The 57671-nt window shown below is 59.0% G+C and carries 58 protein-coding genes (1 of these 58 running past the window's edge); 36 read left to right on the top strand and 22 right to left on the bottom strand.

From position 1 onward, the window contains the following. From gyrB to dnaA, 4 genes are all read right to left on the bottom strand, one after another. Positions 1-9: the beginning of a DNA topoisomerase (ATP-hydrolyzing) subunit B gene (gyrB, locus tag IE093_RS04425; protein WP_189466595.1), read on the bottom strand. Its footprint begins 2412 nt before the window's first position; the window shows 9 of its 2421 coding nt (coding positions 1-9); the start codon lies at positions 7-9; its stop codon lies off the left edge, out of view. Between the two features lie 3 nt (positions 10-12). After that, positions 13-1116 carry a DNA replication/repair protein RecF gene (recF, locus tag IE093_RS04420; protein ID WP_189466593.1) on the bottom strand — a complete coding sequence of 368 codons (1104 nt, stop codon included), beginning with the start codon at positions 1114-1116 and terminating at the stop codon, positions 13-15. 53 nt (positions 1117-1169) lie between these two features. Continuing rightward, complete coding sequence (gene dnaN, locus IE093_RS04415; protein WP_189466591.1) at positions 1170-2273, bottom strand: DNA polymerase III subunit beta; 1104 nt, start codon at positions 2271-2273, stop codon at positions 1170-1172. 90 nt (positions 2274-2363) lie between these two features. Beyond that, positions 2364-3842, bottom strand: coding sequence for a chromosomal replication initiator protein DnaA (gene dnaA, locus IE093_RS04410; protein ID WP_189466589.1), 1479 nt, complete (start codon positions 3840-3842; stop codon positions 2364-2366). Between the two features lie 565 nt (positions 3843-4407). On the opposite strand from dnaA, the gene rpmH reads away from it, so the two are divergent. From rpmH to mnmE, 4 genes are all read left to right on the top strand, one after another. Beyond that, positions 4408-4542, top strand: coding sequence for a 50S ribosomal protein L34 (gene rpmH, locus IE093_RS04405; RefSeq protein WP_010626003.1), 135 nt, complete (start codon positions 4408-4410; stop codon positions 4540-4542). 13 nt (positions 4543-4555) lie between these two features. Next, entirely contained in the window at positions 4556-4933 is a 378-nt protein-coding gene (rnpA, locus tag IE093_RS04400) for a ribonuclease P protein component (RefSeq protein WP_189466587.1), read from the top strand. Positions 4934-5029: 96 nt separating this feature from the next. Continuing rightward, the gene (yidC, locus tag IE093_RS04395) at positions 5030-6724 is read left to right on the top strand and encodes a membrane protein insertase YidC (protein WP_189466585.1); all 1695 of its coding nucleotides are present in this window, start codon (positions 5030-5032) and stop codon (positions 6722-6724) included. A gap of 105 nt (positions 6725-6829) precedes the next feature. Continuing rightward, on the top strand, positions 6830-8203 hold the full coding sequence (gene mnmE, locus IE093_RS04390; protein WP_189466583.1) for a tRNA uridine-5-carboxymethylaminomethyl(34) synthesis GTPase MnmE: 1374 nt from the start codon (positions 6830-6832) through the stop codon (positions 8201-8203). A 4-nt stretch (positions 8204-8207) separates the two neighbouring features. Here mnmE and IE093_RS04385 read toward each other — a convergent pair whose 3' ends face one another. The 4 genes from IE093_RS04385 to rdgB all read right to left on the bottom strand — a co-directional run bounded on the left by IE093_RS04385 (position 8208) and on the right by rdgB (position 11623). Then, the gene (locus tag IE093_RS04385) at positions 8208-9059 is read right to left on the bottom strand and encodes a 23S rRNA (adenine(2030)-N(6))-methyltransferase RlmJ (protein ID WP_189466582.1); all 852 of its coding nucleotides are present in this window, start codon (positions 9057-9059) and stop codon (positions 8208-8210) included. An 81-nt stretch (positions 9060-9140) separates the two neighbouring features. Further along, on the bottom strand, positions 9141-9815 hold the full coding sequence (locus IE093_RS04380; protein ID WP_189466580.1) for a YiaD family glycine zipper/OmpA-like lipoprotein: 675 nt from the start codon (positions 9813-9815) through the stop codon (positions 9141-9143). 45 nt (positions 9816-9860) lie between these two features. After that, complete coding sequence (hemW, locus tag IE093_RS04375) at positions 9861-11027, bottom strand: radical SAM family heme chaperone HemW (protein WP_189466578.1); 1167 nt, start codon at positions 11025-11027, stop codon at positions 9861-9863. Continuing rightward, entirely contained in the window at positions 11024-11623 is a 600-nt protein-coding gene (rdgB, locus tag IE093_RS04370; RefSeq protein WP_189466576.1) for an RdgB/HAM1 family non-canonical purine NTP pyrophosphatase, read from the bottom strand. Before rdgB ends, hemW begins: the two co-directional genes overlap by 4 nt. Before the next feature lie 399 nt (positions 11624-12022). Between rdgB and IE093_RS04365 the strand changes: the two genes are divergently transcribed. Continuing rightward, positions 12023-12706 carry a LuxR C-terminal-related transcriptional regulator gene (locus IE093_RS04365; protein WP_189466574.1) on the top strand — a complete coding sequence of 228 codons (684 nt, stop codon included), beginning with the start codon at positions 12023-12025 and terminating at the stop codon, positions 12704-12706. Positions 12707-12827: 121 nt separating this feature from the next. Beyond that, positions 12828-14183 carry a sigma-54 dependent transcriptional regulator gene (locus tag IE093_RS04360; RefSeq protein WP_189466572.1) on the top strand — a complete coding sequence of 452 codons (1356 nt, stop codon included), beginning with the start codon at positions 12828-12830 and terminating at the stop codon, positions 14181-14183. A gap of 66 nt (positions 14184-14249) precedes the next feature. On the opposite strand, the gene IE093_RS04355 is transcribed toward IE093_RS04360, so the two are convergent. Both IE093_RS04355 and IE093_RS04350 read right to left on the bottom strand, forming a co-directional pair. After that, complete coding sequence (locus tag IE093_RS04355) at positions 14250-14534, bottom strand: hypothetical protein (RefSeq protein WP_189466570.1); 285 nt, start codon at positions 14532-14534, stop codon at positions 14250-14252. 5 nt (positions 14535-14539) lie between these two features. After that, positions 14540-14857, bottom strand: a complete 318-nt coding sequence (locus IE093_RS04350) for a hypothetical protein (protein WP_189466568.1) — start codon at positions 14855-14857, stop codon at positions 14540-14542. A 780-nt stretch (positions 14858-15637) separates the two neighbouring features. Between IE093_RS04350 and IE093_RS04345 the strand changes: the two genes are divergently transcribed. Together IE093_RS04345 and IE093_RS04340 are read left to right on the top strand one after the other, a co-directional pair. Further along, on the top strand, positions 15638-17032 hold the full coding sequence (locus IE093_RS04345) for a sigma-54 dependent transcriptional regulator (RefSeq protein ID WP_189466566.1): 1395 nt from the start codon (positions 15638-15640) through the stop codon (positions 17030-17032). Positions 17033-17112: 80 nt separating this feature from the next. After that, complete coding sequence (locus IE093_RS04340) at positions 17113-18228, top strand: transporter (protein WP_189466564.1); 1116 nt, start codon at positions 17113-17115, stop codon at positions 18226-18228. 63 nt (positions 18229-18291) lie between these two features. Here the strand turns inward: IE093_RS04340 and IE093_RS04335 are convergent, their stop codons facing one another. The 10 genes from IE093_RS04335 to IE093_RS04290 all read right to left on the bottom strand — a co-directional run bounded on the left by IE093_RS04335 (position 18292) and on the right by IE093_RS04290 (position 27927). Then, positions 18292-18927 (bottom strand): hypothetical protein, encoded by a 636-nt coding sequence (locus tag IE093_RS04335; RefSeq protein ID WP_189466563.1) that lies wholly within the window; start codon positions 18925-18927, stop codon positions 18292-18294. 24 nt (positions 18928-18951) lie between these two features. Beyond that, positions 18952-19653 (bottom strand): C39 family peptidase, encoded by a 702-nt coding sequence (locus IE093_RS04330; RefSeq protein WP_189466561.1) that lies wholly within the window; start codon positions 19651-19653, stop codon positions 18952-18954. A gap of 40 nt (positions 19654-19693) precedes the next feature. Beyond that, positions 19694-20077, bottom strand: a complete 384-nt coding sequence (locus IE093_RS04325) for a hypothetical protein (protein ID WP_189466559.1) — start codon at positions 20075-20077, stop codon at positions 19694-19696. Positions 20078-20187: 110 nt separating this feature from the next. After that, a complete protein-coding gene (locus IE093_RS04320; RefSeq protein ID WP_189466557.1) occupies positions 20188-21183 on the bottom strand; it encodes a hypothetical protein in 996 nt (331 codons plus the stop codon). A 440-nt stretch (positions 21184-21623) separates the two neighbouring features. Continuing rightward, positions 21624-22781, bottom strand: coding sequence for a P-loop nucleotide/nucleoside kinase family protein (locus IE093_RS04315; protein WP_189466555.1), 1158 nt, complete (start codon positions 22779-22781; stop codon positions 21624-21626). A gap of 15 nt (positions 22782-22796) precedes the next feature. Then, positions 22797-24086 (bottom strand): glutamate-1-semialdehyde 2,1-aminomutase, encoded by a 1290-nt coding sequence (gene hemL / locus IE093_RS04310; protein WP_189466553.1) that lies wholly within the window; start codon positions 24084-24086, stop codon positions 22797-22799. A 106-nt stretch (positions 24087-24192) separates the two neighbouring features. After that, a complete protein-coding gene (gene thiE / locus IE093_RS04305; RefSeq protein ID WP_189466551.1) occupies positions 24193-24849 on the bottom strand; it encodes a thiamine phosphate synthase in 657 nt (218 codons plus the stop codon). A gap of 6 nt (positions 24850-24855) precedes the next feature. Beyond that, entirely contained in the window at positions 24856-25686 is an 831-nt protein-coding gene (gene thiD, locus IE093_RS04300; protein ID WP_189466548.1) for a bifunctional hydroxymethylpyrimidine kinase/phosphomethylpyrimidine kinase, read from the bottom strand. After that, positions 25686-26117 (bottom strand): protoporphyrinogen oxidase HemJ, encoded by a 432-nt coding sequence (gene hemJ / locus IE093_RS04295; protein ID WP_189466546.1) that lies wholly within the window; start codon positions 26115-26117, stop codon positions 25686-25688. The genes thiD and hemJ overlap by 1 nt, the downstream gene beginning before the upstream one ends. A gap of 58 nt (positions 26118-26175) precedes the next feature. Continuing rightward, positions 26176-27927 carry a chloride channel protein gene (locus IE093_RS04290; protein ID WP_189466544.1) on the bottom strand — a complete coding sequence of 584 codons (1752 nt, stop codon included), beginning with the start codon at positions 27925-27927 and terminating at the stop codon, positions 26176-26178. A gap of 157 nt (positions 27928-28084) precedes the next feature. On the opposite strand from IE093_RS04290, the gene argC reads away from it, so the two are divergent. The 25 genes from argC to IE093_RS04165 all read left to right on the top strand — a co-directional run bounded on the left by argC (position 28085) and on the right by IE093_RS04165 (position 52441). Then, on the top strand, positions 28085-29119 hold the full coding sequence (gene argC / locus IE093_RS04285; RefSeq protein WP_189466542.1) for an N-acetyl-gamma-glutamyl-phosphate reductase: 1035 nt from the start codon (positions 28085-28087) through the stop codon (positions 29117-29119). Positions 29120-29210: 91 nt separating this feature from the next. Next, on the top strand, positions 29211-29579 hold the full coding sequence (gene erpA / locus IE093_RS04280) for an iron-sulfur cluster insertion protein ErpA (RefSeq protein WP_189466540.1): 369 nt from the start codon (positions 29211-29213) through the stop codon (positions 29577-29579). Positions 29580-29709: 130 nt separating this feature from the next. Continuing rightward, complete coding sequence (locus IE093_RS04275) at positions 29710-30498, top strand: transporter substrate-binding domain-containing protein (protein ID WP_189466538.1); 789 nt, start codon at positions 29710-29712, stop codon at positions 30496-30498. A 111-nt stretch (positions 30499-30609) separates the two neighbouring features. Then, positions 30610-31281 carry an amino acid ABC transporter permease gene (locus tag IE093_RS04270; protein ID WP_189466535.1) on the top strand — a complete coding sequence of 224 codons (672 nt, stop codon included), beginning with the start codon at positions 30610-30612 and terminating at the stop codon, positions 31279-31281. A 9-nt stretch (positions 31282-31290) separates the two neighbouring features. Beyond that, positions 31291-32061 (top strand): amino acid ABC transporter ATP-binding protein, encoded by a 771-nt coding sequence (locus tag IE093_RS04265; protein ID WP_189466533.1) that lies wholly within the window; start codon positions 31291-31293, stop codon positions 32059-32061. A 549-nt stretch (positions 32062-32610) separates the two neighbouring features. After that, positions 32611-34506 (top strand): tRNA uridine-5-carboxymethylaminomethyl(34) synthesis enzyme MnmG, encoded by a 1896-nt coding sequence (mnmG, locus tag IE093_RS04260; protein ID WP_189466531.1) that lies wholly within the window; start codon positions 32611-32613, stop codon positions 34504-34506. After that, entirely contained in the window at positions 34503-35165 is a 663-nt protein-coding gene (rsmG, locus tag IE093_RS04255; RefSeq protein ID WP_229803235.1) for a 16S rRNA (guanine(527)-N(7))-methyltransferase RsmG, read from the top strand. Before mnmG ends, rsmG begins: the two co-directional genes overlap by 4 nt. 56 nt (positions 35166-35221) lie before the next feature. Further along, on the top strand, positions 35222-35992 hold the full coding sequence (locus tag IE093_RS04250) for a ParA family protein (protein ID WP_189466529.1): 771 nt from the start codon (positions 35222-35224) through the stop codon (positions 35990-35992). A 29-nt stretch (positions 35993-36021) separates the two neighbouring features. After that, positions 36022-36957, top strand: a complete 936-nt coding sequence (locus IE093_RS04245) for a ParB/RepB/Spo0J family partition protein (protein ID WP_189466527.1) — start codon at positions 36022-36024, stop codon at positions 36955-36957. 200 nt (positions 36958-37157) lie between these two features. After that, a complete protein-coding gene (locus IE093_RS04240) occupies positions 37158-37556 on the top strand; it encodes a F0F1 ATP synthase subunit I (RefSeq protein ID WP_189466525.1) in 399 nt (132 codons plus the stop codon). Positions 37557-37570: 14 nt separating this feature from the next. Continuing rightward, the gene (atpB, locus tag IE093_RS04235; protein WP_189466523.1) at positions 37571-38434 is read left to right on the top strand and encodes a F0F1 ATP synthase subunit A; all 864 of its coding nucleotides are present in this window, start codon (positions 37571-37573) and stop codon (positions 38432-38434) included. Positions 38435-38487: 53 nt separating this feature from the next. After that, the gene (gene atpE, locus IE093_RS04230; RefSeq protein WP_016418323.1) at positions 38488-38736 is read left to right on the top strand and encodes a F0F1 ATP synthase subunit C; all 249 of its coding nucleotides are present in this window, start codon (positions 38488-38490) and stop codon (positions 38734-38736) included. Between the two features lie 65 nt (positions 38737-38801). Continuing rightward, positions 38802-39272: a F0F1 ATP synthase subunit B gene (locus IE093_RS04225; protein ID WP_189466521.1), complete on the top strand. Its 471-nt coding sequence runs from the start codon at positions 38802-38804 to the stop codon at positions 39270-39272. Positions 39273-39283: 11 nt separating this feature from the next. After that, entirely contained in the window at positions 39284-39820 is a 537-nt protein-coding gene (locus tag IE093_RS04220; protein WP_189466519.1) for a F0F1 ATP synthase subunit delta, read from the top strand. 16 nt (positions 39821-39836) lie between these two features. Further along, positions 39837-41381, top strand: coding sequence for a F0F1 ATP synthase subunit alpha (gene atpA, locus IE093_RS04215; protein ID WP_189466517.1), 1545 nt, complete (start codon positions 39837-39839; stop codon positions 41379-41381). A 77-nt stretch (positions 41382-41458) separates the two neighbouring features. Then, positions 41459-42340 (top strand): F0F1 ATP synthase subunit gamma, encoded by an 882-nt coding sequence (gene atpG / locus IE093_RS04210; protein WP_189466515.1) that lies wholly within the window; start codon positions 41459-41461, stop codon positions 42338-42340. A gap of 102 nt (positions 42341-42442) precedes the next feature. Then, complete coding sequence (gene atpD / locus IE093_RS04205) at positions 42443-43819, top strand: F0F1 ATP synthase subunit beta (RefSeq protein ID WP_189466513.1); 1377 nt, start codon at positions 42443-42445, stop codon at positions 43817-43819. A 27-nt stretch (positions 43820-43846) separates the two neighbouring features. Then, positions 43847-44275, top strand: coding sequence for a F0F1 ATP synthase subunit epsilon (locus tag IE093_RS04200; RefSeq protein ID WP_189466512.1), 429 nt, complete (start codon positions 43847-43849; stop codon positions 44273-44275). Between the two features lie 124 nt (positions 44276-44399). Beyond that, positions 44400-45773, top strand: a complete 1374-nt coding sequence (gene mgtE / locus IE093_RS04195) for a magnesium transporter (RefSeq protein WP_189466511.1) — start codon at positions 44400-44402, stop codon at positions 45771-45773. A 4-nt stretch (positions 45774-45777) separates the two neighbouring features. Beyond that, positions 45778-45933: a hypothetical protein gene (locus tag IE093_RS04190; protein WP_189466510.1), complete on the top strand. Its 156-nt coding sequence runs from the start codon at positions 45778-45780 to the stop codon at positions 45931-45933. Between the two features lie 62 nt (positions 45934-45995). Continuing rightward, complete coding sequence (locus IE093_RS04185; protein WP_189466509.1) at positions 45996-46793, top strand: undecaprenyl-diphosphate phosphatase; 798 nt, start codon at positions 45996-45998, stop codon at positions 46791-46793. 16 nt (positions 46794-46809) lie between these two features. After that, entirely contained in the window at positions 46810-47913 is a 1104-nt protein-coding gene (locus IE093_RS04180; RefSeq protein ID WP_189466508.1) for an FAD:protein FMN transferase, read from the top strand. Beyond that, positions 47913-49286, top strand: coding sequence for a bifunctional UDP-N-acetylglucosamine diphosphorylase/glucosamine-1-phosphate N-acetyltransferase GlmU (gene glmU / locus IE093_RS04175; protein ID WP_189466991.1), 1374 nt, complete (start codon positions 47913-47915; stop codon positions 49284-49286). The genes IE093_RS04180 and glmU overlap by 1 nt, the downstream gene beginning before the upstream one ends. Positions 49287-49298: 12 nt before the next feature. After that, a complete protein-coding gene (glmS, locus tag IE093_RS04170; RefSeq protein ID WP_189466507.1) occupies positions 49299-51134 on the top strand; it encodes a glutamine--fructose-6-phosphate transaminase (isomerizing) in 1836 nt (611 codons plus the stop codon). A 269-nt stretch (positions 51135-51403) separates the two neighbouring features. Next, positions 51404-52441 carry a fatty acid desaturase gene (locus IE093_RS04165; RefSeq protein WP_189466505.1) on the top strand — a complete coding sequence of 346 codons (1038 nt, stop codon included), beginning with the start codon at positions 51404-51406 and terminating at the stop codon, positions 52439-52441. Between the two features lie 56 nt (positions 52442-52497). Here the strand turns inward: IE093_RS04165 and IE093_RS04160 are convergent, their stop codons facing one another. Further along, the gene (locus IE093_RS04160) at positions 52498-53169 is read right to left on the bottom strand and encodes a Crp/Fnr family transcriptional regulator (protein ID WP_189466503.1); all 672 of its coding nucleotides are present in this window, start codon (positions 53167-53169) and stop codon (positions 52498-52500) included. A gap of 128 nt (positions 53170-53297) precedes the next feature. Here IE093_RS04160 and IE093_RS04155 point away from each other — a divergent pair, with 128 nt between their 5' ends. After that, entirely contained in the window at positions 53298-54155 is an 858-nt protein-coding gene (locus IE093_RS04155; RefSeq protein ID WP_189466501.1) for a DUF72 domain-containing protein, read from the top strand. A 308-nt stretch (positions 54156-54463) separates the two neighbouring features. Continuing rightward, complete coding sequence (locus tag IE093_RS04150) at positions 54464-55804, top strand: sodium-dependent transporter (RefSeq protein WP_189466499.1); 1341 nt, start codon at positions 54464-54466, stop codon at positions 55802-55804. 91 nt (positions 55805-55895) lie between these two features. Here IE093_RS04150 and IE093_RS04145 read toward each other — a convergent pair whose 3' ends face one another. Next, positions 55896-56096, bottom strand: a complete 201-nt coding sequence (locus IE093_RS04145) for a PA3496 family putative envelope integrity protein (RefSeq protein ID WP_189466498.1) — start codon at positions 56094-56096, stop codon at positions 55896-55898. A 258-nt stretch (positions 56097-56354) separates the two neighbouring features. On the opposite strand from IE093_RS04145, the gene hexR reads away from it, so the two are divergent. Beyond that, on the top strand, positions 56355-57218 hold the full coding sequence (gene hexR, locus IE093_RS04140) for a transcriptional regulator HexR (protein ID WP_189466495.1): 864 nt from the start codon (positions 56355-56357) through the stop codon (positions 57216-57218). Positions 57219-57671 lie beyond the last annotated feature (453 nt).

The following is a 57671-nucleotide window of genomic DNA, read 5'->3' as shown; positions in this document are numbered from 1 at the left end:
TTCGCTCATTGACTACTCCGTCGTGAAGTCTTTCAGTGTGTCGAGACGCCCATGTTTCACGTGAAACATCGCGACCGATGTTTCCGGTTGCCACATTCCATTGAGGGCTTCCGGGTCGACACTAGTGATAAACACCTGGCACCCCATTCGCTCTAACCAACGGCAGAAGACGTGACGATGCCGAACATCGAGCTCGGCGGGAAGGTCGTCGATCAGGTAGACGCAGGTCCTTGCCGTGACTTTCTCCAACAGCCGACCCTGTGCCAGTTTCAGCGCACTGACCACCAACTTCTGTTGGCCTCGGGACAATACTTCGGCTGCTGGCCGTCGATCGAGACGCAGGCGTAGGTCGGCACGCTGCGGCCCCTGCTGGGTAAACCCCATCTGTCGATCGGTGTTGCGACCGTGATACAGCACATCCGCGAGCGGCCGCTGTCGATCCCAGCCCCGAGAATAACGCAGTGTCAGTGTTGGCAGCGGCAGGAGCTCCCGCAGCGTTTCCTCGAATACCGGCAAAAATGCTTGTATGTAATCGCTGCGTAGTGCATCGAGACGCTCGCTCCAATGCACCAGCTCCCCCTCCCATACCGCAAGGGAGCGCTCATCGATTCTATCATGCCTCAGCAGGGCATTCCGATGTTTCAGAGCACGCCGTACATGCTTCCAGACCGGCAGGAAGTCATGTTTCACGTGAAACACTCCCCAGTCGAGAAACTCGCGCCGGATCGCAGGAGCACCTTCAAGCAAGCGGAAGGCATCGGGATTGATCAACTGCAAAGGCAGCGCTTCCACCAAGCTTGCGATGCGGGTAATACGCTCGCCCCCCATGCGCATTTCCAGCTCGCCACTATCACGCATCCGCCGGACACCGATAGGAATCGGTGGATCACCGGCCAGACGACCGTACAGCGTCATACCCTCGGCCTCGTGACTGATAGCATGCTTGAGTTTCTGGGTGCGGAAGGAGCGGCCCATGCCCAGCACATGAATGCCTTCAAGCAGGCTGGTCTTGCCACTGCCATTGGAACCAACGATCATGTTGATTCCTGGCTGGGGCCGCATCTCAACATGCGCCAAGTTACGCAAGCCCATGAAGCTGAGGCGGTCGAGAGTCATGATGGAAAAGCCACGAGACAGGGAAACGTCGACGACACGCCGGAAAACGCCTCCTACAGTCGCATCGGCATGACCACATACATGGCATCACCACCGCCAGGTTCTTCCATCAAGGCGCTACTATTGGGATCGGCAAGTGTCATCTGGACACGATCTTCTCCCAGCACGTTCAGAACATCGATCAGATAACTGACATTGAAGCCGATCTCTAGTCCCGCCCCGGAATACTCGATCGCGATGTTCTCCTCGGCTTCTTCCTGCTCAGGATTATTGGCCATGACCTGCAGATTGCCCTCATCAAGCTGCAGACGCACGCCACGATACTTCTCATTGGATAGGATCGAGGTCCGTGACAGAACCTGGCGCAACTCGGCGCGATCAGCGATGAACACCTTATCACCGCCTTTCGGCACCACGCGCTCGTAATCGGGAAACTTGCCATCGACCAGCTTGGAGGTAAAGGTGAACTCACCGGTGTGGGCCCGCACATGACTGGCGCCAAGTGTCAGACTGACAGGCTCGTCACTGTCATCGAGCAAACGTACCAGCTCCAGTACCCCCTTGCGCGGCACGATCAGTTTCTGCGCCGGCTCCACCTCGATATCCGCCGGCCGCGAACATACCGCCAAACGGTGGCCATCGGTGGCCACAGTGCGCACCAGGTTGGAGCGGAGTTCCAGTAGCATGCCATTCAGGTAATACCGCACATCCTGCTGGGCCATGGCAAACGACGTGGCATCAATCAAGTGCTTGAGCGTACCTCGCGGCAGGCTCAGTTCCACACTGCCCTGGCTATCCTCGATGTTGGGGAATTCGGCTACCGGCAGCGTCGACAGGGTAAAACGCGAACGCCCACTACGTAGCACGGCACGCCCCTCTTCCAAGCTGATACTGATCTCGGCCTGGTCGGGCAACGACTTGCAGATATCCATCAGCTTGCGAGCGGGCACCGTGGCGGAACCCGGCTCATCGACCTGGCTCGGAGCCGTGCGTCCGATCAACTCCACTTCCAGATCGGTGCCGGTCAATGACAGTTGTGCATCCTGCACCTCCAGCAACACGTTGGATAGCACTGGCAACGTCTGACGACGCTCGACGACGCCGGCAACCAGCGCCAGAGGACGCAGCAGGGCTTCGCGGGTGATGGAAAATTTCATGGGGGCTCCACTCTCTGTCCTGAGTTTCGATGGCATTCTTTGCACATTGCGATCGGCCGACCCAGCCTCTCGGTATGATCACCGCGCGTGTCAACTCGTCAGCAATCGCAGCAGATTCTTGTAATCTTCCCTGATATCCGCACTCTCTTCCTGGAGCGCCTGCACCTTGCGACAGGCATGCAAGACGGTGGTGTGGTCGCGACCACCGAAAGCATCGCCAATTTCCGGCAAACTATGATTGGTCAGTTCCTTGGCCAACGCCATCGCCACCTGGCGTGGGCGCGCGACCGAGCGAGAACGTCGCTTCGAAAGCAGGTCCGCTAGCTTGATCTTGTAGTATTCGGCCACCGTGCGCTGGATATTGTCGACCCCGACTTGCTTGTCCTGCAGCGCCAACAAATCCTTCAACGATTCCCGAATGAAATCTTGGGTGATGGGCTTACCCATGAAATGGGAGTCCGCAATCACCTTTTTCAACGCCCCCTCGAGCTCACGCACATTGGAGCGGATTTTCTGAGCAATGAAGAAGGCGGCATCATGAGGCAGATCGACTTTGGCCTGATCGGCCTTCTTCATGAGGATCGCTACCCGCGTTTCCAGCTCCGGCGGCTCGATTGCCACCGTCAATCCCCACCCGAAGCGAGACTTCAGACGCTCTTCTACCCCATTGATTTCTTTGGGATATCTATCAGAGGTCAGGATCATTTGCTGGCCGCCCTCGAGCAGCGCGTTGAACGTATGAAAGAACTCTTCTTGCGAGCGTTCCTTGCCGGCAAAGAACTGTATGTCGTCGATCAGCAAGGCATCGACACTGCGATAGAAGCGCTTGAAGTCGTTGATCGCGTTCAATTGCAGTGCCTTGACCATATCAGCGACGAAACGCTCGGAATGCAGGTACACCACCTTGGCATTCTCACGCCGGCCGGCAAGCTGGTTTCCCACCGCATGCATCAGGTGCGTCTTGCCCAAGCCGACACCGCCATACAGAAACAGTGGGTTATAGGCCCCTCCGGGATTCTCCGACACCTGGCGAGAGGCTGCCCTGGCCAATTGGTTGGATTTGCCTTCGACGAAGGTTTCGAAAGTGAAATTGGGGTTCAAGCCACTCTGGTGCTTCAGGCTGCCCTCGACCTGGACCTGGCGCTCGCTATTTCCCGAACGGCCAACCCCTGCACGCGCACCATCCTCTCGTGCCTGGTCGATCTCTCGCTCGTCGGCATAGTCTCCGCGCGGCGGAGTATGAACGGCCGGCGACGCAGGTTGACGTGGGCTGGCGGAAACGGGATTGCCCAATTCACGAGGCTGAGGCGAAGGTGCCGCACGGCGACTGCCCACGCTCAACGAAACCTTGGGGGGCTTGGCAGGCGAAAGCTCGCGCAACAACTCGTTGATGCGCTTCACATACTTGTCATTGACCCAATCCCTAACGAAGCGATTGGGCGCCAGCAGGCACAGTTCATTGGATTCCCCCTCCTCCGCCTGCAAGGGGCGGATCCAGGTATTGAACTGCTGGGAATTCAGCTCGTCCTGTAGGTAATCCAGACATTGTTGCCAAAGAGCGACCGACACGCGACCTCACCATCCCGTTTGCGAATGACCCAACATTGTATAGCTCAAGCCAAGGGTTATCCACATGCCGTCGCATCGTCGCCCTTGCTGTGGAAAACTGGTACGCATTGGAATGAATAACCACTGGTTGGAAGTCGCCCCGCGACGAGTTCGAGGCTGTGGAAAAATTGCTGACTTCTCACCAGCCTATCCCCAGAGAGTCCAGCCATTACCCGCATCTTTCCCACACGCTGCGAATCAATATATCTCATTGTTTTAATTAATTATTTTAGGTTATCCACAAAAAATATCCCCAGTGTTAATAACAACGGGCTCTAAGGATGACAATAGTGATAACTTACGATGGACATGAGGCCAGCAATCCGCTCCTGTCCGCATACGAATGCAGCCACGTCCTTTGGCGAGCAAGCGACGGCAGAAAGGGAGTAGCAAGGGAAAAATTGCACCCGGCTGGCGAATTCACTAGAATTCCCGGTCTTGAGCCGAATTCCCTCGGGTCCTACCAGGCCCCGGGCGCCTCTAGCATTTACGTAAAGTCCAATTAACCACGTGGGAATCAACCGTTATGAAACGCACCTTTCAACCCAGCGTTCTCAAGCGCAAGCGTGTGCACGGCTTCCGTGCCCGCATGGCCACCAAGAATGGCCGTGCCGTTCTGGCCCGCCGCCGCGCCAAGGGTCGCAAGCGTCTGAGCGCCTGATCTCGGATTGCGTGTGTCCTGTCAGGGCTTTCCCCGGCGTCTGCGGCTGCTGACCGCCGGGGACTACCGACGTGTCTTCGACCGGGCTGCTTTCAAGGTTCACGGCAAGGGCTTGCTGGCACTGGCTTGCAGCAATGAGCTGGGTCATCCACGAGTCGGATTGGTATTCAGCAAGAAGAACGTGCGCCACGCAGTCGATCGCAATCGCCTGAAACGCCTTGTTCGCGAATCCTTTCGTCTCCAGCAGCATCGCCTACCCGCCGTGGACATCGTTGTCCTATCCCGGCGTGGCGTACAAGAACTGGACAACGACACCCTGCATCGCCAGCTCCACGGCATGTGGCGGCGTCTGGAAAAGGACGTTCGCAAGCAGTCGGCCAACACCTCCTGACGGGACAGCAGCGGCCTGCCTCGGCAGGCTTTCGTGTGCCCTTTCGCTCATGCATTATGCCGTCAGACAGTTCATTACCCACCGGGCAGGCCCCCAATGGACGTAAAACGACTTCTGTTATTGATTCCACTTGCCGTACTGGCATACCTGCTGGTCGTGCAATGGAACCAGGACTACGGTCAGCTCACACCTGAACCGGAAGTCCCCACCATCACCGCCGACGCACCTCGCAATGGTGAGCCATTGCCTGACGAGGAAGGATTGGCAGCCCCTGCAACACCCAGTGCGGCGGAGTCGGTCACCGACGGCGACCTGCCCGGGGCAACCTCCACTTCTGTCAGCAGTCGCGATCTGGTCGCGGTAACCACCGACGTACTCGATGTGCGGATCGATCCCCAAGGCGGCGACATCGTGTATGCCGCCTTGCCACAGCACAAACTGAGTCTCGATTCCGATCGCCCCTTCGTGTTGCTTTCCGACAGCGCGTCGCGCAGCTACGTGGCCAAGTCGGGATTGCAGCTCGAAGGTCATCAGGGTCGCATTGCCTTTACGCCGGAACGCACTGAATACCGACTCACAGAAGACGAGGATACCCTGGTTGTCGAGCTGACTGCCGATGTCAACGGGGTCGATATCACCAAGCGCTTCACCTTCAAGCGCAACGAATACGCGGTCGACGTCAACTACTATGTGGCCAACAACCGCGATGAGCCGGTCACGGCCCGCTTCATCGGCCAACTGGCCCGGGACAACAGCCCCGACCCGACCAGCGGTGTGGCAATGGGCATGAAGTCCTATCTGGGAGCGGCCTATTCCACTCCGGAGACACGCTACGAGAAAGTCGACTTCGAGGACATCGAGAAGGGCGGTTTCAACAACCGTGATGCCGAAGGTGGCTGGGTCGCGATCATTCAGCACTATTTCGCGTCCGCCTGGGCGCCGCCCCAGAACCAGCAGAATCTCTATTACGCCACCACCGATTCGCGCGGACGTAACGTGGCGGCCTTCGCCGGCCCTACCCAGACCATCGCCGCCGAAGGAGAGAGTACTCTGGGAGCCACGCTCTACATGGGGCCCAAGGTACAGAAGCGCCTCGAGGCAGTGGCACCTCATCTCGAGCTGACCGTGGATTTTGGTTGGCTGTGGTTCCTTGCCAACCCGCTGTTCTGGCTGCTCGACAAGATCGAGGACGTGATCGGCAACTGGGGCTGGTCGATCGTGGTGCTGACCGTGCTGGTCAAGATGGCCTTGTGGCCGCTGTCGGCCAAGGCCTACAAGTCGATGGCACGCATGCGCAAGCTGGGTCCAGAGATGCAGCGTCTCAAGGAACAGTACGGCGACGACCGTCAGAAAATGTCCCAGGAGATGATGAAGTTCTACCAGAAGGAGAAGATCAATCCTCTGGGGGGCTGTTTGCCGATCCTGGTACAGATGCCGGTGTTCATCGCCCTGTACTGGATGTTGCTGGAATCCGTGGAACTGCGCCATGCGCCGTTCGTATTCTGGATTCAGGACCTGTCGATGAAGGATCCGTTCTTCATCCTGCCGATCATGATGGGTGCCTCGATGTTCGTGCAGCAATTGCTCAACCCGACACCTCCGGATCCCATGCAGGCCAAGATCATGAAGATGTTGCCGGTCGTCTTCACCTTCTTCTTCCTGTGGTTCCCGGCCGGTCTGGTCATCTACTGGGTGGTCAACAACGTCATTTCGATCTTCCAGCAGTGGGCTATCACCCGCAAGATCGAGAATGACCCGACTGTCGGCAAGGGAGCCAAGAGCAAGAGCTGAGCTCCTGGCACTGCTTCGCTTTCCAGACCCCCGCTTCGCGGGGGTCTGGCGTTTGAGGCCCGCCACCGGGACAATGCCCTCAATCAGCCGTTCAGGATTCGCACCATGTCGCACCACCCCCTATACACCCAGGACACCATCGCGGCGCTAGCCACACCTCCCGGCCGAGGCGGGGTGGGCATCGTGCGAGTCTCGGGGCCAGGATGTCGCGATATCGCCACGACGATACTGGGACACTGCCCAGCCCCTCGCCAGGCTTACTATGGCCCCTTCGGCGGGGCAGAGGGCATCATCGACGAAGGCATCGCCCTGTTCTTTCGTGGGCCGCACTCCTTCACCGGCGAGGATGTCCTGGAGCTGCAAGGTCACGGCGGTCCGGTGATCATGGACTTGCTGCTCGAGCGTTGCGTACAACTGGGAGCCCGTTTGGCCCGCCCCGGAGAGTTCTCGGAGCGCGCCTTTCTCAACGACAAGCTAGACCTGGCCCAGGCCGAAGCCATCGCCGACCTGATCGATGCCAGCTCGAGAACTGCCGCTGAAAACGCGTTACGCTCGCTGCAGGGCGAGTTCTCGCGTCGCGTCGAGGCCCTGGTGCAGCGGCTGATCGAGCTGCGCATGTACGTCGAGGCCGCCATCGATTTTCCCGAAGAGGAAATCGACTTCCTTGCCGATGGTCATGTCGCCGCCAAGCTTGGGGAAGTGATCGCGGAACTGGCCGAGGTGCGCGCTGCCGCCGGGCAAGGGGCGCTGATGCGCGAAGGTATGAGCGTGGTGATCGCCGGACGTCCCAATGCCGGCAAGTCCAGCCTGCTCAATGCTCTCACCGAGCAGGATACCGCCATCGTCACCGAGATCGAGGGCACTACCCGTGACGTGTTGCGCGAACATATCCACATCGATGGCATGCCGCTTCACGTCATCGATACCGCAGGATTGCGCGATACTCCGGATGCCGTCGAGCAGATCGGCGTGGCACGCGCTTGGGCCGAGATCGAGAAGGCCGATCGCGTGCTGCTGCTGGTCGATGCCGCCACTACCCAAGCTACCGACCCGATGGCCATCTGGCCGGAATTCGTCTCCCGTCTGCCGGTACCAGAGCGTCTGACTCTAGTGCGCAACAAGATCGATACCAGTGCCGAGCCCCCCGGGCTCGATACGTCCACGACCCCACCAACGCTGCGTCTGTCGGCCAAGACCGGCCAAGGGCTGGACGACTTGAAGGCCCACCTCAAGAATGTCATGGGCTACAGCGCCACGACCGAGGGCCGTTTCTCGGCGCGGCGGCGTCACTTGGATGCTTTGGATCGAGCGAAGCGAGCGCTTACTAGCGGAGAGGCGCAGCTTCATGGCTACGGTGCAGGCGAGTTGCTTGCCGAGGACCTGCGCGACGCCCAGCAGGCGCTAGGCGAAATCACCGGCGAATTCAGCGCCGACGACCTGCTTGGCGAGATCTTCGGTAGCTTCTGTATCGGCAAGTAGAGCTCTACTCCTCGACCCACCAGCCGCTGCGATAGCGTGCTGAGGCGCCCAGCAGGGGAACGATCTTGGTCATTGCCATCGCCAGTTCCTCCTCCAGCCCCCAAGGCGGGTTGAGCACCAGCATTCCGCTGCCATACATGCCATACGAATCGCTCGGTGGGGCAAGCTGCAGTTCGGCCTGCCATAGCTTGCGCAGCCCATGCTCGCGCATCCGTTCAAGCATTTCGCGATGACGACCAGCGGGCAACAGCGGATACCACACCAAGGCCACGGCATGACGCACCTTTCGCACCAGACCTTGCACAGCCGAAGCGACTTCGTGGTACTCCTCCTTGCGCTCGTAGCTAGGATCGATCAGCACGCACAGGCGCGGGGTGGCCACCGGGAGCATACGAGCCATACCGGCAAGGCCATCGCCGTGAATGCGCCGAGCGTTGGCAGGCAGGGGCTGCACATCCAGGTGGCGATGCTCGCCAGGGTGCAATTCGAACAGGCTGAGTCGGTCCTGAGGCCGCAATGCATGGGCCAGCCACCAGGGCGAGCCTGGGTAATGCGTCAGGCGCTCCTCTTCACCTTGCTGGACATTCTCCACGCCTTCCAGCCAGGCACCGAACAAGGGATCGACAGCACCCAGCTTCCGACGTGCCTGCCACAAGGGCAAGATGCCGGAGCGATACTCCATCAGCTTACGGGTCTCCTCGGCATCCAGTGGATAGCAACCACGGCCGGCATGGGTATCGATATATGTAATGGCCGATTCTTTACGTAAAAGGTGTCGAATAACCGCAAACAGCGTTAGATGCTTATGTACATCGGCAAAATTGCCGGCGTGATAGGCATGCTGATAGGCAAGCATAGTCGCATCCCATAACAGAAAACCCGCGGTGCCGACACGGCCCGCGGGTCATATGGCCTGGATTGACGAGGCCGTACTGGATTACATCTGTTGCTGCATGGGGGTCAGGGTGATCTCGACCCGTCGATTCTGTGCCCGACCCGCCTCGCTATCGTTGCTGGCAACAGGTTGGGTGAATCCGTAGCCGCTCATGCTCAAGCGAGATTGCTGAACGCCCTGCTGGGCCAGATAGTTGCCAACCGATGCGGCTCGCCGCTCCGACAGGCGCTGGTTGTACTCGGCGGATCCCGTGCTATCGGTATGGCCAGCGATATTGACGCGTGTCTCGGGGTACTCCAATAGTACCGCCGAAACGTCGTTGAGGGCCGAACGAGCACTGGGTGTCAGTTCGCTGGAATCGAACCCGAAGGTCACACTACTGGGCATGTTGAGGATGATGTCGTCGCCTTGGCGATCGACACCGATGCCGGTTCCCTGCATCCGCTCACGCAACTGCGCTTCCTGGCGGTCCATATAGGCGCCGATGCCGCCGCCTGCCGCGGCACCCACGGCCGCACCGATCAGGGCACGATCACGCCTACTGGTAGATCCGTCGCCGCTGAGCGCCCCGGCTGCCGCTCCTACCGCTGCCCCGATGCCAGCCCCGGTCAACGTCTTGCTGCGCTGGGTCTGTCCACCATACGGGTCGGTGGTAGCGCACCCTACCAGCAGCATGGCAGCAGCGAGTGGATAGATCAGTCGATATGTCTTGGGCATTGCGTTGCCACTCCTTGGGATTTTCAGGATAGAAAGCCCCCGGCGTCACTCGTCGCTGAGCATGGCCAGAAGCTCATTCAAGAATAATAGACCTTGAGGGGATGCTTGAAGACGTTCGGCATCTTCCACAAGAAGTCCTTTTTTGCGTGCCTCGACCAGGCGCTGCCGCAACCCTTGCGGATCACGCCCAGTATGCGCCTGCCACATGTCCAGTGGTACCCCATCGACCAGACGCAGGGCGTTCATGGCAAATTCCAGCGGTAGCTCGTCCTCCGAAACCTGTGTGCGTCCAGCGACAAACCCACGAGGGTCATTGCAGCGCCGTAGATAGGCTTCCGGCTGTCGGCTCTTCCAACGCCGCTCGACAAGCAGGCGGCCATCGCTGCCTGGGGTACTGATCTTGCCGTGCGCGCCGGCACCAATGCCCAGATAATCGCCAAACCCCCAATAGTTCAGGTTGTGGCGTGACTGTCTCCCTCCCCGCGCGTAGGCGGAGATCTCGTAGCGCTCGAGACCGGCCCTTTCCAGGCGCTCATGCCCAGCGTCCTGGATATCCCACAGGATATCGTCCTCGGGCAATACCGGCGGATGGGAATGGAATTCGGTGTTCGGCTCCAAGGTGAGCTGATACCAGGACAAATGCTCTGGCGACAACGCCAGCGCCGCATCGAGATCGGCCAGCGCCAATTCGAGATCTTGTCCGGGCAACCCGTGCATCAAGTCGATATTAAGATTGTCGAAGCCCGCCCGACGGGCGCTGTGCACAGCCAGATGAGCCTCCTCGGCACCGTGAATGCGGCCCAATGCCTCGAGCTGCGCCGGCTGAAAGCTCTGAACTCCCAGTGATAGACGGTTGATCCCTGCGTCACGATAACCGGCGAACCGCCCTTGCTCGACGGTGCCGGGGTTGGCCTCCAGGGTGATCTCGGCATCCCGGGCAAGGGGCAAGCGTGCCATCAGCTCGGCAAACAGGCGCCGATAGAAGTCGGCCGACATCAGGCTCGGGGTCCCCCCGCCCACGAACACGCTGACCAGCTCACGCTCCTCGACCAAAGAGAGATCGGCGTCGAGATCGGCCAGCAAGGCACCAAGATAGGCCTGCTCAGGCAGGTCTGCGCCACGGCCCACACCATGCGAGTTGAAATCGCAATACGGGCATTTGCGCACGCACCAGGGGACATGCACGTAAAGCGACAACGGCGGCAACTTCATGGCGCGAGCCGCTCCACCAATTCGCGCATGGCACGCCCGCGGTGACTCAAACGATTCTTCTCCTCGGCCGACAGCTCGGCTGCGCTCATGCCACACTCGGGAACCCAGAACAAGGGATCGTAACCGAAGCCTCCATCGCCACGCGGATGGGCCAGAATCTCTCCCTCCCAACTGCGCTGGACGATCAGCGGCACGGGGTCCTCCGCATGGCGCAGGTAGACCAATACGCACCAGTAACGGGCGCTGCGTTCGCCTTCGGCGACCGCGGCGAGAGCCTCCAGCAACTTGCGGTTATTGGCCTCATCGCTCTTCGGCTCCCCTGCATAGCGGGCCGAATGAATACCCGGGGCACCCTGCAGGGCATCGACTTCCAGCCCAGAGTCGTCGGCCAAGGATGGCAGTCCACTGGCACGGCAGGCCTCTCGCGCCTTGAGCAAAGCATTTTCGACAAAGGTCAGGCCATTCTCCTCGACCTCGGGGACGGCATACTCCGACTGCGGTCGCACCGTGTAGCCCAGAGGAACCAGCAGTTCGTGGAATTCACGCAGCTTGCCCGCATTGTCGCTCGCCAGCACCAAGGGTTGCGCGATCATCATCTAACACTCTCGATTGAATGGGCAGTCCATGACATTTTAACACGAATCCAACAAAATCTTTATAAATCATAATATTGGGAAAGTCTCGTAAAGGGTCAGAAACATAACCCAAAAGTACTAAATAACAATTCTGATACATTTTAACGGTAATGATTTTTCTAGCCCATGGGCATGGCCAGAAAGGAAAAATAGCAAAACAATATCTACAAATAGCTGTTTTAAAACAATATTTTTATCGTCATGAAGCGACAGCCAAATTTCAGGAGGAACGAAAGATCAGAACAGCTATGTAACTCAACTTTACAAAAGTGCCTTGAGGGTCAACGCTTACTACGTAGGCTTAGGTCAAAGACATCATACCAACAACCTGTAGCGCATCATAATCGTGGGGCAGACATCATGGGCCAAGGAAAAGGGATGGTGCTGCTGGTGACGGACAGCAACCCGCAGTCACAGCTTTTCATCGACTATATCCACGAACAGCTCGACTGCCCGGTGACGGCTGTCGCTCCTCATGGCGAACTCGGAGAAATCAAGCAGGAGCGCGCCGTATTGCTGCTCGATGCCGATCACGTCGATGACGACACCATGCAAGCGTGGCAAGCTCAGGTCGCCGAGCATGAGAATATCGCCATGGCGGCCTTCAACCTGCGCGACGAGGATCACTCCGCCGACGTACTCGCCACCTTGCACCTACAGGGAGTCTTCTATCGCAGTGACGATCTGATGCTGATCTGCAAGGGGATTAGCAAGCTTATGGAAGGTGACCTATGGATGTCGCGCACCCTGATGACGCGGCTCATCGATTTCTATCGTCGCCAGCAACGCAATGCCTATCGACCCGTTTGCGGTTTGACCCACCGTGAGCTTGAAATCATCGGCCTGCTGGGCTCGGGGGCATCCAACTCGGAGATCGCCGAACGTCTGTTCGTCAGCGAGCACACCGTGAAGTCGCATCTCTATAACATCTTTCGCAAGATCAAGGTGCACAACCGGATCCAGGCCATGAACTGGGCACGCCAGAACCTGGTGGCAATACCACCCAGCCCCGGCAAGCAACATCGTAGTAAGGAAAGCCTCTAGCGTCGTACTCCTGCTAATCAGCCGAGAACTCTACTCCCCCAGGGTCTTCTCGATCGATTGGAACTTCAGTTGGGCAACATAGGGATATCAGGGACTCCCATCTGAAAAGCGAGATTGACAAATGGATGATACCAAACGGTTATTGCTAGTGGGTGAGTCGGAATCAGGCTTGAGCCCGTTCGTCCGGGATATCGTCGGTCGGGGATGGGACGTTCGCCATGCCAGCGATTTCGGCCATGCCAATGAAGTTCTCGATGAGACACCCTGCGATGTCGGACTGGCATATCTGGACTTTCATCAGTTCAACGGACAGACGGAAACGGAACGTTTTCTGTCATCCACTCCTCTTGAGTGGATAGCCCTGATCGACCAGCCGACTCTGGATCGCGGGGATATATGCCATATGCTGCGGCAGTTGTTCTATGCCTATCACACCTTACCGGTCGACGCGGAGCAGATCGACTGTCTGTTGACACATGCCATGGCCATGTCGCAACTGTCGCTTTCAACGAGCGGTGGCGATACGTTACCGTCACATGAATACGAAATGGTCGGCACCACGCCGGTCATGCAAAAGCTGTTCAACACGATTCGTCGCGTGGCTGCAGTCGATGCCCCAGTGTTCATCAGCGGCGAATCGGGTACCGGAAAGGAACTCGCAGCGCGCGCCATTCATGAACGTTCTCAGCGTGCCGATGGTCCCTTTATCGCCGTCAACTGCGGGGCATTACCCAGCAACCTGATCCAGTCGGAACTCTTCGGACACGAAAAAGGGGCCTTCACCGGCGCTAGTCAAAGGAAGACCGGACGCATCGAGGCTGCACAGGGAGGCACGCTGTTTCTGGACGAGATCGGCGACCTTCCGCTGGATATGCAGGTCAATCTATTACGCTTTCTGGAAGACCACCATATCCAGCGGGTTGGCGGGCTGAAAGAAATTCCCGTGGATGTGCGTATCCTTGCAGCGACTCATGTCGACTTGGACAAGGCGGTACAGGAAGGGAGTTTCCGCGAAGATCTATACCACCGGCTCAATGTATTGCAAGTAAAGATTCCAGCTCTTCGTGAGCGCCAGGAAGACATTGAGGTATTGGCCCGATTCTTCTTCGATAAGTTTTCCGATGAAAAGTCATTGCAGGTAAAGGGCTTCAGCCAGGAATCACTGGCACTGATGCGCCACTACGACTGGCCCGGCAATATCCGCGAACTCATCAACCGGGTACGCCGTGCCATGGTGATGTGCGAAAACCGGTTGATTCGACCCATCGACCTGGGCCTGGAGCGACGCAAGTCGACACGCCATGCCATGACCTTGGAACAGGCGAGGGATAACGCCGAGCACGAAGCCATCAAGGCGGCCTTGGCACGTAACAAATACAAGATTCAAAATGCCGCCAAGGATCTCGGTGTCTCGAGAGTCACGCTTTATCGGCTGATGGACAAGCACAGTATCGGACGCCAGCAAGGCACGACTTGACCTGAGTCGAACCGGATCATTGAAGACGCCGCCCCTTCAGGGGCAGCGTATGACTGTGGTTGACGATTACAACTGATAGGGCATGCGGAAATTCAGCGTCACATCCGAGGCATCATCGGTGAGGCCAATGCCAACATTGGTAACGATAGATGTCTTGTGGCTGAGCGCATAAGTAGCACCGACGTTGACCATCCCCACATTGGCATCGCTGCCGATGACCACTTCCCCTGGTTCGACACCTAGCTTCAGTTGGGGATGATCACTCGCCAAGACACAAACGGACACAAAACCAAAGCCGGTTAAAATCATAAGTATCATCGATAGTGGTATGCCATTCGCGATCCTGTTCATGGCAATCACCTGAATGAGTCGGTCGTCACGGCATTCTTCTGGATATTCCCTATGCCGGTAGACTTCTGCTGACCGGTACTGGATCCGGTTTTTCCACTTTGGCTTTCATCCCATAGAATCACCCCCCAACGATCGCTCATCTCCTGCTCGTTGACGGGCACATAGCGCCCCCGAACGGTATCGCGATGCAAATTGTTGAGTTCAGCAGCAACCGACGAGGCAGCCGAAACTACCAAGGCTGCGATCACCGCATGCAAGGCAATCCTTGCCCTTGCTCCCCCGGTGCGATGTTCACTTCGTGGAATGCTGTGCCTGATATTCATATCGGCGCTATCGTCGGTTATACAGTGACAAAGGCAATAACCATGCCAACCTATAAATTATTGATTTTATTAAAATTTAAAAAATCGAAGAGAAAGGAAGTGTTAACACTCCGAAACAATAGATGGAAAGATGCCAATCCTATCGCGGGGTTAACTCTGCCAAGTGCTCTGTAGTAGGCGCTGAGCGGCATGGTGCGGCAAGTGTAACACTGATGATACAAAAGGCAGGGAGTGAGTGCGGTGTAATCGTATAACTTATTGAATAAAATAGATTTATCGAATCAAATTTTAACTGTTGTAGTGCTATGTGATAGCGCTGGAGGTGATCTATTCCTTGTTTGGCATGAGGGCTTCGGTCATCGGCGTCGAGAAATCGGTAAGTCTCTCGGCGCATCCGGCTTGGTTGGGTAGGAAGAAAGGGCATCATGAGAAATTCAGTCTTTCTCATGATAGATAGTCCATCACGAGACGCAAAAAAACATAACTTTACAAATATGGAAGGGCAACCCAAGCTTACTCACTAACTCCTATCCAGGAGATGAGATGGGATGGGATAAATCGGGACGACTTGATGAGTGTCGCCTATACTGCGTCATATTCGGAATTCAAGATAAAGAAATTTACATTATTTATCGACAATAGTCATAAGACTGTCATAACGAGCTTCTTTTATCTATTTTTCAGCAAGATACGCAGGCGAGGGAAACGACAATCACGACGCTATTGGCTTCTCGTGAAACAAAAGACGTAAATTGCCATTATATCAAGGAGATAGGTGTAATGGAAAAGTCCAAGCGGCTGCTGTTGATCGACGAGTCTAAGAGCGACCGCCATGGCATTCGCAAGCAGATGGCCATGTGTGGTTGGGAGATGCGGCATGTCATGACGATAGAAGATGCCAACCAGCTCCTGGTGAAGGAACGATTTGAAGTTGGGTTGATATCGCTTCCTCTCGATATTGCCCCCTTGCAAAGCGCCTTGGAATCCTTGGTCGATTGTCACGATATCGAATGGGTGGCAATCATCGAAAGAAATTACCTCATGCACGATGGTGTCAGAAAAGCTCTCAGTCAGCTTTTCTACGCTTATCATCTCGTGCCGGTTGACTATCGTCAGCTCGACTGTCTACTTCATCATGCGATGAACATGGCTCATTTATCCAACCATACATTTCTCATGAGCAAGGTGGTCACTCACGACCATGAAATGGTCAGCGAAACCCCGTGCATGCAGAAGCTTTTCGAGAACATCCGCAAGGTGGCAACCGTGGATGCCCCAATATATATCAGTGGCGAATCGGGAACTGGAAAGGAATTGGCAGCGCGTGCCATACATCAATATTCACGCCGCACCGAAGGACCCTTTATTGCCGTCAACTGCGGTGCCTTGCCCAGCGAGTTGATTCATACAGAACTCTTCGGACATGAGAAAGGCGCTTTTACCGATGCCAACCGGCGAAAAGTCGGACGTATCGAAGCCGCTTCCGGTGGCACACTGTTTCTGGACGAGATCGGCGACCTTCCTGTCGACATACAGGTCACCCTACTTCGGCTCCTGGAAAGTTACCAGATACGCCGTTTGAGCGGTATGGATGAAATCCGGGTTGACATTAAGGTCATTGTCGCCACACATGTCGATCTGGAAAAGGCCATCGATGAAGGACGTTTTCGAGAAGACCTCTATCATCGACTCAATGTCCTGAGGATACACATGCCACCGTTAAGAGAGCGTCCCAAGGACATAGAGCTGTTGGCTAACCTATTCTTCCAGAAATTTTCCAAAGACAAATCGGAAAAATTGCAAGGATTCAGCCAAGAGGCCTTGGAGTGCATGAAGAATTATAAATGGCCCGGCAATGTAAGAGAGCTGATCAACCGGGTGCGCCGCGCCATGGTCATGTGTGACAACAAGTATATCACTCCCGAAGACCTGCAACTGGAAACCCATTGCACATTCGATAATGTCATCACCCTGGAACAGGCCCGCGACCTGGCGGAAAAGCGAGCGCTGCAAACGGCTTTGATACGTAATAACAACAAGATATTGCATGCTGCCAAGGAACTCGGAGTTTCTCGGGTAACGCTATATCGACTCATTGACAAGCATGGGATCAACAGAGATGAAATCCTGTATGGAAAAAATCAACCAGACAATCCAATGAACAAAAGAGCCTGAAGAATCAACACACCATGACTTTCAATACCCTCTATAAAATGGTGAAGAAATGGTAACCGGAAAAACAAGGGATCATGATCATGAAACATACAAGACACATTGCGGTTTACGCCACTAGCATCTTTTTCCTGACATTTTCAGGTAGCCTGCTTGCGCAAACCGAAGAGACGAACGACGATGCCACGGCTAGTGGCGTTCAAGCACAACAGGGTCCGGTCGGTCAGGCCCCCCCGGAACAGGATGTACAACCCGAAGTGCAGACCATCTCCGACATCGGCGGCGTGTTGACGCCACGCGGACGACTGGTACTGGAACCTTCCCTGCAGTATTCACATGCCAGCGTCAATCGCTTGACCTTCCGCGGCGTCGAGATCCTGAGCACGTTGCTGATCGGGGTGTTCGAAGCGGAGGACGCCGACCGTGACGTCTGGACCGCGGCACTCACCGGTCGCCTCGGGGTTACCGACCGGTTGGAGTTGGAGCTCAAGGTGCCCTATGTCTATCGTGACGATACCCTCTTCGCTACCGTCGCAACGACGGAAGGACAGAGTGAATTCGATATCGATCGGGATCTGTCCGGCGACGGTTTGGGCGATATCGAGGTGGCGGCCCACTACCAGATAAACAGCGGTCGGGGTGGATGGCCCTATTTCATCGCCAACCTGCGCTACAAGTCGGCCACCGGCGACGGCCCCTTCGATATCCGCCGCGACGCCGACGGTATCGAGCAGGAACTGGCGACAGGCTCGGGGTTCCACTCGATCGAGCCCAGTATCACCATGCTCTATCCCTCCGATCCGGCCGTCTACTTCGCCAACCTGGGGTACCTGTTCCACCTCGAGGACAATGTCGACCAGCAGATCACCAACGATATTCGTGTCGGCGACGTCGACCCCGGCGACGCTGTACGCATCAGTTTCGGCATGGCTTACTCGATAAATCAACGCTCATCCTTCACCTTGGGATTCAAGAATGACTTTATCGGCAAGACCAAGACACAATTCATCGACTCTGATACTGGAAACACTACCACCGTCAGGTCGCGTTCCTTGAATATTGGCTCATTACTTCTCGGCTGGTCATACCAGGTCAATCAGAACACTTCGGTCAATCTGTCGCTCGAGCTGGGCGTCACCGACGATGCACCGGATACCCTACTGACATTTCGCATGCCATTCGGCATGGGGATGTATTGAGGATGCCGACATCATCCACCAGCAGGTATTATTGGGAGGACCTGCTGGTGGATAGGCCCAATATTAGGGCGAGAGCGAATTGAGAAGCTGGGCGCGAGACGTGGCACTGCGTAGGGCGTCAAGATTGTTGATCTGGATATCGATCTTGAGCTCGTGCGCAATCTGTCGATGGGAGGCATCGCTGACCACGCTGCCGACGATTGAATTCTGGGTAATATTATGCAGGGCTGCAGTAAAGCCTTTATGATCATTCAGCGCAATTCCCGCGAACTGATTCAGCCCTGGAACCTTGATATTTCCCGGGGTAAGTTCGACGATCGATTGCCTCCCATGGGGGTTGACCAGCACCGCCTGTCCAGTGGGATCGACCAGAGACTGGGAAAGGACTTTTGTCCCGGCTTCGGAAATATCCATCATGGTCTGATAGAGGATGTCGTCGACCATGGTGCGCAGCGTGGCACCGAAATTGAGATTGAGCCCAGCGATGGAGAAACCACCGCGCATTACCCCGAGCGCCTCTTCGTCGATCACCACGGCATTGGCATGGGCATAGACATCGTGACCGCCCATACCGCCCATGGCCGGTTGCACGCCAACGTCGCTCCAGAATCCTGCTGCCTGGCTCCCCGAACCCGACATCAACAACACCATCGACACCACCAGCGACTTGACTCGATGACTGCTCCGGTTGTTGCTCATGACGATCACTCCTGCCTTGTCGGCTTATCTGCCCAGTTCATTGGGGCCGGGCAGCAGTAATAGAGAAGTGCCAAGGCCTGCGCGTCGCATGCCCTGGCTAAGCGGCGATGGAGGGAGGATCTTCCAGTCGCGCTCATGATTGAAGTAATGCTGGGCGACCTGCATCTCGGCCCTTGCCCCGAGCACGGTACCTTGCCACAGCGTCTCGAAGTGCTTTCTGGGCACCACCACGCTGCCCACCGCCGGGTCGCCGACCAGAACGCTGTCCTCGTCCATGCCCTTGATCACCACGAAGTGCTTGTAGCCCCCGGTATTGATCAGGGTGATCGCCGGGGCACCGATCTTGAGATAGTCATCGAGCTTCAACTTGAAGCCATCCGAATCCAGTCCCTGGCTGTCCAGATAGCGCTTCATGTCGAGCATCGAGAAGCCCTGGGTCTGGATCTGCTCACGATCACCGTGCTCGATCATGAACTCGAAGACCTCGGCCTCTGTGGTCTCTCGCCCATAGTGATAGGTCAGTAAGGTCGCCACCGCGGCTGCCCCGCAACTGTAGTCGTATTGCTGGCGAACCACATGATCCCAACGCATTTCGTTGCGGCTCTTTGCCTCGACGTTGAACGACCCGAAGGGGCCGGCGATTGTGACCTGTCCGGCGCCGGCGTCACTCGCTATGGTCAACAGCACCATGCACAGGGCCAACAAGGCGGCTTTGGGCGTGGTCATTGCTATCCTCCCCGTCATTCATTCGTCGCAACCTGTCATTTCATTGCGGCGCATACACACTGATGCTGACACCCAGGGCCACGGCATTGCTATTGCCGGTCATCATGTTGAATAGCCCCACACCGGAGAAGTTATCCAGCGCCTGGGCCTCGACGGTGATACCACCCGACATGATGGTGCCCGCGGTGAAGGAGGCTTCGCTGACCGCCGACTCGAGGTGCTGGATGCTCTGAACGTTGACCAGGTTCTTGAATCCTTCCCGTCCACGTAACTGTTCCAGCTCCTGAATATCGACACTACTGCCCAGCGAATCGAAACCCGACGCACCAACGATTTCCTCGGCACCAGCGGTTACCGCCATGCCCGTCATTCCGGCCAGGAAAAGCCCTATCAGCGATCGCCGCAAGATCGACGGAATGTTCATGGAATGCACTCCTTTTCTCGTGGTTTCCACCCATCCCTGCTTGCCGCGGAAAAGGGACTGGCGGAATCGATCCGCCAGTCCGATCCACGGACGGCAAGCCGTCCTGACCATTAGTTACCGATATTGACGTTGCTGTGTGCAGCCACGTTGGTTGCCGCCAACTGGGAGTTATAGATACCTGTGGACAGGTTCATGTTGGCGATCCCGCCGAAGGTGCCAGCACCCGCTTGCATAGTGGCAGCACCAGTTGCCAGAGTGGCGTTGCCGCCGTTGCCGCCGTTGCCGCCGTTGCCGCCGTTGCCGGCAGTGGCAGTAGCATCGCCGCTGGTGCCGGTACCGCCACCGCCACCGCCGCCGTTGCCGTTGCCGCCGTTACCAGCCAGGGCATTACCGCCGGCGCCACCTGCGCCACCGGTCCCGGTTCCCGTACCACTGCCTGAACCGGAGCCACTGCCGGCACCACCTGTTCCGCCTGTAGCCGCTGAGCTGGAAGTGGCATCGCCATTGGTGGTATCACCAACCGTGGCGGTATTGGTGTTGTCGTCGTCGAAGTCTTCGGCGACGTTGGCTGCTACGCCGAGTGCCGCTCCTCCGTTGGCACCGGTATCGCCATTGGTCGAGGAAGCATCACCTCCTTGCCCGGCACCGACACCCAGCCCCAGGCCCACACCAATGCCATCGCCGCCGTCATCACCGTCACCGGCATTGGCCTGGCCGCCATCACCGCCATTGCCAGTACCGCCAGCTCCGCCGACACCGACACCGGCCGATACGGCCAGGGCATCGCCGCCATTGGCACCTGTTGCTGCTGCCGCACCGGCCCCCCCAATGACGGAAATACCAGCGCCAGAGACGGTGGAGTTCAATTCCTGCAGAGCAACAACACTGGTGGAAGTGTTGAAGGACTCACTCCAGGCATTGGCATTACCGCCTTGTCCACTCGTACCGCCATTGCCGGATGAGCTTCCACCCCCGGCGGCCATAGCAGCCGAGTTGACCTCTTGATCGACTTCGTCAGCTACGCCTGAAGAGGGGTTGGCATGGGCGGTGGAAATCGCCATTACCAACGCCAGAACGGACGTTCCCGCTAGTACATACTTATTCATGGTGTGTCTCCCTATCATGCATGACGAAACATCCCCATGACGCAAGCAAGAGTGTTCGAACCGCCGTCAGTGCGATGTCATTGGCCGCGGCTGCGCATCGCAGACTACGGCGTTTACTCTTGCTTACAGTCACTTGCTATACAGCACAATGCATGCCAGGGAGAACAAGAGGACTATTAACTTTTTAAAATCAATGCGTCACATAAGTAACTAATGTGCAAGATTGGGCATGGCAGCGATTCGGCCAGCCTCAATCGGCGATCTTGTTTCATTCGCTATACACAGCGGTTTGTCAGGAAAAAGCCATTCGCGGTAAATCACTTCCCGAATAAGAACTTAACAATTCAGTTACCATTACCGATTTTGTGACACTTACCGGAATGCGGCGGGAAGGATGTTGCTCAGGTGAGATAGAGGAGGGAAAAAACAGCCACCCGCGCTCAAGGCAGGCGCATATGCTGATGAATCAATTCGACCAGATTTTCGGAGGCATTGGGAGCCGTGGTATCCAAGTGCACGAGCTGGTGTCGCTCGTCATCGGCAAAAGGATCGCGCTCAGCGAGTTGCTGCTCGAGTACGGCCAACCCGGCTACCGGAGATTCGCCAGCGCGGCGGGCACGCTTTTCGATACGCCTCCTCAGGTTAGCGACATCGGCTTCGAAACTGACCATCAATACCGGCAGGCCTCTGGCTTCGGCTTGCTCGCGCAGCAGTTCACGCTGTTCTTGCTTCAGGCAGGTAGCATCGATACATGTCGGCAAGCCGGATTCCAGCAATATGCCGGTAAGCTTTGCCAGTTGGCGGTAAGTCTGGCGCGTCGCTTCGGGAGTATAGATATCCACAGCCTGTCGATGGCTGTCGGCCTGTGGAAAAAGACTGTGCAAGCGTTTGCGCTCCACATCCGAGCGCAGGCGTATGCTGCCCAGCCTTCGTACCATCTCGCCGGTGAAACGGCTCTTGCCGCTCCCCGAGACACCGACGCCGATGACCAGGTAAGGGAAGCGGAATTCAGCGTATCGCTCAGCGAGTGTCAGATAATGGCGAAAGACATCGAGACGATCGTCGGCATCGCTCTGCCAGGCAGCCTTGGCCCACGCTACGGCGTGATACAGCTTGTAATGATCAAGTAGCCGGACCAGTTCGTAGTCACCGGAAAGCTCCAGATAATGGTTCAAGGCATGCCGGGAAAAAGTAATTCCCCCACACACCTCGAGAGCCACCAGCAGATAGGCCAGGTCACAAGCGACATCGCACCCTCGCCATTCGCCGCCCCCTATCTCGCGGACGCAGCCGTCACGACGTCGGCTTACGAAGGTCTCATGAAGGCGGCGATGTGCCTCCTCGGCCCTGATCGAGAGCGCTTGCAGCCGCTGTAGGTCCGACTCGTCTCGCAGGCGTTTCTCGAGCCAAGCGAATTCACGGGCCAGCAGGCGTTCCGTGGCCTCGGGGGAACCAAGCTCGGAGTCCGCCGCGACTTGCGCGGCTCTCTCATGACAGTTTTCCAGCCGCTCGACCAACTCGTCGATCGACGCGAGCGACAACTCGCCACGCCGTGGCAGATTGCCGAGCAGGGGATGATGGCCGATCGACTCGTTCACTAGCGGTTGCTCCTTTCAGCGCCGGGTCATGGACGCGAAGACTGCCTCTGCTCCATCCAGGGTCGCTTGGATGTCTTCCGGCGTATGCGCACTGGACATGAAACCGGCCTCGAAGGCGGAAGGCGCCAGGTAGACTCCCTGATCGAGCATCGCTGAGAAGAAGCGTCGGAAGGCCTCGGCATCGCAAGAGGTGGCCTGGGCGAAGTTTTCCACCTGAGATTGTTCGGTGAAGAATACGCCGAACATGCCGCCCGCGCGCTGGGTGATCATGGGCACTCCAGCGGCATCGGCACGCTCCTGAAGCCCATTGCATAGGGTCTCGACGCGCTGTGCCAAGGCATCATGGAAGCCCTCTTCGCGGATCTTGGAAAGCAGCGCGATGCCCGCCGCCATGGCCAGTGGGTTCCCGGCCAGAGTACCCGCCTGATAGACCGGTCCCAGCGGCGAGATTCGTGACATAATCTCACGCTTTCCGCCGAAGGCGCCGACCGGCATGCCACCACCCACGATCTTGCCCAGGCAGGTCAGGTCGGGAGAAACACCGTAGTGTGCCTGCGCTCCGCCCAACGCCACGCGAAAACCGGTCATGACCTCGTCGAAGATCAGCACGCTATCGTACTCGTTGCAGACCCGGCGCAAACCTTCCAGGAAACCAGGCACCGGCGGAATGCAGTTCATGTTCCCGGCCACCGGCTCGACGATGATACAGGCCACCTCGTTGCCGATCTTGGCAAAGCACTCCTCCACTGCTTCGAGGTCGTTGTAGGGCAGGGTCACGGTATGCTCGGCCAGCGCCGCCGGCACCCCAGGGGAACTGGGCTCGCCGTGGGTCAGGGCACCGGACCCCGCCTTGACCAGCAGTGAATCCGAGTGGCCGTGATAGTTGCCCTCGAACTTGACGATCTTGTCGCGTCCAGTATGGCCCCGCGCCAGTCGGATCGCCGACATGGTCGCCTCGGTACCGGAATTGACCATGCGTACCAGATCGATACTAGGCAGGATCTCGCAGATCAAATCGGCCATACGCGTCTCGATGGCCGTGGGCGTACCGAAGGAAAGGCCATCGTCGAGCCGCTCGCGTACGGCGGCAAGCACCTCCGGATCGGCATGTCCGGTGATCATCGGCCCCCACGAGCCGACATAGTCGATGTAGCGCCGGCCCTCGACATCGAACAGATAGGCCCCCCGGGCACGCTCGATGAACACCGGTGGCCGATCCATGCCCTTGAAGGCGCGCACCGGCGAATTGACCCCGCCGGGAATATGACGGCAAGCCTGTTCGAAGAGCTGTGCGGAAGTGGTCATGGAAGCCTCTCGCGTGTTGGAAAATGTAGGATCTGTGGATAACTCTCTGGACAGTGCGAATAACTTCTCGTGATCAGCTTGTGGATAACCCTTGAGTTGCCGCTGATTAGCCGGCTTCCCCAGCGAGCAGCCGATTCAGCGTTCTCACTCTGGCCTCGATGTCCTCGCCACCGAACACCGCATGCACGCAAGCCAGCAGCTCGGCACCGGCACGGCGCGCCAATTGAATGTTATCGCGACCGATGCCGCCAATGGCCACGCGTGGCAAGCCGAACACCGCCGCTTCACCGAGCAGCGATAGCTCAGCCGGTGGCGCGGACGGCTTGGTGCTGGAGACGAAGAAACGCCCGAACGCCAAGTAGCTCGCCCCCTGGCGAGCGGCACGCTCAGCCAGCTCGAGCCGGCCATGACAAGTCGCGCCGATGATCGCCTCCGCACCGAGGCGCCGCCGGGCCTCTGTCAGATCGCCGTCGTCCTGGCCAAGGTGCAGGCCAACGTTGTCGTAGCCTTCACGACGCAGGCGCAGCGCCAGTTCGGTGTCATCGTTAACGATCAGGGGCACCTGATGATCGCGACACAGCGTCGCAAGCTCACGAGCCTGACGCCAACGCTTGGCATCATCCGTCGACTTGTCCCGATACTGCAGCAACGCCAGGCCACCGCGCAACGCTTGCTCACAGCAGGCGATCAATCGGGCATCGTCCGGCAGCAGGCCGGCATCGGTTATTGCATAGACCCCATGGGTCCAGTCGTGGTGGTTCATGATGATCTATCCTGTCCACGGATCGGGATGACGCCACAGACGGCGCGGCAGCGACTGCCCCTTGGCCGGACACCAGCCATGCTTGAGCGCCTGCCAGGTGAAAGCCTGCGCCTGCTCGCAAGCCTGCGCCAGACTCTCGCCAGCCGCCATGCGGGTGGCCAACGCCGCGGCCAGGGTACAGCCCGAGCCATGAAAGTCGCCGGTCAGGCGCGGCCAGTGCCATTGGCGCCCATTGTCGGGGGTATGCAGGGTGTGGACAACCTGATCGGGCGACGCTCCCGGTGGCGGCGCATCGGTGCCGGTGACCAGCACCGCCTGACAACCCAGCGACAACAAGGCCACGGCACGATCGGTATCATTGTCCACGTCGCTTCCCGCCAGGCATGCCAATTCCTCTCGGTTGGGCGTGAGGATATCCACAAGTGGTAGCAGACGATCGCGGAAGCCATCGATCAACTCGGCTGTGGATAACGTTTTTCCTCCACCGGCCTTGAGTACCGGATCAACCACCAGCGGCACCCCTGGATAATTCCCCACGATTTCAACCACGGCATCCAGCGCATCGAGACTGGCGATCAGGCCGACCTTTATCGCCGCCACATCGAATTCCGCCAGTGCTGCCGCCATCGCTCGCATGTCCTCACCCCGACACGGCAGGACCCGCTGCACGTCGTGGCTGTCCTGCACCGTTAGCGCCGTGGGAATGGTCAGCGGCCAACCACCGCAGGCACCGATAGTCTCGGCATCAGCGACCAGTCCGGCACCACCAGTGGGATCATGCCCCGCCAACACCAGAACGACTGGCAGACGTCGGCTGGTATGCAATTCGTTATCCATCAGAAAGGTTTGACCACAGCGAGAATGACGATTCCCAGCAAGGCGATCACCGGGGCTTCATTGAACCAGCGAAAGAACACATGAGACTTATGGCAAGCTCCTGCCGCCAACCGCTTCATGTACACCAAGCAGACATGATGGTAGACGATCAAGGCCACCACCAAGGCCAGTTTGGCGTGCAACCAGCCTTGGCTCATGAATGCCGGCACCAGCGCCAACAGCCATAGGCCGAGCACCAACACCACGACCATCGAAGGCAGCATGATACCGCGGTAGAGCTTTCGCTCCATGAGCCGGAAATAGTCGATCGCCTCACGATCATCGCGATCGCGCGCCATGGCATGGTAGACGAACAGCCTCGGCAAATAGAACAGCGCAGCAAACCATGTCACCACGGCGACCAAATGCAACGCCTTGATCCACAAATACATTCCGGCTCCTTGTTCCCTATCGCACCCGGTAGCCACGAGACCGCGAGCGACGTTATGTTCACGGCTTGTAACGATAGTAGTTCTCGATAGCATCACGGGTGATGATACCGGAAATTCGCCGCATCATCGGCGCCGAGGTGTTTTCCACATATAGAGCGTCGACGGAACGATCGTCCAAGCGATCGAAGGCTTCCGAGAGCGTTGCCTGCATATGGATGGGTGCAATTTCCAGCCGTTGGCCGGGTACCTCGAGCAGGTCCAGCCGCTCCTCCTTGGCCCATAGCTCCTCGTCGAGCAGCACTCTGGCCAGATCCGCGGCCTTGAGTGCCAGGGTCGGCTTGTCGTCACTTGCGCCCACGATCACGATCCAGGAGGGCTTGTTCTCCAGCAGGCTTTTCGCCTCCTCGCGACTCACCAGGGGCCGGGTCTTGACCAGGTTGCGCTCCATCACCGCCGGCACCGACACGCGCGACAACGCCTGCCTCAAAGGCAATTGCAGTGGATGCAGACCATGCCGTGTGAGGTTGATGAAGAAACCGTCGCAGCGACACAACTGGCGCGCCGTGAGTCCGGAAATCACCACTGCTAGCATGCCGGGCAGAATGATATTGGGATTATGGGTCAGCTCGAGCAGCGCCATCAGCGCCGCCAGTGGCGCCTGCAGCACCGCGCCCATCATCGCGGCCATGCCCAGCATGGCGAACAACCCCGGATCAGCCGAAACCTGGGGCCAGATCCAGTTTCCCAACATGCCACTCAAGGCACCGGCGGCTGCCCCGACCACCAGCACCGGCCCGATGATGCCGATAGGCACTCCACAAGCCACGGTAAAAGCAGTGAGCAACAACTTTCCGATGACCAGCGCGATCAACACATCCACGGCCAGTTCCCCACCTAGCGAGGCGGCCAGACTGTCATAACCGATACCCTGTACCTCGGGATACCACCAAGCTATGCCGCCGGTAGCAAGCCCCACCGCCGCTAGTTTGAGCCACGATGGCCAACTCGCCAGTCGCCCTCCACTCTTGGCCACATGGATGAACCCCCCGGCCAGCAAACCGATCGCCAGCGCAGTGACCATTATCCATGGCAGGTTGAACAGAGAACCCAGAACCATACTGGGTACTTGGAAGGCCGGCTCGGCGCCGTAGGCCAGTTGCGCTATCAGTGCACCCATCGTCGACGCCAGGATCACTGGCATGAAGCCGGCGATGGTGTACTCCATCATCACCACCTCCATGGCGAAGATCACACCGGCGATGGGAGTATTGAAGGATGCCGAGATGCCGGCCGCCGTACCACACGCCACCAGCACCCTTAAGCTGTTATGCGGCAGTCGAAGCCGGTGACCAAGGCCGCTGGAGGCTGCGGCGCCCAGATGGATAGCCGGCCCCTCGCGCCCCGCGGACAAGCCACCAACCACCGAGATAACGCCTACCCACCATTGGTTGATCCAGTTGCGCAATGGAAATCGCCCCTGGTGATAGGTCAGACGCTCGATGACATGACCAATTCCCAACTTGCGTGCGCCAGGCGGCTGCCGCCACAACCAAAGCCCGATCAATGCAACCGCTGCGAGTGGCAGGCAAGCCCTGAGCCAAGGAGAAAGTCCTTCGAACGCTTCGGGGTTGTCACCCGGCATCCATGCCAGTCCCCCCAGGTCGAGCAGCAACCGAAACATCACCATCAGGCTGCCGGTGACCACTCCCGATGCCAACCCAAGCACGCATAACTGGGGCAAGGCATCGACGTTGGCCAATTGACGACGGAAGCGCTCGAGACTCAGGCGTGGCAAATGTAATCGTGACACGATAACCGCATCCTTGTGGAAGTCGGCGCCGCTCGAGCCGTGGCAAGAGGTCAAGCGAGCGGGAAGAAGTTACCTTGGGTAACGGTGAATGCACCCTGCCTAAAGGTGTATCATATTGGAATCACCACGTCTCAACCGACCATCGAAGGAGTCCCTCGTGATCAAGGTAGGTATCGTCGGCGGTACCGGTTATACCGGCGTCGAATTGCTGCGGCTGCTGGCAGGTCATCCCGACGTCGAAATCGAGGCGATTACCTCTCGCTCCGAGGCGGGCCTGGCGGTCGACGAACTCTACCCCAACCTGCGCGGCCACTATCCCGGGCTGGCATTTTCCGAACCGGACCCGGAGCGCCTGGCTGCTTGCGATGCGGTGTTCTTTGCCACCCCTCACGGTGTCGCCCATGCCCTGGCCGGAGAATTGTTGGAGCGCGGAACTCGGGTCATTGACCTGTCCGCTGACTTCCGTCTCAAGGATGCCGAGGAATGGGCACGCTGGTACGGCCAGCCACACGGTGCCCCCGCGCTGCTCGAAGCCGCCGTCTACGGCCTGCCCGAGGTAAATCGCGACGCGATTCGTCAGGCGCGACTGATCGCCGTGCCAGGTTGCTACCCCACTGCCGTCCAACTTGGTCTGCTGCCGCTGCTGGAACAACGACTGATCGATCCCGACCACGTCATTGCCGACTGCAAGTCCGGTGTCACGGGGGCCGGGCGTGGTGCCAAGGTCGGGTCGCTACTGGCTGAAGCCAGTGAATCGATGAAGGCCTACGGTGCCAGTGGCCATCGCCACCTGCCGGAAATCCGACAGGGGTTGGGCCAGGCGGCGGGACAGCCCGTGGGACTGACCTTCGTGCCTCATTTGACGCCCATGATTCGTGGCATCCATGCCACCCTTTATGGTCGACTCACCAATGACCCGGGCGATCTGCAGGCACTTTTCGAGCAGCGCTTCGCCGATGAGCCAGCGGTGGACGTGATGCCCGCCGGCAGTCACCCCGAAACCCGCAGCGTAAAGGGCACCGACATCTGTCGCCTCGCCGTGCATCGTCCCGGCGACGGTGACACCGTGGTGGTACTCGCGGTGATCGACAACCTGGTCAAGGGCGCATCGGGTCAGGCGATCCAGAATCTCAACCTGATGTTCGGCTTCGACGAGATGGCCGGGCTCCAGGCGCCGGCCCTCATGCCCTGACCCTGAACCGCCCCGGCAAAAGTTGACCCTTTTGCTGGGGCTTAGGGATAATGATGAGCAAGCTACTATTCACCAGCATGGGAGCAAGTCCATGAGCGGTGCCGAATCTTTCGAACCAGCTTCCTATACGCCCAAACCGATGATGTTGACCGACAACGCCCAGGGACGACTGCGAGCGTTGATCGCCGAGGAAGGCAATCACGCACTGAAATTGCGCGTCTATGTCACTGGCGGCGGTTGCTCGGGTTTTCAATACGGCTTCGATTTCGCCGACGAAACCAGCGACGACGATACCCTGATCGAGTTCGATGATGTCGCCATGGTAGTGGATCCGCTTTCCTACCAGTATCTGGTCGGTTCCACCGTTGACTTCGAGGAAAGCCTTGCCGGCGCACGATTCGTGATCAAGAATCCCAATGCCACTACTACCTGCGGTTGTGGCTCCTCTTTCATGGTCTGAGCCTTGCTCGGGAGCAAGGCGCTCCACTCCATTCTCGACTGGGTTCTCCCCACCCAACTTGACGCTTTTCCTTTAACTCACCATGGTTAAAGGTGTGTTCTATCAACGATATGTCTAAATGGGGAGCCCAATGAAACTTCACCTAGTGATCCATCGTACCTTCAAGACCACCTCGCTACTGGCTGCCATGGCGTTGGGCCTGGGGCTGTCGGCACAGGCAATCGCCCAGGAGCCGGTGGTCAATGTGGTCACCGACCCGAGCTTCGTCCCCTTCGAGATGATGGATCAGGAAAGCGGCGAGATGGTCGGCTTCGACATGGACATCATCCGTGAGGTCGCCGACCGTGCCGGCTTCGAGATCAACCTCACAACCATGGACTTCAACGGCATCATCCCGGCCGTGCAGACCGGTAACCAGGAAATCGCCATCGCCGGCATCACCATCACCGAAGAGCGGGCCAAGATCGTCGACTACTCCGATCCTTACTACGACAGTGGCTTGCAGATACTGGTGCGCGCCGACAACGACAACGTCAACACCATCGAAGACTTGGGCGGCATGAGCATTGCCACCAAGATCGGCTCCACCAGCCATGACTTCCTGCAGCGGCAGTTCAGCGACGATACCGATATCACTCCCTATCCGGGTACCAGCGACATGTACATGGCGCTGCTTGGTGGCAGCGTCGACGCAGTCTTGTACGACGCACCCAATGTCGGTTATTTCTCCAAGACCCGAGGGGAAGGCCGCACCAAAGTCGTCGGTCCACTCTACGAGGGGCAGCAGTACGGAATCGTCTTCCACAAGGGCAGTGAATGGCTGGAGCCCACCAACGAAGCCCTTGCCGCCATGCGCGAGGACGGCACCTACGACGAAATCTACGCCAAATGGTTCGGCAGCGCCCCCAGCGACGAATGACTCCTGAATGTCGCGTCTCGGGGCCGGGTATGACAACCCGGCCCCGTTATTGTGTGTCCCACCGATACACGTGCAGCGCACATCCGATTCGCCTGTGCAGGAGATTCTCACGTGGAAGTGACCTTCGAGTTCGACTGGGCGGCCGCCCTTGGTTCGATCCCCCACCTGCTACCGGGGATTCCCTATACGCTGTTGATCTCCTTCGGTGGCCTGGCCATCGGCTTCGTGATTGGCATCATCTTCGGCCTGCTGCGGATCAGCCCCCTACACTGGCTACGGCTTCCCGCCGGTCTGTACATCGAAGTCTTTCGTGGCACCCCGGTCCTGGTGCAAGTGCTGTTCATCTTCTATGGCCTGCCGCAGCTTCTAGGTGGCCCCATCAACGCCCTCGTTGCTGGCATTGCCGCCATTGCCGTCAACTCCGGGGCCTATATCTCGGAGATCGTGCGTGGCGGCGTGGAGTCCATCGAGCGCGGTCAGCGCGAAGCCGGCCTCTCCCTGGGGCTGTCGCGAACCCAGGCCTTTCGCTACATCATCTGGCCCCAGGCACTTCGTCGCATGATTCCTCCACTGGGCAACCAGGCCATCATCAGCATCAAGGACACCTCCCTGTTCTCGGTCATCGGCGTCGGCGAGCTGGTTCGCCAGGGCCAGGTATATATCGCCACCACCTTCACCGCCCTGGAGGTCTATCTGATGGTGGCGTTGTTGTACCTGGCCATCACGTGGAGCCTTTCCCTCGTCCTGCGTACGCTTGAACGCAAGGGCCTGGTCGGACAATAAGGAACGCCAATGAACCACTCCAACTCAAATTCGAGCAAACCTATCGTCCGCATGGACAAGGTCAACAAGTATTTCGGTAGCCTGCATGTGTTGCAGGATATCGATCTCGAAATCGTTCCCGGTGAAGTGGTGGTGATCATCGGTGCCAGCGGCTCGGGCAAATCGACGCTGATCCGCTGCGTCAATGGTCTGGAAGAATTTCAACAAGGGCATATCGAGGTCGATGGCAACGAGCTTTTGCCGCATGGCAAGAGCGGCAGGGCATTACAGACCATCCGCACCGAAGTCGGCATGGTCTTCCAGCAATTCAACCTCTTTCCTCACTTGAGCGTGCGTGACAACGTCACCCTGGCACCGATCAAGGTCCGTCAACTCGACCGTGACCGGGCCACCGAGATTGCCAACAAGCTACTGGAGCGGGTCGGGATCAGCGACCAGGCCGACAAGTACCCCAGCCAACTTTCCGGGGGGCAGCAACAACGTGTGGCGCTGGCCCGCGCACTGGCCATGGAACCACGCCTGATGCTGTTCGACGAGCCTACCTCAGCGCTCGACCCGGAGATGATCGGTGAGGTACTCGATGCCATGCGCGAATTGGCCAACGAGGGCATGACCATGATAATCGTCACCCATGAGATGGGCTTCGCCCGCGAGGTCGCCGATCGCGTCATCTATATCCATGGTGGTCAGATCGTCGAACAAGGCTCGCCCCTCGAGGTCTTCGACAACCCGCAGAACGAGCGGACCCAGAACTTCCTGTCGCGGGTGCTCAAGCACTGAACGATGCCAATTCTCACGCTCAGTGAGCGCCTCCATGGGCCAGCCGTCGACCGGCAGGCCCATTTTTTTTGCCTGTGGATAACTTCAACGTCAATCCGCACCTCATCGCCCGTAAACCCGCATGGTTGCCCTTATCGGGACAACCGATCCATGATGTGCACAGCCACGGTGACAAGACCGGTAGTGGTCGGTGCACAACCGGTGATCGATTTGGCATGTGGGCAAGTCGCGATTCCATCCACAGCCACCTGACACGCTGTACGCAACCACTACGCTGCTTGTCCAACTCTTGATCAACATTGCAACATCATGTTTATAAAAGGAGAAGAAAGCTTATCCACAAAAAATGTCCACACCAGTAGTTACTACCACAACAGAACTTCTCTTCTTTATCTTTATATTGATATTGAACCTCTGGCATGGTGATACCAAATGCCATCCGGATGTGGAAAACCCCTGACGGTTACCCACAGGAGGTTTATACTGGGCGGCTGATTTCACCCACTGTTTTTGATCACGGCGCCAGAATCGCGCCATTCGAGGTGTAACGTGGATTACCCGGACCGCTTTGACGTCATCGTCATCGGCGGAGGCCATGCGGGAACCGAAGCCGCTTTGGCCTCCGCCCGCATGGGCTGTCAGACCTTGCTGCTGACTCACAACATCGAGACGTTGGGCCAAATGTCGTGCAACCCCGCCATCGGGGGCATTGGCAAGAGCCATCTGGTCAAGGAGATCGACGCTCTCGGCGGTGCCATGGCTCTGGCCACCGACCGGGGAGGCATCCAGTTCCGCGTGCTCAATTCACGCAAGGGCCCGGCGGTGCGTGCGACACGCGCCCAGGCCGATCGAGTGCGTTACAAGGCCGCGATCCGTAGCATCCTGGAAAACCAGCCTGGGCTGACAATTTTCCAGCAAGCTGCGGGCGATCTGATTGTGGATAACGAGACTGTCAGGGGCGTGGTCACAGAGACGGGTATCCGTTTCCATGCCGAAACGGTGGTGCTGTGTACCGGGACTTTCCTCGGTGGCGTGATGCACATCGGTCTTGACCAGAGCCGCGGCGGTCGAGCAGGCGATCCCCCCTCCAATGCCTTGGCTCAACGATTGCGCGCCTTGCCGTTCAATGTGGCCCGACTCAAGACCGGCACACCGCCACGCCTGGACGCCAAGAGTGTCGATTTCTCGGTGCTCGCGGAACAGCCGGGCGACACGCCGACACCGGTCATGTCATACATGGGTACTCGCGATATGCATCCTCGCCAGGTAAGCTGCCATATCGCCCACACCAACGAGCGCACCCACGAGATCATCTTCGCCAATCTCGATCGCTCGCCGATGTACTCCGGCACGATCGAGAGCATCGGTCCTCGCTACTGTCCGTCGATCGAGGACAAAGTGCATCGTTTCGCCGACAAGACCAGCCATCAGGTGTTCATCGAGCCCGAAGGGCTGGATACCCATGAGCTCTATCCCAATGGCATCTCGACCTCGCTGCCGTTCGACGTGCAGCTCGAGGTGGTGCGCTCGATCAAGGGGTTGGAAAACGCACACATCACGCGTCCCGGTTACGCTATCGAGTACGACTTCTTCGATCCCCGGGACCTCAGGCATTCGCTTGAGACCAAATTTATCCACAACCTGTTCTTCGCTGGGCAGATCAATGGCACCACCGGCTACGAGGAAGCCGGCGCACAAGGACTATTGGCCGGGCTCAACGCTGCGCGTCGCGCACAAGGCAAGGAGAGCTGGTCACCTCGCCGTGACGAGGCCTATCTGGGAGTACTGGTCGACGACCTGATCACTCTGGGCACCCAGGAGCCCTATCGCATGTTCACCTCGCGAGCCGAATATCGCTTGCTGCTGCGCGAGGACAACGCCGACTTGCGGCTTACCGAGATCGGTCGTGAGCTGGGACTGGTCGATGACACACGCTGGGCGGCCTTCAGCGAAAAGCGTGAAACCATCGAACGCGAGAGTGCCCGTCTCAAGGCGAGCTGGGTGCAGCCTGGCAGCCCGGCTGGCCAGGCCATCGAGGACAAGACCGGCAAGCCGCTGGCCCGCGAATACAGCCTGATGGATCTGCTCAAGCGCCCGGAACTCGTTTATGACGATGTCGCCGACTTGATCGGCGAGGCGGTCACGGATCCCGCAGTTGCCGAGCAGGTACAGATCCAGGCCAAGTACCAGGGCTACATCGATCGCCAGCAGGATGAAATCGACAAGCTCAAGCGCCACGAAGCCACCCCGCTGCCCGAGTCGTTGGACTATGACCGGGTCGAAGGGTTGTCCCATGAGATTCGCCAAAAGCTCAAGGCGGCCCGGCCCGAGACCCTGGCCCAGGCCGGGCGCATCTCTGGCGTGACCCCGGCGGCGATTTCCATCCTGTTGATCCATCTCAAGAAGCGCCGTCTGCTGGACGACAAGCGGGCGGTGAACGAATGAGTTTGGGTGTTTCGATGCCCGGCATGACGCCGGCCGTGATCGCCAGTCTGGATAGCGGGCTCGCCGAACTGGGTTTGCAACCTGATGCCCGCCAGCGCGAGCAGTTATTGGCATTACTGGCTTTGTTGCACAAGTGGAATCGCGCCTATAACCTCACCGCGGTACGCTCGCTGGATGAAATGGTGACCAAGCACCTACTCGACAGCGCCGCGGTATTGCCCGCCGTGCGTGGGCCGCGGCTGCTTGACGTGGGCGCCGGTCCTGGGTTGCCGGGGTTGGTCGTGGCGATCCTCCGTCCCGAGCTGGCGGTGACCTTGCTCGATAGCAACGGCAAGAAAGTGCGTTTTCAACGCCAGGCTGTGCTGGAATTGGGGCTGAACAATGTGGTTTCGGTGCAGGCACGGGTCGAGGCCCACAAGGACCGCCCCTTCGATCAGGTGATCTCACGGGCGTTCGCCAGCCTGGAGGATTTCGTCTCCCTGTCCGAGCCCCTGCTGGCTACCGATGGCGAGTGGCTGGCCATGAAGGGACGCTACCCGGATGACGAGTTGCAGCGCTTGCCGGCCGGGATCGTGCTTGTCAGTCGCCAGACGTTGCGGGTTCCCGGGGAGCCCGGGCAACGGCATCTGTTGACATTGCGCCGCCACGAGGCGCCGTAACGAGAACACTCAGGCTGCCCGCCACCAGGGAGCCGGACTCAGGAAGGAAGCCGCTCGTGACCAAGATCATCGCCTTGACCAATCAGAAGGGCGGGGTGGGCAAGACCACCACGGCCGTCAACCTTGCCGCCAGCCTGGCAGCGCTGGATCGGCGGGTGTTGCTGATCGATCTCGATCCCCAGGGACATGCCACCATGGGTAGCGGTATCGACAAGCATGAGCTGGATGGCAGTGCACTCGATGTGTTGATGGGCGACAAGCGGGCTGCCGAGGTGATCCTCGATTGCCCCGATGCCGGCTACGCGCTGCTGCCGGGCAATGGCGACCTGACCGCCGCCGAGGTCGATTTGCTCGACCGTGACGAGGGACGCGAACGCTGTCTTGGCAACGCCATCGAAGCCGTGGCCGGTGAGTACGATGTGGTGCTGATCGATTGTCCTCCCTCGCTCAACATGCTTACCGTCAATGCCCTGACTGCCGCCAACGGCGTGTTGATTCCCCTGCAGTGCGAGTTCTATGCCTTGGAAGGGCTTTCAGCGCTGCTCGATACCGTCGACCAGATCAAGGACAGAGTGAATCCCAAGCTGGCGATCTTTGGCATCGTGCGGACCATGTTCGATTCGCGCAACAGCCTGACACGCGACGTCAGCAAACAATTGCGCGACTATTTCGGCGACACCCTGCTCAAGACCACGGTGCCGCGCAATGTGCGGGTCGCCGAGGCTCCCAGCCATGGCCTGCCAGTTACCAAGTACGCGCGTTTCTCGCGCGGTAGCCAGGCCCACCGGGTGTTGGCCAAGGAATTGATTCGTCGTCTGTCGCTGTAGCGCGGCGGAATTCATGCGAGGAAGTGCCGATGACACGTAAACGTGCCCTTGGACGCGGCCTGGATGCCCTGATCGGCGCCGGTGCCCGCCGTCGCGAGACCCTGGAGGGCGAGGCCGATACCGACATCCTGTTTGCCGGTGTCGATGGCAGCAGCATCGACCTGTCCCCTGACATGTCCTCAGCGGCGGAAGAGCGTCTGGAGCGCCTGCCGCTGGGGCAGTTGTCGCGTGGCAAGTATCAACCGCGCCGTGACATCCAGCCCGAGGCACTGGAAGAGCTTGCCGACTCGATCCGTGCCCAGGGCGTGATGCAGCCCATCGTCGTCAGGCCGCTGGGGGACGAGCGTTACGAAATCATCGCCGGCGAGCGCCGTTGGCGGGCCGCTCAACTGGCCGAGCTCGATGTCATTCCGGCAGTGGTTCGCGACGTCAGCGACCAGGTTGCCCTGGCGTTGGCGCTGATCGAGAACATCCAGCGCGAAAACCTCAATCCTATCGAGGAAGCCCTGGCACACAAGCGCCTGATGGACGAGTTCGACTTGACCCAGCAGCAGGTCGCCGACGCGGTAGGCAAGTCACGTGCACAGGTGGCCAACCTGCTGCGCCTGCTGGCACTCGACCCTGAAGTGCAGACCCTCCTCGAGCGCGGCGATCTGGACATGGGACATGCTCGTGCTCTGCTGGCGCTGTCTGGCGCCAAGCAGCGCCAGGCTGCCCATGAGGTGGTCAACAAGGATCTGACGGTTCGCGATACCGAAGCCCTGGTCAAGCGTCTGGTCAATGGCGAACCGACAAAAAAGACGCGCGAGACTCCCCCTGGCGATGTGGGGCGGCTAGAGAACCAGCTCGGCGAGCTGCTGGGGGCACCGGTCAAGATTCAACACAGCCGCAGCGGCAAGGGGCGGCTGACCATCCGTTATTCGAGTCTCGACGAACTCGACGGCATCCTGGCCCACATCCGCTGAGGGGAACGCCCTTTTCGTTAGCGAGCTAAATTGATTCGTCACACATTTCTTGCCATTTGGTCGTAATCTGGCGTGATATCGTGCAGAATCGCGCCGACTTCGGTTGAAGGGACTGGGGGGCTTCCCTATAATCGCGTCCGGGCTTGCCGCCGGATTGACCGCGGCAGCGATTTTGGCAGATAGCAGCGCAGACGGAGAGCATGGGAAATCCACTGGCAGCCAAGCTCAAGCGTCCGCGAATCCTGCGTCTGTTGCTCGCCCAGTTAGTGGTCGTATGCGTCGCCACTGGGTTGGGGGCGTACATGGGGGGGATGGACGTCGCGGTTTCGGCATTGCTGGGAGGTGGGGTTGCGTTGCTACCCAATGCCTACTTTGCCTGGCGCGCCTTCCGCTTCCAGGGAGCGCAGCATACCAGGAACATCATCAAGAGCTTCTATCGAGCCGAAGCCGGTAAGTTTGGTTTGACGGTGGTATTGTTCACGCTCGTGTTCGTGACAGTGCCCCCCTCAAATCCCGCTTTCTTCTTTGGCGCTTACGTGGCGACGCTGTTCGTGCATTGGCTGGGACCCTGGCTACTGAAGCGACCGTCGCGCACCTGAAATCGAGGCAGAGTATGGCAGGCACTAACCCGACTCCGACGGAGTATATCCAGCACCACCTGCAGAACCTGACCTTTGGTCGGCATCCAGAGCACGGCTGGTCGATCGCCCATTCCGCTCAGGAGGCTTCCGAAATGGGCTTCTGGGCGATCCACCTCGATACCATGGGGTGGTCGGTCGCGTTGGGGGTGATCTTCCTGATGATCTTCCGCAAGGCTGGCATGATGGCGACCACCGGTGTGCCCTCTGGCTTGCAGAACTTCGTCGAACTGATGGTCGAGTTCGTCGATAACTCGGTGAAGGAAACCTTCCATGGCAAGAGTCGAGTGATCGCTCCGCTCTCGCTGACCATTTTTTGCTGGGTCTTCCTGATGAACCTGATGGACCTGGTGCCGGTTGACTTCCTGCCCATGCTGGCACAGAAGTTCGGTGGCTTCTTCGGTGCCGACCCCGAGCATGTTTACTTCAAGGTGGTGCCAACCACCGACGTCAATGCCACGTTGGGTATGTCGCTGTCGGTCTTCGCATTGGTCATTTTCTATACCATTCGCGCCAAGGGTTTCACCGGCTTCATTGGCGACTTGACCCTGCATCCGTTCAACTCCCCCAACAAGTTGATCCAGGCACTGTTCGTTCCGGTCAACTTCGTGTTGGAAGCCGTGACCCTACTGGCCAAGCCTATCTCGCTCGGTCTACGTTTGTTCGGCAACCTCTATGCCGGCGAGCTGATCTTCATCTTGATCGCCATCGTTGGGCTGTGGCAGCTTCCGCTGCATTTCACTTGGGCGGTGTTCCACCTCCTGGTCATCACCCTGCAGGCCTTTATCTTCATGATGCTGACCATCGTCTATCTGAGCATGGCGGTGGAACAACACTGATTTCGCTAACCCCCTTAACCCGCTAAACCACTTGACTGAAACTGGAGACCACCATGGAAGCACAAATCTTGGGTATGACCGCCATCGCCGTTTCCCTGCTGATCGGCTTGGGCGCCTTGGGCACCGCCATCGGCTTCGGCATCCTCGGCGGTAAGTTCCTGGAAGGTGCCGCGCGTCAGCCGGAAATGATCCCGATGCTGCAGGTGAAAATGTTCATCGTCGCTGGCCTGTTGGACGCCGTGTCCATGATCGGTGTCGGTATTGCGCTATTCTTTACCTTCGCCAACCCGTTTGTCGGTTAAGCCACGGTGGTCGATACGACCCGTTGTGACTTCAACCCCAAACTTGTGACGCGAGAGGTGCTGGCGTGAATCTGAACCTTACCCTGATCGGCCAGGCTATTGCTTTCGCGGTCTTCGTCTGGTTCTGCATGAAGTTTGTCTGGCCACCGGTCATGCAGGCCTTGCAGGAACGCCAGAAGAAGATTGCCGATGGCTTGGACGCTGCCAGCCGTGCAACGCGGGATCTCGAGTTGGCGCAAGAACAAGCCAACGAGACTCTGCGTGAGAGCAAGGAACAGGCAGCCGAAATCCTGGAGCAGGCCCGCAAGCGGTCTACCCAGATGATCGAAGAGGCACGTGACAGCGCTCGCCTGGAAGGTGAGCGCATGATCAACAATGCCAAGTCCGAGATCGAGCAGGAAATCAACCGCGCGAAAGAAGAGCTGCGTGTCCAGGTATCGCGACTCGCCATCGAAGGCGCGGAGCGGATACTGGAGGCCTCCATCGACGAGAAGCAACATGGCCAACTCGTCGACAAACTCGCCAAAGAGCTTTGAGGAGGTGATCCATGGCGGAAACGTCTACCGTCGCTCGACCCTACGCTAAGGCGGCGTTCGAGTACGCGCGCGATCACGAGGTACTTGAGGCCTGGTCCGAGCTGTTGGGCAAGCTTGGCCGGGTCGCTTCCGTGAACGAGATGCAGGAGATCTTTTCTCATCCCAAGCTAGATACCGCCCGCAAGGTGGAAATTCTGATCGAGGTGTCCGAGTCTGAAGTCGATGACGCGGCCCGACGTTTCCTCGATCACCTGGGTGAGAAGGGTCGCCTGCCGGCATTGGCAGCGATTGCACAGCAGTTCGAGGCATTCCGTGCCGAGCATGACCGGCGCATGGATGTGATCATCGTGTCGGCCTTCGAGCTGAATGCTAATCAGCAGGAAACGCTCGGCAGTGCACTCAAGAAACGCCTCAATCGCGAAATCTCCATTACCACTCAGGTGGACCCCAGCTTGCTGGGCGGCGTCATCCTGCGTGCCGGCGATACCGTCATCGACGGCTCGGTACGCGGTCGACTGAATCGCCTCCACGAAACCCTTTCCGCCTGAGTTTGAGGGACATGGCATGCAGCAACTGAATCCTTCCGAGATCAGCGACATCATCAAGCAGCGTATCGAGAAGCTTGATGTCGCATCCGAAGCCCGTAACCAGGGCACCGTCGTCACCGTATCCGACGGCATCGTCCGTATTCACGGCCTTGCCGACGCGATGTTCGGCGAGATGATCGAATTCCCCGGCGGCATCTTCGGCATGGTGCTCAACCTCGAGCGCGACGGTGTTGGTGCCGTGGTGCTGGGTGACTACCTGCAACTCGAAGAGGGCATGACCGCACAATGCACCGGTCGCATCCTCGAGGTCCCGGTGGGGCCCGAGCTGGTCGGCCGCGTGGTCGATGCACTGGGTACCCCCATCGATGGCAAGGGCGATATCAATGCCAAGTTCACCGATGCGGTGGAAAAGGTAGCCCCTGGCGTCATCACTCGCCAGTCGGTAGATGAACCGATCCAGACTGGTCTCAAGTCGATCGACTCCATGGTGCCGATCGGCCGCGGTCAGCGTGAGCTGATCATCGGTGACCGTCAGATCGGTAAGTCGGCGATCGCCGTCGATACCATCATCAACCAGAAGGGCAAGGGCGTCACTTGTATCTACGTGGCCATCGGTCAGAAGCAGTCGACCATCGCCAACGTGGTACGCAAGCTCGAAGAGCACGGCGCCATGGAACACACCATCGTGGTTGCCGCTGGTGCCTCCGACCCGGCCCCGATGCAGTTCCTGGCCCCCTACGCCGGCTGCACCATGGGCGAGTACTTCCGCGACCGCGGCCAGGATGCCTTGATCGTCTACGACGACCTGACTAAGCAGGCCTGGGCTTATCGCCAGGTGTCGCTGTTGCTGCGTCGTCCGCCGGGTCGCGAAGCCTACCCGGGTGACGTCTTCTACCTGCACTCGCGTCTGCTCGAGCGGGCCGCGCGCGTCAATGCCGACTACGTCGAGAAGTTCACCAACGGCGAGGTCAAGGGCAAGACCGGCTCGCTGACCGCGCTGCCGATCATCGAGACCCAGGGCGGCGACGTTTCAGCGTTCGTACCGACCAACGTGATTTCGATCACCGACGGCCAGATCTTCCTCGAGACCAACCTCTTCAACGCAGGTATCCGCCCGGCTATCAACGCCGGTCTGTCGGTATCCCGCGTCGGGGGCTCGGCACAGACCAAGATCATCAAGAAGCTTGGTGGTGCCGTGCGCCTGGCTCTGGCCCAGTATCGTGAGTTGGCAGCGTTCTCGCAGTTCGCCTCCGATCTCGACGAGGCGACCCGCAAGCAGCTCGAGCACGGCCAGCGCGTTACCGAGCTGATGAAGCAACATCAGTACTCGCCGATGTCCGTGGCCGAGATGGCGCTGTCCCTGTACGCCGCCGACCAGGGCTACCTCGACGATGTGGATGTCAACAAGGTACTGGACTTCGAGAGTGCCCTGCGCGGCTATATGAAGGCCGAACATGGCGAGCTGCTCGACAAGATCAACCAGACCGGCGACTACAACGACGAGATCCAGAAGGACTTGAAAGAGGGTCTCGAGAAGTTCAAGGCCACTCAGAGCTGGTAATGCCATTGGCCCGCCCCGGAAGTGCCGGGGTGGGCCTTGAAAGCTTCTGAGGGTCAGGAACGAGAGGGTAGATCGCTATGGCAGCTGCAAAAGAGATACGCACCCAGATCGGGAGCATCAAGAATACGCAGAAGATCACCAGCGCCATGGAGATGGTCGCTGCATCGAAGATGCGTAGAGCCCAGGATCGCATGAAGGCGAGTCAGCCCTATGCTCGCCAGATCCGCAACGTGGTCGGTCATATCGCCGATGCCAATCCAGAGTATCGTCACGACTACATGATCGAGCGAGAGACCAAGCGTGTCGGTTTCATCGTGGTGTCGTCCGATCGCGGACTGTGCGGTGGCTTGAACGTCAACCTGTTCAAGGCGGTGCTCAGGGATGCCAAGGCCTGGCGCGACCGTGGTGTGGAACTGCAGTTCTGCGCCTTGGGGGCCAAGGCCAGCGCTTTCTTCCGCAAGTATGGCGGAGAGTTGGTAGCCGCCAGGAGTGGCTTGGGCGAAGCACCGGAGGTGCAGGACCTGATCGGTAGCGTCAAGATCATGCTGGAAGCCTATGATGAGGGCCGCATCGATCGTCTGTACGTAGTGTACAACGAGTTCGTCAACACCATGACTCAGAAACCGGTCGTGCGCCAATTGTTGCCCTTGTCTACCGATATGGGAAATGACAAGCAAGACGAAGAACAGACCCGTCCCAGTACCTGGGACTACCTGTATGAGCCGGATGCCAAGGCGCTGCTGGATAGTTTGCTGGTGCGTTTCATCGAATCGCAGGTCTATCAGTCGGTGGTCGAGAATGCCGCTTGCGAACAAGCAGCACGCATGATCGCCATGAAGAGCGCCACCGATAACGCCGGCAATCTGATCGATGACCTGGAGCTGGTGTACAACAAGGCCCGTCAGGCGGCCATCACCCAGGAAATCTCCGAGATCGTTGGTGGTGCGGCAGCCGTATAGCGCCGCAAGGAAACGCTTGGGGCCGACACGTCTCGCGACGGAGCACCGCCCGCGTTTTCAGGCAAAGCAGGTTTCATTTGCAGGTATTTAAGAGGAACCAAGATGAGCGGACGTATCGTACAAATCATCGGCGCGGTGATTGACGTAGAGTTTCCGCGGGACGAAGTGCCCAAGGTCTACGACGCGCTGAATGTCTCGGGCTCCGAGACCGTTCTGGAAGTCCAGCAGCAATTGGGTGATGGCGTGGTGCGTACCATCGCCATGGGCTCCACCGAGGGTTTGAAGCGCGGCATGGAGATCACCGACACCGGTGCTGCGATTTCCGTGCCGGTGGGTAAGGAGACCCTTGGTCGGATTATGAACGTGCTTGGCGAGCCGATCGACGAAGCAGGACCGATCGGTGAGCAGGAGCGCATGCCGATTCACCGCAAGGCCCCTACCTATGCCGAGCAGGCAGCCACAGAGGAACTGCTCGAGACAGGCATCAAGGTGATCGATCTGATCTGCCCCTTCGCCAAGGGCGGCAAGGTTGGTCTGTTCGGCGGCGCTGGAGTCGGCAAGACCGTCAACATGATGGAGCTGATCCGCAACATCGCCACCGAGCACAGCGGCTACTCGGTGTTTGCCGGGGTTGGTGAGCGGACTCGCGAGGGCAACGACTTCTACCACGAGATGCGGGAGTCCAACGTTCTCGACAAGGTATCGCTGGTCTATGGTCAGATGAACGAGCCGCCCGGCAACCGTCTGCGTGTGGGGCTGACCGGTCTGACCATCGCCGAGAAGTTCCGCGATGAAGGCCGCGACGTGCTGCTGTTCATCGACAACATCTACCGTTACACCTTGGCGGGTACCGAGGTGTCGGCACTGTTGGGTCGTATGCCGTCGGCAGTAGGCTACCAGCCGACCCTGGCCGAGGAGATGGGCGTTCTGCAGGAGCGTATCACTTCCACCAAGACAGGCTCGATCACTTCCGTGCAGGCCGTTTACGTCCCGGCGGACGACCTCACCGACCCGTCGCCGGCCACCACCTTCTCGCACCTCGATGCCACCGTGGTACTGGCGCGCTCGATCGCCGAGTTGGGCATCTATCCGGCCATCGACCCACTGGATTCCACCTCGCGTCAGCTTGACCCGCTGGTGGTTGGCCAGGAGCACTACGATACCGCGCGCCGGGTACAGGGTGTGCTGCAACGCTACAAGGAACTTAAGGACATCATTGCCATTCTGGGCATGGACGAACTGTCCGACGAGGACAAGCTGACCGTCGCGCGTGCGCGTAAGATCCAGCGCTTCCTGTCGCAGCCGTTCTTCGTCGCCGAGGTTTTCACCGGCTCTCCCGGCAAGTACGTGTCGCTGAAGGAGACCATCGAAGGCTTCCAAGGGATCCTGGACGGCAAGTACGACGAATTGCCTGAGCAGGCCTTCTACATGGTAGGCACTATCGACGAGGCGGTCGAAAAAGCCAATTCCATGAAGTAAGGTCGTCCACCCAAAGGGGACATAGCTATGGCGAAAAGCTTCAAGTGCGAGATCGTCAGCGCCGAGGCGTCGATCTTCTCGGGCGAAGTCGAGCAGGTCATCGCAGCCGGCGTGATGGGGGATCTCGGGATCCTGCCGGGTCACGCGCCGCTGCTGACCGAGCTCCATCCGGGGCCGGTGAGGGTCATCCACGACGGTGGTCAGGAAGAGAACTACTATGTCACCGGTGGCTTCCTCGAAGTCCAGCCTGACCTGGTGTCGGTCCTGGCCGATACCGCCGTGCGGGCCGCCGACCTGGACGAGGCGGCCGCCGAAGAGGCCAGACAGCATGCGTTGAAGGAAATGAACGACGCATCCGCGGAAATCGACTACGGTCGTGCCGCTGCCGAGCTGGCCGAAGCGGTGGCCCAGTTGCGCACGATCCAGCAATTGCGCAAGAAGGCAGGCAAGGGCTGAGTCGACGTTTCGACGGCCTATCGACGCCCCTAGAACTGCTAGTTCCAGGGGCGTTTTTCGTATTGCCGAACTCAAGCAGTATTCAGACAAACCTTAGGGTCGATAGGGTGTCAGGAGGATGCCTATGGCATTGAACGAAGCTCTGAACGAACAGAAAAGCGTTCTGGTGGCAGCGCTGGAACAGGATGACACGGGCCCTCTGGAGGAACTGCTACCCGAGTTGCGTGCCGCGGACATTGCCGAAATTCTTGAGGGGATTCTCGAGGAGGATGACGATGCGTCCACCGTCTTCTCCCTTCTCAACCTGTTGTCGATCGAACGCCGTGCCAATGTGTACGGCTATCTGCCGGCAGAGGCACAGGAGGAGCTGGCCGAGGCGATGTCCGACGAGACGCTGCTCGCGTTGTTCGAGGAGATGGGCTCCGACGAGCGTGCCGACCTTTTCAACCTGCTCGACGAGGACCGCCGTGAAGGCCTGCTGCGACGCATGGCACGTCAGGAACGCGAGGACATCAAGCGCCTGGCCAGTTACGAGGAAGGCACCGCCGGGGCGGTAATGACCTCTGACTACGTAGCCATTCCTAGCGGCATGACGGTATCGCAGGCACTGATGCGGGTGCGTCAGACGGCGCCGGATGCCGAAACCGTCTATCAGATCTACGTGTTGGACGAAGAGGGGCGTCTGGCCGGCACCATGTCGTTGCGTCAGTTGATGGTGGCGCGACCCGGGGCTCGGGTCGATGACCTGATGATCAAGGACGTGATCAGCGTCCGGGTCGACGACCCCCAGGAAGAGGCTGCTCGCCTAGTGGCACGTTACGATCTGCTGGCGGTACCGGTAATCGATGCCGAGGAGCGCCTGGTGGGGATCGTCACCTACGACGATGCCATGGACGTGGCAGAGTCCGAGGCCACCGAAGATATCCACAAGGGGATGTCGATCGGCCAACTGGAAGATGGCGTCAGCCGGGTGCCGCTGTGGAGCTTGTACCGCAAGCGGGTGATCTGGCTGGTGTTGCTGGTGTTTGCCAATCTGTTCTCCGGTGCCGGTATCGCCTATTTCGAAGACATCATCACCGCCCAGGTGGCGCTGGTGTTCTTCCTGCCGTTGCTGATTGGCAGCGGCGGTAACGCTGGAGCCCAGGCGGCGACCCTGATGGTCCGAGGTATGGCCATCGGCGATGTCGGTCTCAAGGATTGGGGCAAGCTGCTTGGCCGAGAGCTGCTGGTGGCCGGTTCGCTGGGTGTGACCATGGCGGTCGCCGTGGCTCCTATCGGTATACTGCGTGGCGGTGAAGCGGTGGCCATGGTCGTGGCCATGAGCATGGTGACCATCGTCCTGTTCGGTAGCCTGCTCGGCATGTGCCTTCCCTTCCTGCTCAATCGGGTAGGCTGGGACCCGGCCACTGCCTCGGCACCGTTGGTCACCACCCTGATCGACGCTTCCGGGGTATTGATCTACTTCAGTATTGCCACGGCGATCCTGAGTGGGCTTTGACGCCATGCGCACCCATCTCGTCAGCCTCTCGATGGCGTTGCTGGGAAGCACGGTCTGCGAAGCGATCAGCTTCCGTGGTTCGGCGATGGACCGGGCGGACAGCATCGGTAAAGATGTGTATGCTCTCAGCGGCCGGCCCGGTGAAGCCACGCGGGTGTAGTACCGGCGAACATCCTTGCTGCTTGTCGGTAGCGTAAACGTTCAGGTCAAGGGAAACCCCCAATGGAGTGGCTGCAAGTCTTCGTACTTTCCATCGTGCAGGGACTGACCGAGTTCCTGCCGATTTCCAGTTCCGCGCATCTGATCCTGGTTCCCGAGCTCACCATCTGGCCGGACCAAGGTCTGGCCTTCGATGTGGCTTTGCATGTGGGCAGCCTGGCGGCGGTGGTACTCTATTTTCGCCGCGAACTGCTTGGCATGACACGTAGCTGGCTGGCGTCGGTGAGTGGGCGAGGCACTGACTCGGATGGCCGCCTGGCCTGGTGGGTGCTGCTGGCGACCATTCCCGTAGGGTTGGCGGGGCTGGCATTTCACGACACCATCGAGGTTGCCATGCGTTCGCCGCTGTTGCTGGCGAGTGGGTTGATTGGTTTCGGCCTCTTGTTGGGTTATGCCGACTGGCATGGCCGCGGCAATCGTAACGAATACCAGCTCACCTTGAAGGATGCCCTGTTGGTCGGCATCGCTCAGGCACTGGCATTGATTCCCGGTACCTCGCGATCGGGCATTACCATCACGGTGGCACTTTTGCTGGGCATGAGCCGTGAAGGAGCGGCGCGCTTCTCCTTTCTGATGTCGATTCCGGTAATCGTGCTCGCTGGTGGGCTCGAGGTATGCAACCTGTTGCTCGAACCGCAAGCCGTCGATTGGGGGGCCTTGGTTGCGGGGACCTTGCTTTCAGGCATCAGCGCCTACCTGTGCATTCACTACTTCCTGGTGTTCATCAAGCGCATCGGCATGCAGCCCTTCGTGATCTATCGCGTAGTGTTTGGACTGTGGTTATTGTGGTTCTTCTGGTAGGAGCGAGAAACGAAGCATGCAAGCGAAAGCATCCGTGATCACGGTAGTGTTCGGTGTGCTGACCGCGCTGATGGTCGGCTGTTCCGATGCCGACCCCAAACTCGATTCGCCGGTGCGTATGGAAGGCGAGATCTTCGGCACCTTCTATGAAGTCACTATCGCCGATCCTTTGACTCGCAGTCGTGCCGAAGCGCTCGAGGCCGGCCTCCTGGAAGAGCTCGAGGCGGTGGATGCGGCCATGTCCACCTACCGCGATGATTCCGAGTTGATGGCTTTCAACGAGGCACCGGTCGGCGAGTGGCAGACGCTGTCCGAGGAACTGATAGAAGTCTTGGCGGTCAGTGAAGCGGTGGCCGAGGCGAGTGGTGGCGCCTTCGATGTCACCATCGGCGAGCTGGTCAATCTATGGAGTTTTGGTCCGGAGGCACGGCCACGCGAGGTACCCGACAAGGGTGAACTGCAGGCTCGCTTGGCCAAGATCGGTCCCGACAAGCTGGAAGTCGATGTCGAGAATCTCCGGGCGCAGCGCTTGAGCGATGTGTTCGTGGATCTGTCGGGGGTCGCCAAGGGGCATGCTACCGACAGGGTGGCGTCGTATCTCGATTCTCAAGATATCGATCACTATCTGGTCAACATAGGTGGCGAGCTGCTCGTCAAGGGCTATCGTGATGAGAGCGAGACCCCATGGCGGATAGGAGTGGAGGTACCCGATGGCAGCCGGCGGGTAGCCCAGCATGTGCTGCCGTTGCATGATATGTCGGTGGCGACTTCGGGAGGCTACCGCAACTATTTCGAGGAGGACGGACGGCGTTACTCGCATACCATCGACCCGCGCGACGGCTATCCGATACGCCATAACCTGGCCTCGGTATCGGTCTTGCACCGGTCCAACGCCTGGGCAGATGCCTGGGCGACAGCGTTACTGGTACTGGGCCCCGATGAAGCGATGGCGCTGGCCAGTGAACACGAACTCAAGGTGCTGACCTTGGAGCGAGATGGCGATGGTTGGGCTAGCCAGGCCAGTCCGGCTTTCGTTGATTACTTCGGTAAGGAAACGGTGGTCGAGATGAAAGTTGCGTTGCCCGACGACATGAACAGCGACGAATACAAGGAGTCATGATGACGCTCGACGTGGTGATTCTTGCTGCGGGACAAGGCAAGCGAATGCGTTCGAACACACCCAAGGTGTTGCATCGGTTGGCCGGCAAGCCGATGGTGCGTCATGTGATCGATACGGCATCGCAGTTGGGGGCCGACCATCTGCATGTGGTGATCGGACACGGCGGCGATCAGGTGCGTGTCGCATTGAGCGATTGCCCGGTGCATTTTGCCGTGCAGGAAGAGCAGAAGGGGACTGGCCATGCCGTGGCGCAGACGCTGGATAACCTGGGACATGACAAGGTGTTGGTGCTCTACGGTGATGTTCCCCTGATCCGCCGCGACACCTTGCAGGCCCTGCTCTCGCGGGTGAACGAGCGGTGCATGGGACTGCTCACCGTGACGCTTGACGATCCTACCGGCTATGGGCGCATCCTCAGAAACAGCGACGGTCAGGCGGTAGCCATCGTCGAACACAAGGATGCCAGCGAAAGCGAGCAAGCCATCCGCGAGTGCAACACTGGGATCATGGCCATGACCGCGGCCCAGCTCAAGCGCTGGCTGCCGCAGCTTTCGGCTGACAATGCCCAAGGCGAATACTACCTGACTGACGTTATTGCCATCGCCGCAGCCGAGGGAGTGAGCATCGCCACCGCACAACCGTCGAGCCCGTTGGAGGTGGAAGGGGTCAACGATCGGGCCCAGATGGCAAATCTCGAGCGCGCGCATCAGCAGCGCATCGCCAAACGTTTGATGGACGAGGGCGTGGCTCTGGTCGACCCCGCGCGCCTCGATGTACGCGGCACCCTGACCTGTGGTCATGATGTCGAGATCGATGTTGGCTGTATCTTCGAGGGCGAGGTCGAGTTGGGCGAAGGCGTGCGGATCGGCCCCTATTGTGTGATTCGCGACAGCCATATCGGCGCGGAAAGCGTGGTCGAGGCGCACAGTGTGATCGAAGGGACGGTGGCGGCCGGATTGAACCGCATCGGCCCGTTTGCCCGCCTGCGGCCCGGTTCGCGACTCGCGGTGCGCGCCAAGGTCGGCAACTTCGTCGAGACCAAGAACGCCGAAGTCGGCGAAGGCAGCAAGATCAATCACTTGAGCTATGTCGGCGATGCCTGGCTGGGCCGCGATGTCAATGTCGGTGCTGGCACTATCACCTGCAACTACGATGGCGCCAACAAGCATCACACCGAGATCGGTGACGAAGCCTTCATCGGCTCGAACACCGCACTGGTGGCACCGGTGACGGTAGGACGAGGTGCCACTGTGGGGGCCGGTTCGACGATCAGCAAGGATGTTGCCGACGGCGCCCTGGCGGTTGCCCGGGGGCGCCAAATCAGCAAGGCCGACTGGCCGCGGCCGCGCAAGTCCGCGGACAAGGAACAATAAGGAGCGAACGTCATGTGTGGAATCGTGGGAGCGGTGGCCGAGCGTAATGTGCAGGGCATCCTGCTCGAGGGCCTCAAGCGTCTGGAGTATCGCGGTTACGACTCGGCGGGCATGGCGATCCTCTCCGAGGATGTACGTCTCAACCGGCAGCGTGCGGTGGGCAAGGTCAGCGCTCTGGAAGATCGTCTGGCGGAGTTGCCGCTGAGCGGTAACGTGGGTATCGCGCATACTCGATGGGCGACTCATGGACGTCCCACCGAAGGCAATGCCCACCCGCACCAGTCCGGCGACAGTCTGGCCGTGGTGCACAACGGTATCATCGAGAACTTCGAGGCACTGAAGACCGAGCTGGAAGGCCAGGGGTATGTCTTCACTTCCGAGACCGATACCGAGGTCATCGCGCACCTGCTGGCCCGTGAATTCACGCGCAGCCAGGATCTGCTGGTGGCGGTTCAACATGCCCTGGCGGGGTTGGATGGTGCCTATGCGCTGGGCGTGATGCACAAGGGCGAGCCCGGTGTGGTGGTCGGCGCGCGCAAGGGCAGCCCATTGGTGGTCGGGGTTGGCATCGAGGAAGCCTTCCTTGCTTCCGATCCGCTGGCGCTGCTGCAGGTCACCGACCGCTTCATCTATCTCCAGGAGGGCGACGTGGTGCGGCTCTCCCCAGGTGGTCGGATAGAGATCTTCGATGCCGCCGGGCAGGCCGTGACGCGTCCGGTGCAGGTTTTCGAGCATGGCGATGGTTCGGCCAGCAAAGGCGAATACCGCCACTTCATGCTCAAGGAGATTCATGAACAACCGCAGGTAATCGCCGCGACCCTGGAAGGACGTCTTAGCGAGCACGGTGTGCTGGTCAAGAGTTTCGGCACTGACGCCGAAGCATTGTTCTCGCGGGCCAAGCAGATTCATATCGTTGCCTGCGGCACCAGCTATCACGCCGGTATGGTGGCGCGTTACTGGCTGGAGCGTTATGCCGGCATTCCCACCCAGGTGGAAGTGGCCTCTGAGTATCGCTACCGAAGCGTGGTCGTGCCCGAGGACACTCTATTCGTCACCCTCTCGCAATCCGGTGAGACCGCCGATACCTTGGCAGCCCTGCGTTTCGCCCGGCAGCGCGACTACGTGGGTAGCCTGGCGATCTGCAACGTGCCGGGCAGCTCGCTGGTGCGCGAATCCGACCTCACCTTGATGACACTGGCGGGACCGGAAATCGGTGTGGCTTCAACCAAGGCCTTCACTACCCAGCTTACTGCCTTGATGCTGCTCACCTTGGCGCTGGGCCGTGTACGTGGTGGCGACGCGCAACGCCAGGCCGAAATTGTCACCGCACTTCGCGGGCTGCCGGCGTTGGCTAGTCAGGTGTTGGCGCTGGATGGCGAGATCGAGGCGTTGTCGGCGGATTTCGCCGAGAAACAGCACGCTCTGTTCCTCGGTCGGGGAGCGCATTTTCCCATCGCTCTAGAGGGTGCCTTGAAGCTCAAGGAGATCTCCTATATCCATGCCGAGGCCTATCCTGCCGGTGAGCTCAAGCATGGCCCTCTGGCATTGGTCGATAGTGAAATGCCGGTGATCTCGGTCGCGCCCAACGACAAGCTGCTCGACAAGCTCAAGTCAAATCTGCAAGAAGTGCGTGCCCGTGGCGGGGAGTTGTTCGTCTTCGCCGACGAGGAGGTAGCGATCGAGCAGACTGAAGGGATGCGTGTCCTGCGTTTACCGCATGTCGATGAGGCGCTGGCGCCGATCCTTTACACCTTACCGCTACAGTTGCTGTCCTACCACGTGGCGGTGCTCAAGGGCACCGACGTCGATCAGCCGCGCAATCTGGCCAAGTCGGTGACGGTGGAGTAGGAGGGAAAGCATCCACTGAATCGAGGTAACGCCAGATGCCTCCACCGGGGCCTCGGAGCGCATTATCACACGGGGCGTCCTGAAGTCTCCGAGGCTTTCGACAAAAGTGTGCAATTTTGCTCAGACAACGTGCTCGCCGCGGGTCAGCATGCAAGTTCAGGGTACCTTGAATCGTTGTCGAAGTGCCCTGCCCCAATACTCCCGGCACGCGCCCAGCTGGGGCCTGTGGAACAAAGCGTTGCGTGTCGGACCCGGTCAGGAGCCTGCACATGGAGCCCCAAGCGCCGAATATCGACATCACAGCCGAGCCGCGGACATTGATGCGCGCACTCGGCGGTTACCGCGCGCCGCGCCTCGCGCGCAGCGTCCTGGAAATCATGGTCACGGTGATTCCCTTCATCTTCCTCTGGATACTGCTATGGGCCACCCTGAGCGCCGGCTACTGGCTTGGCCTGTTGCTTGCCGTACCCGCCGCAGGATTTCTCGTGCGCTTGTTCATGATCCAGCACGACTGCAGCCATGGGTCATTTTTCCGATCCAAAGGCGTCAATGACTGGGTCGGACGGGTTATCGGCGTGCTGACCCTGACCCCCTACGATTTCTGGCGCCACACCCATGCCCTCCATCATGCGAGCTCCGGCAATCTGGATCGCCCGCGTGTCGGCGGCATCGACACCCTGACCGTGCGCGAGTATCGGGCCCTACCCCGCGCGCAACGGCTCCGCTATCGCTTGTACCGGCACCCGCTGGTCCTGTTTGGTCTCGGCCCGGCGTACCTTTTCCTACTGGACTATCGCCTGCCATTTGGCTTCATGCGCGCGGGATGGATGCCCTGGCTGAGCACCATGGCCACCAATGCGGCGATCGTGGTTGTCGTCACCGCGATGATGTGGCTGGTCGGTGTGGGCACCTTTCTGCTCGTGCAACTGCCGATTACGCTTCTCGCCGCGTCGATCGGTGTCTGGCTCTTCTATGTCCAGCACCAGTTCGAGGGTACCTTCTGGGAGCACGACAGCGACTGGACTTTCCACGAGGCGGCGCTGCACGGTAGTTCGCACTATGATTTGCCGGGCGTGTTGCGCTGGTTCACCGCCAATATCGGGGTGCACCATGTCCATCACCTCTGCAGCCGTATCCCGTCATACCGGTTGCCCGAGGTGCTGCGAGACCATCCTGAACTCCGGGGTGTCGGCCGCCTCACGCTATGGCAAAGCCTCGAGTCGGCGCGGCTCATGCTTTGGGACGAGGACAAGCGACGCCTGGTCTCCTGGGGAGAGGTGCGTACAGTTGCCGCCGACCGGGAATGACAACGCTGTCGCATGCATCACCCGAGCCACAGCCCCTAGCGTTGAGATACGCAGGGTCAGGGCTCGATGTGCGGCTGATCGTGCAGGACGGCATTCAGCAATGAACTGTGGACTTCGATCCCACCATTGTAGGAAATGAAACCAAGTTTACGAAATTTGTTCATGAAGAAGCTGACGCGTGCCCGTGTTGTCCCGATCATCTGGGCCAGCGTCTCCTGACTGATATTTGCGATCATCAGCTCCGGTTTGCCTTCCTGACCGAAATTCGCCAAGAGCAGCAGCGTTCGGGCAAGACGCTTTTCGCTGGAGTTGAAGAGCTGATCGACAAGGTCCGCCTCTACGCGGATGGCACGGCTCAGCAGATGGGCAATAAACAGTTCGGAAAACGCGGGGTCCTCATGGATCAGGCGGAGAATTGCCGCTTTTTCCAGCCGCACAATGACCGCATCCGTGATGGCCGAGACCGTCGAAATACGCTGCGACTGGCCGGCGAGACATCCTTCACCAAAGAAGTCATGCTCTCCGAGCATTGCCACAACGGCTTCCTTGCCCTGCTCGGACACGACGCTTACCTTGACCTTGCCCCGTTGGATGAAAAAGACGGAATCAGCGGGTTCGCCCTGTGAAAAAATGATCTGCTCTTTGTGGTACTCACCAATGCTGTGGCCATCTCCGATCCTTGCGAGAAGCACTTTTGGATCGAATGTCAGCTGGTGTTTGGTGGCCATGAAACGACCTCCTTTCAGCAAGTCTTTAGATACACTACTAGCATACAGCCAAGCTAGAGTCGTGAGGTTGGGCCTAAAGAACCGTAGCAACGGGAGTCTGCTGGCTTCCACGACGCAAGGAAAAGCCGATGGCCGCACTGCACCTGGGCCTGGCCATGTGGGCCAATGCCGACTGGCGCGGTAGCCTCTACCCACCCCATGGTGGCCAGGAGAGCCGGCTCGCCGACTATGCGCGGGTGTTCGACGCCGTCGAGGGCAACACCACCTTCTACAGCGGGGCGCCCAAGGCCGAAACAGTCGCCTCTTGGGCCCGCCAGGCGCCAGCGGGTTTCCGGTTCTGTTTCAAGCTGCCCGCTACGCTGACTCATGAGCGACGTCTGTCGGATATCGACGCCGAGCTGGATATCTTTCTTTCTCGCCTGACGCCGTTGCATGACCGTCTTGGTCCCATCATGGTGCAACTGCCACGCGATTTCGGTGCGCGTGAATTGCCGCAGCTCGATCGGCTGCTGACACGTTGGCCTACCGAAATCCCCTGCGCCGTGGAGGTACGTCATAGTGATTTTTTCCACAAGGGGGCGGCGGAAGTTGCACTCAACCGGTTGTTGATAACTCATGGTGTGGATCGCGTGATGCTCGATGTGCGTCCATTGTTCTCCACACCCGCCGATGGGGATCCCAGGCTGGCCAAAGCCCAGAATGAAAAGCCGAAATGCCCATTACACGTGATTTCCACGGGCAATTACCCGCTGGTGCGCTTTATCGGCCACTTGGACGAAAGGATCAACGATGCGTATTTTGCTCCCTGGTGCCAACGTCTCGCCCTGTGGATAAATCAGGGGAAAACCCCTTTCCTGTTTGTGCACACCCCGGACAATCGCCAGGCTCCTCAGCTCGCACGCCGACTCTATGAACGACTCGCCCGCCAATGTCGCTTGCCGTCTCTCGCCCCTTTCTCGGGTGATGCCCAGTCCTTGCTGTTCTGATATCGGGAGTTCCCCCTGGCCATCAAGCGTATGATCGGATAGTTTTACCGCTCAGATACTGGCCATCCATCGATCTTGCTGGAAATGTACGTCATCCATGTACCTTTCCGTTGTGCCGGTATCCTGCTTCACCGACAGGGCATCGACCAAATGCCCAACGGTGAAGTCGCTGGCAGTGATCCTGCCTGGGATCCTGTCATGCCTTGATGGCGTCCTGCGATCCGGGGCTCCAAGGGCGTGGCAACAACAAGCACAAGCCGTCATCGCATCCGACCGATCGGTGACGACACGCAATCTCAAGGTGAAACATGTCGAAACTCTCCCATGCGCAATGGTCATCCCGACTGACCTTCATCCTCGCCGCTACCGGTTCCGCGGTCGGCCTGGGGAATATCTGGAAATTTCCTTATATGGTTGGCGATAGTGGCGGTGCCGCTTTCGTGCTCGTTTATTTGATCTGTATCGCGTTGATTGGTCTGCCGATTCTGATTGCCGAGTGGCTGTTGGGCCGGCGTGGTCAGAAGAACCCCATCAATACCATGGCCGACTTGGCCAAGCAGTCGGGACGTAACCGTGCCTGGGTGCTGGTAGGCGTCAGCGGGGTCCTGGGGGCTTTCCTGATCCTGTCGTTCTACAGCGTGATCGGTGGCTGGTCGCTATCGTATACGCTGAGTTCGGTCACCGGGGCCTTCAGTGGCCAGGATGCCGACGGCATCGGGGAGCTGTTCAGCGGCATGCTGGCAAGCCCGGGGCAACTGCTGTTGTGGCACTCGGTATTCATGGGGCTGGTGATCTTCATCGTTGCCCGAGGGGTGACCAAGGGCCTGGAGGGAGCGGTGCGCACCCTGATGCCCGCGCTGGGGGTCCTGCTGCTGGTGCTGGTGGGTTACGGTATCGCCTCCGGCCATTTCGGCGAGACGCTGACCTTCATGTTCAACCCTGACTTGGGTGCCTTGAGCGGCGGTGTGGTGCTGGCGGCCATGGGGCAGGCCTTCTTCACCCTGTCGTTGGGTATGGGCATCATGATGGCCTACGGTTCCTATCTGGGGCAGGACGTGAATCTGCTTGCCACCGCGCGTACCGTCATCATCCTCGATACCCTGGTGGCGTTGGTCTCCGGTCTAGCGATCTTCCCCATTGTCTTCGCCAATGGCCTGGACGCTGGCGAAGGGCCCGGTCTGATTTTCGTCACGCTGCCGCTAGCCTTCGGTAACATGACAGGCGGGACGATCCTTGGCCTGATGTTCTTCCTGCTGCTGACATTCGCTGCGCTGACATCGGCGATTTCGTTGCTCGAGCCGGTGGTGGAGTTTGTGGAGGAACGCACCCCACTGTCGCGAGGGGGCTCCACAATGGTGGCCGGGATCGCCACTTGGGCGCTGGGCATTGCCGCTCTGCTATCGTTCAACGTCTGGAGCGAGGTGTCGATCGTTGGGCTGAATATCTTCGATTTCCTGGATACCCTGACCAGTAAGTTCCTGTTACCCCTGACGGGTCTCTCGGCCGTCGTCTTCGTCGCCTGGTGCCTGGACCGCCAGAGTGTCCGCCAGGAGCTGGCACTGGGTAGCACCGGCGAGATGTTATGGCACATCATTGCGCGCTATATTGCGCCGATTGGCGTGATCATCGTGTTTATCGGCAGTCTTTAGAAAGCGTCGAACGACCTTCCGAGCCCCGGCAATCCCGGGGCTCGTAAATAGGGCGCTCGATGCTTGCCCGGTGTGGGCGCCTACTCGAGCGCTATTGCATCAGCTCATCGTCGAGCTCGGCGATATCACGCTCCAGGCGCTTGAATTCGTTGTGCAATTCTATGCCACGCCGAGCTCTCAGGTAGCGCACGGCCGCGGACTTCTGGCGCTGCTTGTGCTCCAGTTCTTCCATGCTCATGAAAATGTCGAGAAGTTCGTTCTTGACCGAGGATACCTGTTCGACATTGCGCATGATCGACTCTCCTGTCATACGGTGAGTGCAGGTTCTTTTGCAGTTATCACGACACGTCACTATTTCACTATAACCCACTTGACAGAATGATGACGGCCAAGGCTTCAACTCTGGGTTCATCGATAATGTGACAATCGGCCCGCCAAGTGGGGCATACTGTTACCAATACGGTCTCGGAGCCGGCCGCCGTTCCGGTCATCGACGAAGCGTAAGTTATGCCATCATATAAGCAAGATACATGCCGTTAAGGAGCGAATAGTGAGTCGTGCCTTATTCGATGAGTTGAGAGGCCGCATGGAGCACTTCCGTCGCTCCGAGCAGAAGGTGGCGCGTTTCGTGCTGCGCAATCCCGATGAAGTCATTCATATGCGCATCGTCGACCTGGCGACCGAAGCCAAGGTCAGCGAGCCTACCGTGGTACGCTTCTGCCGGGCGCTGGGCTGCAACGGTTTCCAGGACTTCAAGCTCAAGCTTGCCCAGATGCTGGCTACGGGCAGCCAGTTCGCTCAATTCTCGATGAATGATAGCGACAGCGTTGCCGAATTCTCGCAAAGCATCTTCGATTCGACGGTGGGAACCCTGCTGTCGATACGCGATCGACTCGACAACGACGCCTTGAGCAAGGCCATCAACGCGTTGGCGATGGCCAATCGGGTCGAATTCTACGGCTTTGGCGCTTCGGGGGCGGTGGCCTTCGATGCCCAGCACAAGTTCTTTCGGCTGCAGATATCCACCTCGGCTTACGCCGACCCGCACATGCAGAACATGTCGGCGGTAACCCTGAAAAAGGGGGACGTGGTGGTAGCGATCTCCCAGACCGGTCGCACTCGGGCGTTAGTGGCTAGCGTGCGTCTGGCCCGCGAGGCCGGCGCCACGGTGATCGGCCTGTGTCCCAGCGGTTCGCCGCTGGCTGAGGAAGTGACCATGCCGCTGTATATCGATGTCCATGAGGATACCGAGATCTATACCCCGATGAGTTCGCGCATCGCCCACCTGGTACTGGTCGACGTGCTGGCGGTGGGAGTGGCCAAGACCCGCGGTCCCAAGCTAGCCGAACAGTTGAAGGCGGTGAAGAAGAGCCTGACGCCGCTGCGCTTTCCCGAGGCGGAAGACGAGCCTTGAAGCATTAAGCTGGAAGAGCGGCGCGTCGCGCCTGGAAGCTGTCGATAAGCTTGAAGCTGGAAGAGCGCCGCTTCGCGGCTGGAAGCTGGATGAAAACCCCTTGATGCTGGTATTGGTGGGAACATGCTAGCTTCTAGCTTCTAGCTTCTAGCTTCTAGCTTCTAGCTTCTAGCTTCTAGCTTCTAGCTTCTAGCTTCTAGCTTCTAGCTTCTAGCTTCTAGCTTCTAGCTTCTAGCTTCTAGCTTCCAGCTTCCAGCTTCCAGCTTCCAGCTTCCAGCTTCCAGCTTCCAGCTTCCAGCTTCCAGCTTCCAGCTTCCAGCTTCCAGCGTATGCGTCCGGTAAACACACCTTCCGCTGAGCCCCGACTTCGATGACGGTAGGTGTCCACCTATTCCTTAGTGGACACCTACCATGAGTGAGTTAAGCGTATGGGAGGCGCCTCGAAAGCGTCGC

The organism is Litchfieldella qijiaojingensis, assembly GCF_014651875.1.
Lineage (GTDB): Bacteria > Pseudomonadota > Gammaproteobacteria > Pseudomonadales > Halomonadaceae > Litchfieldella > Litchfieldella qijiaojingensis.
The sequence above is the reverse complement of the archived record's forward strand: the minus strand, read 5'-3'. Positions and strand labels throughout refer to the sequence as shown.

What these genes read in the sequence shown, in the direction of transcription:
- recF (WP_189466593.1), bottom strand. Translation starts at nt 1,116, where the DNA reads ATGACTCTCGACCGCCTCAGCTTCATGGGCTTGCGTAACTTGGCGCAT.
- dnaN (WP_189466591.1), bottom strand. Translation starts at nt 2,273, where the DNA reads ATGAAATTTTCCATCACCCGCGAAGCCCTGCTGCGTCCTCTGGCGCTG.
- rpmH (WP_010626003.1), top strand. Translation starts at nt 4,408, where the DNA reads ATGAAACGCACCTTTCAACCCAGCGTTCTCAAGCGCAAGCGTGTGCAC.
- yidC (WP_189466585.1), top strand. Translation starts at nt 5,030, where the DNA reads ATGGACGTAAAACGACTTCTGTTATTGATTCCACTTGCCGTACTGGCA.
- mnmE (WP_189466583.1), top strand. Translation starts at nt 6,830, where the DNA reads ATGTCGCACCACCCCCTATACACCCAGGACACCATCGCGGCGCTAGCC.
- IE093_RS04385 (WP_189466582.1), bottom strand. Translation starts at nt 9,059, where the DNA reads ATGCTTGCCTATCAGCATGCCTATCACGCCGGCAATTTTGCCGATGTA.
- IE093_RS04380 (WP_189466580.1), bottom strand. Translation starts at nt 9,815, where the DNA reads ATGCCCAAGACATATCGACTGATCTATCCACTCGCTGCTGCCATGCTG.
- hemW (WP_189466578.1), bottom strand. Translation starts at nt 11,027, where the DNA reads ATGAAGTTGCCGCCGTTGTCGCTTTACGTGCATGTCCCCTGGTGCGTG.
- rdgB (WP_189466576.1), bottom strand. Translation starts at nt 11,623, where the DNA reads ATGATGATCGCGCAACCCTTGGTGCTGGCGAGCGACAATGCGGGCAAG.
- IE093_RS04365 (WP_189466574.1), top strand. Translation starts at nt 12,023, where the DNA reads ATGGGCCAAGGAAAAGGGATGGTGCTGCTGGTGACGGACAGCAACCCG.
- IE093_RS04360 (WP_189466572.1), top strand. Translation starts at nt 12,828, where the DNA reads ATGGATGATACCAAACGGTTATTGCTAGTGGGTGAGTCGGAATCAGGC.
- IE093_RS04355 (WP_189466570.1), bottom strand. Translation starts at nt 14,534, where the DNA reads ATGAACAGGATCGCGAATGGCATACCACTATCGATGATACTTATGATT.
- IE093_RS04350 (WP_189466568.1), bottom strand. Translation starts at nt 14,857, where the DNA reads ATGAATATCAGGCACAGCATTCCACGAAGTGAACATCGCACCGGGGGA.
- IE093_RS04345 (WP_189466566.1), top strand. Translation starts at nt 15,638, where the DNA reads ATGGAAAAGTCCAAGCGGCTGCTGTTGATCGACGAGTCTAAGAGCGAC.
- IE093_RS04340 (WP_189466564.1), top strand. Translation starts at nt 17,113, where the DNA reads ATGAAACATACAAGACACATTGCGGTTTACGCCACTAGCATCTTTTTC.
- IE093_RS04335 (WP_189466563.1), bottom strand. Translation starts at nt 18,927, where the DNA reads ATGAGCAACAACCGGAGCAGTCATCGAGTCAAGTCGCTGGTGGTGTCG.
- IE093_RS04330 (WP_189466561.1), bottom strand. Translation starts at nt 19,653, where the DNA reads ATGACCACGCCCAAAGCCGCCTTGTTGGCCCTGTGCATGGTGCTGTTG.
- IE093_RS04325 (WP_189466559.1), bottom strand. Translation starts at nt 20,077, where the DNA reads ATGAACATTCCGTCGATCTTGCGGCGATCGCTGATAGGGCTTTTCCTG.
- IE093_RS04320 (WP_189466557.1), bottom strand. Translation starts at nt 21,183, where the DNA reads ATGAATAAGTATGTACTAGCGGGAACGTCCGTTCTGGCGTTGGTAATG.
- hemL (WP_189466553.1), bottom strand. Translation starts at nt 24,086, where the DNA reads ATGACCACTTCCGCACAGCTCTTCGAACAGGCTTGCCGTCATATTCCC.
- thiE (WP_189466551.1), bottom strand. Translation starts at nt 24,849, where the DNA reads ATGAACCACCACGACTGGACCCATGGGGTCTATGCAATAACCGATGCC.
- thiD (WP_189466548.1), bottom strand. Translation starts at nt 25,686, where the DNA reads ATGGATAACGAATTGCATACCAGCCGACGTCTGCCAGTCGTTCTGGTG.
- hemJ (WP_189466546.1), bottom strand. Translation starts at nt 26,117, where the DNA reads ATGTATTTGTGGATCAAGGCGTTGCATTTGGTCGCCGTGGTGACATGG.
- erpA (WP_189466540.1), top strand. Translation starts at nt 29,211, where the DNA reads ATGAGCGGTGCCGAATCTTTCGAACCAGCTTCCTATACGCCCAAACCG.
- IE093_RS04275 (WP_189466538.1), top strand. Translation starts at nt 29,710, where the DNA reads ATGAAACTTCACCTAGTGATCCATCGTACCTTCAAGACCACCTCGCTA.
- IE093_RS04265 (WP_189466533.1), top strand. Translation starts at nt 31,291, where the DNA reads ATGAACCACTCCAACTCAAATTCGAGCAAACCTATCGTCCGCATGGAC.
- rsmG (WP_229803235.1), top strand. Translation starts at nt 34,503, where the DNA reads ATGAGTTTGGGTGTTTCGATGCCCGGCATGACGCCGGCCGTGATCGCC.
- IE093_RS04245 (WP_189466527.1), top strand. Translation starts at nt 36,022, where the DNA reads ATGACACGTAAACGTGCCCTTGGACGCGGCCTGGATGCCCTGATCGGC.
- IE093_RS04240 (WP_189466525.1), top strand. Translation starts at nt 37,158, where the DNA reads ATGGGAAATCCACTGGCAGCCAAGCTCAAGCGTCCGCGAATCCTGCGT.
- atpB (WP_189466523.1), top strand. Translation starts at nt 37,571, where the DNA reads ATGGCAGGCACTAACCCGACTCCGACGGAGTATATCCAGCACCACCTG.
- atpE (WP_016418323.1), top strand. Translation starts at nt 38,488, where the DNA reads ATGGAAGCACAAATCTTGGGTATGACCGCCATCGCCGTTTCCCTGCTG.
- IE093_RS04220 (WP_189466519.1), top strand. Translation starts at nt 39,284, where the DNA reads ATGGCGGAAACGTCTACCGTCGCTCGACCCTACGCTAAGGCGGCGTTC.
- atpA (WP_189466517.1), top strand. Translation starts at nt 39,837, where the DNA reads ATGCAGCAACTGAATCCTTCCGAGATCAGCGACATCATCAAGCAGCGT.
- atpG (WP_189466515.1), top strand. Translation starts at nt 41,459, where the DNA reads ATGGCAGCTGCAAAAGAGATACGCACCCAGATCGGGAGCATCAAGAAT.
- atpD (WP_189466513.1), top strand. Translation starts at nt 42,443, where the DNA reads ATGAGCGGACGTATCGTACAAATCATCGGCGCGGTGATTGACGTAGAG.
- IE093_RS04200 (WP_189466512.1), top strand. Translation starts at nt 43,847, where the DNA reads ATGGCGAAAAGCTTCAAGTGCGAGATCGTCAGCGCCGAGGCGTCGATC.
- mgtE (WP_189466511.1), top strand. Translation starts at nt 44,400, where the DNA reads ATGGCATTGAACGAAGCTCTGAACGAACAGAAAAGCGTTCTGGTGGCA.
- IE093_RS04190 (WP_189466510.1), top strand. Translation starts at nt 45,778, where the DNA reads ATGCGCACCCATCTCGTCAGCCTCTCGATGGCGTTGCTGGGAAGCACG.
- IE093_RS04185 (WP_189466509.1), top strand. Translation starts at nt 45,996, where the DNA reads ATGGAGTGGCTGCAAGTCTTCGTACTTTCCATCGTGCAGGGACTGACC.
- IE093_RS04180 (WP_189466508.1), top strand. Translation starts at nt 46,810, where the DNA reads ATGCAAGCGAAAGCATCCGTGATCACGGTAGTGTTCGGTGTGCTGACC.
- glmU (WP_189466991.1), top strand. Translation starts at nt 47,913, where the DNA reads ATGACGCTCGACGTGGTGATTCTTGCTGCGGGACAAGGCAAGCGAATG.
- glmS (WP_189466507.1), top strand. Translation starts at nt 49,299, where the DNA reads ATGTGTGGAATCGTGGGAGCGGTGGCCGAGCGTAATGTGCAGGGCATC.
- IE093_RS04165 (WP_189466505.1), top strand. Translation starts at nt 51,404, where the DNA reads ATGGAGCCCCAAGCGCCGAATATCGACATCACAGCCGAGCCGCGGACA.
- IE093_RS04160 (WP_189466503.1), bottom strand. Translation starts at nt 53,169, where the DNA reads ATGGCCACCAAACACCAGCTGACATTCGATCCAAAAGTGCTTCTCGCA.
- IE093_RS04155 (WP_189466501.1), top strand. Translation starts at nt 53,298, where the DNA reads ATGGCCGCACTGCACCTGGGCCTGGCCATGTGGGCCAATGCCGACTGG.
- IE093_RS04150 (WP_189466499.1), top strand. Translation starts at nt 54,464, where the DNA reads ATGTCGAAACTCTCCCATGCGCAATGGTCATCCCGACTGACCTTCATC.
- IE093_RS04145 (WP_189466498.1), bottom strand. Translation starts at nt 56,096, where the DNA reads ATGCGCAATGTCGAACAGGTATCCTCGGTCAAGAACGAACTTCTCGAC.